Source organism: Bacillus sp. AR2-1 (genome assembly GCF_008368755.1).
GTDB lineage: Bacteria > Bacillota > Bacilli > Bacillales > Bacillaceae_G > Bacillus_A > Bacillus_A wiedmannii.
In genome coordinates, this window is sequence record NZ_QORY01000020.1 from 114,327 (window position 1) to 171,997 (window position 57,671).

Annotated in this window: 60 protein-coding genes and 3 other annotated features (2 of these 63 cut by a window edge); of the genes, 42 read left to right on the forward strand and 18 right to left on the reverse strand. The window is 36.2% G+C overall.

Features of this window, described 5'->3' with window-relative positions; all coding sequences use genetic code 11:
• On the forward strand, nucleotides 1-1,048 hold the 3' portion of the coding sequence (locus DT250_RS23375) for a DHA2 family efflux MFS transporter permease subunit (protein WP_087985376.1). The gene continues 752 nt to the left of window position 1, outside the view; the window shows 1,048 of its 1,800 coding nt (coding positions 753-1,800); its start codon lies off the left edge, out of view; its stop codon occupies nucleotides 1,046-1,048.
• 21 nt (nucleotides 1,049-1,069) lie between these two features.
• Here the strand turns inward: DT250_RS23375 and DT250_RS23380 are convergent, their stop codons facing one another.
• The 5 genes from DT250_RS23380 to sspI all read right to left on the reverse strand — a co-directional run bounded on the left by DT250_RS23380 (nucleotide 1,070) and on the right by sspI (nucleotide 3,776).
• On the reverse strand, nucleotides 1,070-1,426 hold the full coding sequence (locus tag DT250_RS23380; RefSeq protein WP_088064545.1) for an ammonia permease: 357 nt from the start codon (nucleotides 1,424-1,426) through the stop codon (nucleotides 1,070-1,072).
• Between the two features lie 38 nt (nucleotides 1,427-1,464).
• On the reverse strand, nucleotides 1,465-1,836 hold the full coding sequence (locus DT250_RS23385; RefSeq protein WP_088064544.1) for a DNA-binding protein: 372 nt from the start codon (nucleotides 1,834-1,836) through the stop codon (nucleotides 1,465-1,467).
• A 142-nt stretch (nucleotides 1,837-1,978) separates the two neighbouring features.
• Nucleotides 1,979-2,692, reverse strand: coding sequence for a CPBP family intramembrane glutamic endopeptidase (locus DT250_RS23390; RefSeq protein ID WP_088064543.1), 714 nt, complete (start codon nucleotides 2,690-2,692; stop codon nucleotides 1,979-1,981).
• A gap of 139 nt (nucleotides 2,693-2,831) precedes the next feature.
• The gene (locus DT250_RS23395) at nucleotides 2,832-3,389 is read right to left on the reverse strand and encodes an HD domain-containing protein (RefSeq protein ID WP_001189002.1); all 558 of its coding nucleotides are present in this window, start codon (nucleotides 3,387-3,389) and stop codon (nucleotides 2,832-2,834) included.
• Between the two features lie 177 nt (nucleotides 3,390-3,566).
• Nucleotides 3,567-3,776 (reverse strand): small acid-soluble spore protein SspI, encoded by a 210-nt coding sequence (gene sspI / locus DT250_RS23400; RefSeq protein ID WP_000009511.1) that lies wholly within the window; start codon nucleotides 3,774-3,776, stop codon nucleotides 3,567-3,569.
• A gap of 82 nt (nucleotides 3,777-3,858) precedes the next feature.
• Here sspI and DT250_RS23405 point away from each other — a divergent pair, with 82 nt between their 5' ends.
• The 5 genes from DT250_RS23405 to DT250_RS23425 all read left to right on the forward strand — a co-directional run bounded on the left by DT250_RS23405 (nucleotide 3,859) and on the right by DT250_RS23425 (nucleotide 10,515).
• Nucleotides 3,859-4,656 (forward strand): TrmH family RNA methyltransferase, encoded by a 798-nt coding sequence (locus DT250_RS23405; protein WP_137036649.1) that lies wholly within the window; start codon nucleotides 3,859-3,861, stop codon nucleotides 4,654-4,656.
• Between the two features lie 48 nt (nucleotides 4,657-4,704).
• Nucleotides 4,705-4,933 (forward strand) — a binding site (T-box leader).
• 43 nt (nucleotides 4,934-4,976) lie between these two features.
• A complete protein-coding gene (gene pheS / locus DT250_RS23410) occupies nucleotides 4,977-6,011 on the forward strand; it encodes a phenylalanine--tRNA ligase subunit alpha (protein WP_000388220.1) in 1,035 nt (344 codons plus the stop codon).
• A gap of 18 nt (nucleotides 6,012-6,029) precedes the next feature.
• Nucleotides 6,030-8,450, forward strand: coding sequence for a phenylalanine--tRNA ligase subunit beta (pheT, locus tag DT250_RS23415; RefSeq protein WP_149213764.1), 2,421 nt, complete (start codon nucleotides 6,030-6,032; stop codon nucleotides 8,448-8,450).
• 142 nt (nucleotides 8,451-8,592) lie between these two features.
• Nucleotides 8,593-8,844, forward strand: a binding site (T-box leader).
• Between the two features lie 52 nt (nucleotides 8,845-8,896).
• Complete coding sequence (gene asnS / locus DT250_RS23420) at nucleotides 8,897-10,288, forward strand: asparagine--tRNA ligase (protein WP_000432172.1); 1,392 nt, start codon at nucleotides 8,897-8,899, stop codon at nucleotides 10,286-10,288.
• Between the two features lie 92 nt (nucleotides 10,289-10,380).
• On the forward strand, nucleotides 10,381-10,515 hold the full coding sequence (locus DT250_RS23425) for a YuzL family protein (protein WP_000039594.1): 135 nt from the start codon (nucleotides 10,381-10,383) through the stop codon (nucleotides 10,513-10,515).
• Between the two features lie 43 nt (nucleotides 10,516-10,558).
• Here the strand turns inward: DT250_RS23425 and DT250_RS23430 are convergent, their stop codons facing one another.
• The 3 genes from DT250_RS23430 to rnhC all read right to left on the reverse strand — a co-directional run bounded on the left by DT250_RS23430 (nucleotide 10,559) and on the right by rnhC (nucleotide 12,144).
• The gene (locus DT250_RS23430; protein WP_097907781.1) at nucleotides 10,559-10,810 is read right to left on the reverse strand and encodes a hypothetical protein; all 252 of its coding nucleotides are present in this window, start codon (nucleotides 10,808-10,810) and stop codon (nucleotides 10,559-10,561) included.
• 13 nt (nucleotides 10,811-10,823) lie between these two features.
• Nucleotides 10,824-11,093, reverse strand: a complete 270-nt coding sequence (locus DT250_RS23435; protein ID WP_000925542.1) for a hypothetical protein — start codon at nucleotides 11,091-11,093, stop codon at nucleotides 10,824-10,826.
• A 115-nt stretch (nucleotides 11,094-11,208) separates the two neighbouring features.
• Nucleotides 11,209-12,144, reverse strand: a complete 936-nt coding sequence (rnhC, locus tag DT250_RS23440; RefSeq protein ID WP_098048075.1) for a ribonuclease HIII — start codon at nucleotides 12,142-12,144, stop codon at nucleotides 11,209-11,211.
• A gap of 124 nt (nucleotides 12,145-12,268) precedes the next feature.
• On the opposite strand from rnhC, the gene zapA reads away from it, so the two are divergent.
• The 12 genes from zapA to srtB all read left to right on the forward strand — a co-directional run bounded on the left by zapA (nucleotide 12,269) and on the right by srtB (nucleotide 27,244).
• Complete coding sequence (zapA, locus tag DT250_RS23445) at nucleotides 12,269-12,538, forward strand: cell division protein ZapA (protein ID WP_000082701.1); 270 nt, start codon at nucleotides 12,269-12,271, stop codon at nucleotides 12,536-12,538.
• A 1-nt stretch (nucleotide 12,539) separates the two neighbouring features.
• The gene (locus DT250_RS23450; RefSeq protein WP_000565411.1) at nucleotides 12,540-13,079 is read left to right on the forward strand and encodes a CvpA family protein; all 540 of its coding nucleotides are present in this window, start codon (nucleotides 12,540-12,542) and stop codon (nucleotides 13,077-13,079) included.
• Between the two features lie 55 nt (nucleotides 13,080-13,134).
• Nucleotides 13,135-14,853, forward strand: a complete 1,719-nt coding sequence (polX, locus tag DT250_RS23455) for a DNA polymerase/3'-5' exonuclease PolX (RefSeq protein WP_000867528.1) — start codon at nucleotides 13,135-13,137, stop codon at nucleotides 14,851-14,853.
• 19 nt (nucleotides 14,854-14,872) lie between these two features.
• Nucleotides 14,873-17,233: an endonuclease MutS2 gene (locus DT250_RS23460; RefSeq protein ID WP_097889217.1), complete on the forward strand. Its 2,361-nt coding sequence runs from the start codon at nucleotides 14,873-14,875 to the stop codon at nucleotides 17,231-17,233.
• Nucleotides 17,234-17,427: 194 nt separating this feature from the next.
• A complete protein-coding gene (locus tag DT250_RS23465; RefSeq protein WP_149213765.1) occupies nucleotides 17,428-18,117 on the forward strand; it encodes a 23S rRNA pseudouridine(2604) synthase RluF in 690 nt (229 codons plus the stop codon).
• 108 nt (nucleotides 18,118-18,225) lie between these two features.
• Nucleotides 18,226-18,476: a binding site (T-box leader), on the forward strand.
• Between the two features lie 117 nt (nucleotides 18,477-18,593).
• Complete coding sequence (gene brnQ6, locus DT250_RS23470; protein ID WP_097916563.1) at nucleotides 18,594-19,919, forward strand: branched-chain amino acid transport system II carrier protein BrnQ6; 1,326 nt, start codon at nucleotides 18,594-18,596, stop codon at nucleotides 19,917-19,919.
• 497 nt (nucleotides 19,920-20,416) lie between these two features.
• Entirely contained in the window at nucleotides 20,417-21,124 is a 708-nt protein-coding gene (isdC, locus tag DT250_RS23475; protein WP_149213766.1) for a heme uptake protein IsdC, read from the forward strand.
• Between the two features lie 19 nt (nucleotides 21,125-21,143).
• Nucleotides 21,144-23,729 (forward strand): NEAT domain-containing protein, encoded by a 2,586-nt coding sequence (locus tag DT250_RS23480; RefSeq protein ID WP_149213767.1) that lies wholly within the window; start codon nucleotides 21,144-21,146, stop codon nucleotides 23,727-23,729.
• A gap of 69 nt (nucleotides 23,730-23,798) precedes the next feature.
• Nucleotides 23,799-24,680, forward strand: a complete 882-nt coding sequence (gene isdE / locus DT250_RS23485; RefSeq protein ID WP_149213768.1) for a heme ABC transporter substrate-binding protein IsdE — start codon at nucleotides 23,799-23,801, stop codon at nucleotides 24,678-24,680.
• A 27-nt stretch (nucleotides 24,681-24,707) separates the two neighbouring features.
• Nucleotides 24,708-25,691: a FecCD family ABC transporter permease gene (locus DT250_RS23490; protein WP_149213769.1), complete on the forward strand. Its 984-nt coding sequence runs from the start codon at nucleotides 24,708-24,710 to the stop codon at nucleotides 25,689-25,691.
• Complete coding sequence (locus tag DT250_RS23495; RefSeq protein ID WP_000403736.1) at nucleotides 25,681-26,451, forward strand: ABC transporter ATP-binding protein; 771 nt, start codon at nucleotides 25,681-25,683, stop codon at nucleotides 26,449-26,451. The genes DT250_RS23490 and DT250_RS23495 overlap by 11 nt, the downstream gene beginning before the upstream one ends.
• A gap of 31 nt (nucleotides 26,452-26,482) precedes the next feature.
• Nucleotides 26,483-27,244, forward strand: coding sequence for a class B sortase (srtB, locus tag DT250_RS23500; protein ID WP_088064532.1), 762 nt, complete (start codon nucleotides 26,483-26,485; stop codon nucleotides 27,242-27,244).
• A 68-nt stretch (nucleotides 27,245-27,312) separates the two neighbouring features.
• Here the strand turns inward: srtB and isdG are convergent, their stop codons facing one another.
• On the reverse strand, nucleotides 27,313-27,636 hold the full coding sequence (isdG, locus tag DT250_RS23505) for a heme oxygenase (protein ID WP_000587825.1): 324 nt from the start codon (nucleotides 27,634-27,636) through the stop codon (nucleotides 27,313-27,315).
• Between the two features lie 295 nt (nucleotides 27,637-27,931).
• On the opposite strand from isdG, the gene DT250_RS23510 reads away from it, so the two are divergent.
• Complete coding sequence (locus tag DT250_RS23510) at nucleotides 27,932-29,131, forward strand: class I SAM-dependent rRNA methyltransferase (protein ID WP_087985357.1); 1,200 nt, start codon at nucleotides 27,932-27,934, stop codon at nucleotides 29,129-29,131.
• A gap of 39 nt (nucleotides 29,132-29,170) precedes the next feature.
• On the opposite strand, the gene DT250_RS23515 is transcribed toward DT250_RS23510, so the two are convergent.
• Both DT250_RS23515 and DT250_RS31790 read right to left on the reverse strand, forming a co-directional pair.
• On the reverse strand, nucleotides 29,171-29,365 hold the full coding sequence (locus tag DT250_RS23515) for a YwbE family protein (protein WP_001014310.1): 195 nt from the start codon (nucleotides 29,363-29,365) through the stop codon (nucleotides 29,171-29,173).
• On the reverse strand, nucleotides 29,366-29,539 hold the full coding sequence (locus DT250_RS31790) for a hypothetical protein (RefSeq protein WP_001293585.1): 174 nt from the start codon (nucleotides 29,537-29,539) through the stop codon (nucleotides 29,366-29,368).
• 169 nt (nucleotides 29,540-29,708) lie between these two features.
• Here DT250_RS31790 and DT250_RS23520 point away from each other — a divergent pair, with 169 nt between their 5' ends.
• From DT250_RS23520 to DT250_RS23545, 6 genes are all read left to right on the forward strand, one after another.
• Nucleotides 29,709-30,401: a response regulator transcription factor gene (locus tag DT250_RS23520; protein ID WP_087985356.1), complete on the forward strand. Its 693-nt coding sequence runs from the start codon at nucleotides 29,709-29,711 to the stop codon at nucleotides 30,399-30,401.
• Between the two features lies 1 nt (nucleotide 30,402).
• On the forward strand, nucleotides 30,403-31,338 hold the full coding sequence (locus DT250_RS23525) for a sensor histidine kinase (RefSeq protein ID WP_149213770.1): 936 nt from the start codon (nucleotides 30,403-30,405) through the stop codon (nucleotides 31,336-31,338).
• Between the two features lie 125 nt (nucleotides 31,339-31,463).
• The gene (locus DT250_RS23530; protein WP_061677081.1) at nucleotides 31,464-32,387 is read left to right on the forward strand and encodes an ABC transporter ATP-binding protein; all 924 of its coding nucleotides are present in this window, start codon (nucleotides 31,464-31,466) and stop codon (nucleotides 32,385-32,387) included.
• 188 nt (nucleotides 32,388-32,575) lie between these two features.
• A complete protein-coding gene (locus tag DT250_RS23535; protein ID WP_149213771.1) occupies nucleotides 32,576-33,280 on the forward strand; it encodes an ABC transporter permease in 705 nt (234 codons plus the stop codon).
• Nucleotides 33,281-33,314: 34 nt separating this feature from the next.
• Nucleotides 33,315-34,187 carry a DUF4097 family beta strand repeat-containing protein gene (locus DT250_RS23540; protein WP_149213772.1) on the forward strand — a complete coding sequence of 291 codons (873 nt, stop codon included), beginning with the start codon at nucleotides 33,315-33,317 and terminating at the stop codon, nucleotides 34,185-34,187.
• A gap of 24 nt (nucleotides 34,188-34,211) precedes the next feature.
• Complete coding sequence (locus tag DT250_RS23545; protein WP_149213773.1) at nucleotides 34,212-34,904, forward strand: ABC transporter permease; 693 nt, start codon at nucleotides 34,212-34,214, stop codon at nucleotides 34,902-34,904.
• 62 nt (nucleotides 34,905-34,966) lie between these two features.
• Here DT250_RS23545 and DT250_RS23550 read toward each other — a convergent pair whose 3' ends face one another.
• Both DT250_RS23550 and DT250_RS23555 read right to left on the reverse strand, forming a co-directional pair.
• Nucleotides 34,967-35,299 carry a YfjL-like protein gene (locus DT250_RS23550; RefSeq protein ID WP_149213774.1) on the reverse strand — a complete coding sequence of 111 codons (333 nt, stop codon included), beginning with the start codon at nucleotides 35,297-35,299 and terminating at the stop codon, nucleotides 34,967-34,969.
• A gap of 138 nt (nucleotides 35,300-35,437) precedes the next feature.
• Nucleotides 35,438-35,941 (reverse strand): DinB family protein, encoded by a 504-nt coding sequence (locus tag DT250_RS23555; protein ID WP_149213775.1) that lies wholly within the window; start codon nucleotides 35,939-35,941, stop codon nucleotides 35,438-35,440.
• A 552-nt stretch (nucleotides 35,942-36,493) separates the two neighbouring features.
• Between DT250_RS23555 and DT250_RS23560 the strand changes: the two genes are divergently transcribed.
• From DT250_RS23560 to uvrC, 8 genes are all read left to right on the forward strand, one after another.
• Entirely contained in the window at nucleotides 36,494-37,405 is a 912-nt protein-coding gene (locus tag DT250_RS23560) for a collagen-like protein (RefSeq protein WP_149213776.1), read from the forward strand.
• 189 nt (nucleotides 37,406-37,594) lie between these two features.
• Nucleotides 37,595-39,280, forward strand: a complete 1,686-nt coding sequence (locus DT250_RS23565) for a long-chain-fatty-acid--CoA ligase (RefSeq protein ID WP_149213777.1) — start codon at nucleotides 37,595-37,597, stop codon at nucleotides 39,278-39,280.
• Between the two features lie 106 nt (nucleotides 39,281-39,386).
• On the forward strand, nucleotides 39,387-39,974 hold the full coding sequence (locus DT250_RS23570; protein WP_000742213.1) for a TetR/AcrR family transcriptional regulator: 588 nt from the start codon (nucleotides 39,387-39,389) through the stop codon (nucleotides 39,972-39,974).
• An 11-nt stretch (nucleotides 39,975-39,985) separates the two neighbouring features.
• Entirely contained in the window at nucleotides 39,986-40,762 is a 777-nt protein-coding gene (locus DT250_RS23575) for an enoyl-CoA hydratase (RefSeq protein WP_000911294.1), read from the forward strand.
• Between the two features lie 77 nt (nucleotides 40,763-40,839).
• Nucleotides 40,840-41,613: an electron transfer flavoprotein subunit beta gene (gene etfB, locus DT250_RS23580; RefSeq protein ID WP_001029035.1), complete on the forward strand. Its 774-nt coding sequence runs from the start codon at nucleotides 40,840-40,842 to the stop codon at nucleotides 41,611-41,613.
• Nucleotides 41,614-41,649: 36 nt separating this feature from the next.
• The gene (gene etfA, locus DT250_RS23585; RefSeq protein WP_149213778.1) at nucleotides 41,650-42,627 is read left to right on the forward strand and encodes an electron transfer flavoprotein subunit alpha; all 978 of its coding nucleotides are present in this window, start codon (nucleotides 41,650-41,652) and stop codon (nucleotides 42,625-42,627) included.
• A gap of 210 nt (nucleotides 42,628-42,837) precedes the next feature.
• Nucleotides 42,838-43,152, forward strand: a complete 315-nt coding sequence (gene trxA, locus DT250_RS23590) for a thioredoxin (protein ID WP_001018943.1) — start codon at nucleotides 42,838-42,840, stop codon at nucleotides 43,150-43,152.
• 147 nt (nucleotides 43,153-43,299) lie between these two features.
• On the forward strand, nucleotides 43,300-45,084 hold the full coding sequence (gene uvrC, locus DT250_RS23595) for an excinuclease ABC subunit C (RefSeq protein WP_000544269.1): 1,785 nt from the start codon (nucleotides 43,300-43,302) through the stop codon (nucleotides 45,082-45,084).
• Between the two features lie 114 nt (nucleotides 45,085-45,198).
• Here uvrC and DT250_RS23600 read toward each other — a convergent pair whose 3' ends face one another.
• The gene (locus tag DT250_RS23600; protein ID WP_000042225.1) at nucleotides 45,199-45,648 is read right to left on the reverse strand and encodes a YslB family protein; all 450 of its coding nucleotides are present in this window, start codon (nucleotides 45,646-45,648) and stop codon (nucleotides 45,199-45,201) included.
• A 299-nt stretch (nucleotides 45,649-45,947) separates the two neighbouring features.
• On the opposite strand from DT250_RS23600, the gene sdhC reads away from it, so the two are divergent.
• The 4 genes from sdhC (at nucleotide 45,948) to DT250_RS23620 (ending at nucleotide 49,675) form a co-directional block, all read left to right on the forward strand.
• The gene (gene sdhC, locus DT250_RS23605; protein WP_000678354.1) at nucleotides 45,948-46,574 is read left to right on the forward strand and encodes a succinate dehydrogenase cytochrome B558; all 627 of its coding nucleotides are present in this window, start codon (nucleotides 45,948-45,950) and stop codon (nucleotides 46,572-46,574) included.
• 13 nt (nucleotides 46,575-46,587) lie between these two features.
• Nucleotides 46,588-48,381 carry a succinate dehydrogenase flavoprotein subunit gene (sdhA, locus tag DT250_RS23610; protein ID WP_000676749.1) on the forward strand — a complete coding sequence of 598 codons (1,794 nt, stop codon included), beginning with the start codon at nucleotides 46,588-46,590 and terminating at the stop codon, nucleotides 48,379-48,381.
• Complete coding sequence (gene sdhB / locus DT250_RS23615; protein WP_001291827.1) at nucleotides 48,374-49,135, forward strand: succinate dehydrogenase iron-sulfur subunit; 762 nt, start codon at nucleotides 48,374-48,376, stop codon at nucleotides 49,133-49,135. Before sdhA ends, sdhB begins: the two co-directional genes overlap by 8 nt.
• Before the next feature lie 93 nt (nucleotides 49,136-49,228).
• Nucleotides 49,229-49,675, forward strand: a complete 447-nt coding sequence (locus DT250_RS23620) for an acyl-CoA thioesterase (RefSeq protein ID WP_000822749.1) — start codon at nucleotides 49,229-49,231, stop codon at nucleotides 49,673-49,675.
• 31 nt (nucleotides 49,676-49,706) lie between these two features.
• Here the strand turns inward: DT250_RS23620 and DT250_RS23625 are convergent, their stop codons facing one another.
• A complete protein-coding gene (locus tag DT250_RS23625; RefSeq protein WP_000720204.1) occupies nucleotides 49,707-50,486 on the reverse strand; it encodes a M15 family metallopeptidase in 780 nt (259 codons plus the stop codon).
• Between the two features lie 265 nt (nucleotides 50,487-50,751).
• On the opposite strand from DT250_RS23625, the gene motA reads away from it, so the two are divergent.
• Entirely contained in the window at nucleotides 50,752-51,546 is a 795-nt protein-coding gene (motA, locus tag DT250_RS23630; RefSeq protein ID WP_060488187.1) for a flagellar motor stator protein MotA, read from the forward strand.
• Complete coding sequence (gene motB, locus DT250_RS23635; protein ID WP_001256743.1) at nucleotides 51,536-52,324, forward strand: flagellar motor protein MotB; 789 nt, start codon at nucleotides 51,536-51,538, stop codon at nucleotides 52,322-52,324. The genes motA and motB overlap by 11 nt, the downstream gene beginning before the upstream one ends.
• Before the next feature lie 24 nt (nucleotides 52,325-52,348).
• Here motB and DT250_RS23640 read toward each other — a convergent pair whose 3' ends face one another.
• The gene (locus DT250_RS23640; RefSeq protein WP_000782761.1) at nucleotides 52,349-53,176 is read right to left on the reverse strand and encodes a 5'-nucleotidase, lipoprotein e(P4) family; all 828 of its coding nucleotides are present in this window, start codon (nucleotides 53,174-53,176) and stop codon (nucleotides 52,349-52,351) included.
• Nucleotides 53,177-53,519: 343 nt separating this feature from the next.
• On the opposite strand from DT250_RS23640, the gene DT250_RS23645 reads away from it, so the two are divergent.
• From DT250_RS23645 to DT250_RS23655, 3 genes are all read left to right on the forward strand, one after another.
• Nucleotides 53,520-54,404: an ABC transporter ATP-binding protein gene (locus DT250_RS23645; RefSeq protein ID WP_142310504.1), complete on the forward strand. Its 885-nt coding sequence runs from the start codon at nucleotides 53,520-53,522 to the stop codon at nucleotides 54,402-54,404.
• A 2-nt stretch (nucleotides 54,405-54,406) separates the two neighbouring features.
• On the forward strand, nucleotides 54,407-55,630 hold the full coding sequence (locus tag DT250_RS23650) for an ABC transporter permease (RefSeq protein WP_097908284.1): 1,224 nt from the start codon (nucleotides 54,407-54,409) through the stop codon (nucleotides 55,628-55,630).
• Between the two features lie 118 nt (nucleotides 55,631-55,748).
• Complete coding sequence (locus DT250_RS23655) at nucleotides 55,749-56,180, forward strand: Rrf2 family transcriptional regulator (protein ID WP_000512998.1); 432 nt, start codon at nucleotides 55,749-55,751, stop codon at nucleotides 56,178-56,180.
• A gap of 59 nt (nucleotides 56,181-56,239) precedes the next feature.
• On the opposite strand, the gene DT250_RS23660 is transcribed toward DT250_RS23655, so the two are convergent.
• Nucleotides 56,240-56,905, reverse strand: a complete 666-nt coding sequence (locus DT250_RS23660; protein WP_000913204.1) for an MIP/aquaporin family protein — start codon at nucleotides 56,903-56,905, stop codon at nucleotides 56,240-56,242.
• Between the two features lie 143 nt (nucleotides 56,906-57,048).
• On the reverse strand, nucleotides 57,049-57,671 hold the 3' portion of the coding sequence (locus tag DT250_RS23665) for a DMT family transporter (protein WP_087985341.1). It continues 343 nt past the right edge of the window; only the last 623 of its 966 coding nucleotides appear in the window; its start codon lies beyond the right edge, outside the window; its stop codon occupies nucleotides 57,049-57,051.

A 57,671-nucleotide genomic window follows, 5' to 3' on the forward strand; every position in this document is an offset into this window, starting at 1 on the left:
GAACTTAATGTTCTATGCGATGTTTATTATCGGTTTAATTATTACATTCCTATCTTTAAAATTCTTTACACTAGCTCAGCCGGTATCTAAAACGAAGTTAGATGTATTCGGTGTTGTTAGTTCAAGTATTGGACTAGGTAGCTTATTGTACGGATTTAGTGAAGCAGGAAATAATAGTTGGACTAGTGCAGAGGTTGTTATTTCACTTATCATTGGTGTAGTAGGTATTGCGGTATTTATTTGGAGAGAGCTAACAACGGACAACAAAATGCTTGATTTACAAGTGTTTAAATACCCAGTATTTACTTTTACTTTAGTAATTAATGCAATTGTTACGATGGCATTATTCGGAGGTATGTTATTACTTCCGGTATATCTGCAAAACATTCGCGGTTTCACACCGATAGAATCAGGTTTATTACTACTTCCAGGATCATTAATTATGGGGATCATGGGACCTATTGCAGGTAAACTATTTGATAAGTATGGTATTCGTCCGTTAGCAATTGTCGGTTTAGCCATTACAACGTTTGCGACATATGAATTCACAACGTTATCGATGGATACACCGTATAGCGTTATTATGACGGATTATATTATACGTTCGATTGGTATGTCATTCATTATGATGCCAATTATGACAGCAGGTATGAACGCACTGCCGATGAAATTAATTTCTCACGGTACAGCAACGCAAAATACGTCAAGACAAGTAGCTGGTTCAATTGGAACAGCGATTTTAATCACACTTATGACGCAGCAAACGACTGCTCACGTAGCAGATTACGGCAACATGTTAACAACGTCAAACCCAATCTTAGTTGATAAAGTACACGGCATGGGGCAAAGTTTAGCAGCGATCGCTGGATCAGCGCAAGCAGGAGATGCGATGAGCACGCAACTATTATTTGGACAAATTTCGAAGTTATCTGCAATTAACGGTATTAACGATGCCTTCTTAATTGCGACGATACTCGCAGGGATTGCTTGGGTATTATCGTTCTTCTTACCATCAGGCAATAAACCAAATAGAAAAGCAGGGAATTAATTTCCCTGCTTTTTTGTCTGTTTAAAGAGTTAAATATAAAAAATGATAACCAGTTACGGAGCACAGCCCTGTTATAAATAAAACCATTCCCATAGCACGAATACTGGATATTTGTCTTCCGCTTATAATAGCTAATAGTCCAGCCAAAGAGAAGAAACACCAATATAAAGTTCCCGAAATTGGAACAATCCCCTCTAAATCTATTCCATAACCTATACAAATGATAGGAACAACAATAAGCGATATGCTAATGAAACCAGCCATAATAGTAAGTGATTTACGATATTTAATACCAGCAATAATTAAAAAAATGCCAACGATGAAGTCGCATAACATCAAAGTAAGAGCGAAAATCATCCAAGTTAATATTCCGAACACTTTTGTATTACCTCCGATTTATGGGGTTCTAAAAAATATTATATATAGTATGAATCACCTACAGTCATGAGTAACCAGAAGATAACCCCTAATATACCAGCGATGAAAATAATGAATCCCATATTACGTATACTTTTAATTTTGGTTTGGACTCCACTTATCCCTGCTAATAATCCAGTTAAAGAAAACAGTATCCAATATAAAGTTGTTGAAATAGGGAGGATTGCATTGCTATCCACTCCCATGCCCCAAAAAACAAAAGGTAGTGTGACAAAGGAGAAGCTAAGTAGCCCCATTAAACCAACAAATAATTTACGATGTTTCATGCTAGTAACAATTAAAAAAATACCACCGAACAATCCGCATAAAACAAGAAGTGGCATATAAACAACCCAAAGTAAGCTCAACATATATAGTCTCCTTCTATAGTAATCAGTTATATTTTACTACATGAGGTTTATTTTGGATATTATTAATAAATATGTATAAATTGATAGAAATGAGAAGTAATGATACGAATTAATAAAAAAGGTATCGCAATGATACCTCTTTCTAACTCAAGAATGCCAACATATTATTTATAATATGAAATAACATAGCTGGAATAATGGATTTTGTTTTTTTACATAAAATAGCCATTAATAATCCCATGAAGAAAGTAATTACCATTACGCCAAGTGAGTATGTATGAGCGATACCGAAGAAGAAACTTGTTACGATAGCTGCAATCCAAAATGGAAAGCGTTCTGAGAAGAAGCGGAGTATAAAACCACGGAAAATCAGCTCTTCAAAAATTGGTGTAAGTATTGCGAAGCCGAGAAGTAATAATATTTGATACTGCTTGAAAACGTCTAAGTTAAGTGCGGAAGATTGCTGCTTTGTTGCGTCTTGGAACATATAATTTAACAAGATGTAATTGAGTAAAATATTTGTAGCGAAGAAAAGAAGTAAGTATACGTATGTACGCCATTCTTTAAGTGCTTTAAAGTTAAAAGATTTTAGTAGTAATTTTTTTGCGGGTTCGAATTTAAAAATGAAGAATAACAACACGGCTAGTTGTAATACGATACTTGCAGTATTTGCAATAGATTCATACAGGGCAATTTGTTTTTTATCTGTAAGACCGGCTGTATAAATTGTTAAGGGCATTGCGAGGAACACAGTAATAAGTCCGGTTCCGAAAAAAGCGAATAAAACGGAGCTAATAAATTGTCCCCATGACATAGAGTATTTCTGTTCATTAGAAAGTTGTGTAGCGGGTTGCATTTGTAAAATCACCTCTTTATATTTGTATATTTAATTATAAAGTATTTTGTTTTTATATGTAATATTTAAATATTACATATAAAGGTGTATTTTCCATAAAATAATAAAAGAGGTATCACCCTATAGTGATGCCTCTTTCTCATTGATAACTATGTTCTGCCTTGTTATTCGATTTTGATTGCTCTATTTGCAATTCACGTTCTACCAATCGGTCTAACTGTTGAATAGCTTTTAATGCTTTTTCATAAGAAATCGTTCTATAATGGTGCGCTCCGCCCGGTTCTTCATCTGCTTCGTCTGCCCATTTAATAATGTTTTGAAGAGATGTTCTTTCAATTTCTTGCTGTACTAAGAAAGAATCTGTATGAAGAAGAATCGCGATAGAAATTTCTTTTGCTAGTTTCGGATGTTCTCCTAATCTAATAAGCAATTTATGAGCTCTTTCTGCTCCTTTAATCGCATGTATATCATTCTTTTTATACAAGTCATAATCCCATTCTCCCTCGCTGTACCATGTGTGATGTCCGATATCATGAAGGAAACCAGCTTTTGTTGCAGCATCGACTGAGGCATGATGCTTTTTCGCTAAGTGAAACGCATGGTAAGCGACAGCAATCGCGTGGACCATTCCAGAACGGTTTACATATTTTTGTGTAATGTGATGTTTAAAAACTTGTTCAAGCGTAATACGTTGCATAAAACATTCACTCCTTTTATCTAATGGTGTCTATAAAGAAAATCGATCGGTTTAAATGTATTTTGAATATTGTACTCCATCTGTGTAGCGTTAGTAAAGTAGAAATGTTTAGGAGAAGAAAAATTTTATAGACATAAAAGGTCACCTTAGTTTTTTTCTAAGGTGACCTTTTATTGTTTATTTTTTTAATCCTTGCTCTAGTGTTCCTAACATTTCGTGTTTTTCATTTTCATCAGCATTTTTCCAAATGACTTCGAATAAAACGCCAAGACCTGGAAGCATTTTTTCTTCACCGCTTTGAATTGCATCGACAATCGTTTCTTGTAATTGATCTTGTGAATTTCCAGATACATTCGCTAATACAGCACCGCGTAAATTAAAACTCATTATTTTCACCTCTTCTTCAGAATTGAAACTGACGTTAGTTTTTGTTCTTTTTTATGTAAATATGTATGAAAAATAGGCTATAATGATAAGACAAGAAGAGAGGGAAATACATATTATGAAAAACATTGATTCAGTGCAAAATCCGCGTGTGAAGCAGTGGAAAAAGCTGCAGACGAAAAAAGAGCGCGATAAAAAAGGTTTATTTTTTGTAGAAGGATTCCACTTAGTGGAAGAAGCTTTAAAAGCAGGAGTTGTAACAGAACTTATCGTTTCTGATCAGACAGATCTTCCGAAAGATTGGACAGTTAATGATGTGGAAATGTATATCGTACCTGAAGCAATCGTAAAAGTACTCCGTGAAACAGAAACAACGCAAGGGGTATTTGCTGTTTGTGAGAAACACGAGAGTGAAGTAGCTCTTGCAGATGGAAAGTTTCTTTTATTAGATGGTCTTCAAGACCCGGGCAACTTAGGGACAATTATTCGTACAGCTGATGCAGCTGGTATTCATGCTGTTGTGCTTGGAGAAGGATGCGTTGATGCATATAATAGTAAAGTGCTTCGCTCTACACAAGGTTCTATTTTCCATTTACCAGTTGTAAAAGGGAACTTAGAAGAGTGGGTAGACAAGTTAAGAGAAAATAACGTTCCTGTATATGGAACAGCTCTTGAAAATGGAGTTCCGTATGGTGAAGTAACACCAGCTGGTGGTTTTGCATTAATTGTAGGAAATGAAGGAAGCGGCGTAAGCCAAGAAATTCTTGCAAAAACGGATCAAAACTTGTATATTCCGATTTACGGCGGGGCAGAATCATTAAATGTTGCGGTTGCAGCAGGGATTTTAACGTATTATTTACAAAGCCCAGTTGCGAACAAATAAAAAACTTCTTATAATAAGTTGAAGTATATTATATTAAAAGTTAAATAACGAAAAACGTTGATAGAGAAGAGTAACTTACAAAATCGCCATATAGGGAGAGAATGCCTTAGACTGAAAGCATTCTTATGGTAGACGGAAGTGAATTCACCTCTGGAGTTGACGCCAGGACCATATATATGTAAAGGCGTTCCGGTCAGAATTGATCGTTATAACTAATGAGTGGGCAGACCTGGTCTGTCAATTTAGGGTGGTACCGCGAATTTACCTCGTCCCTTTTTGGGAGCGAGGTTTTTTTATTTTTAAAATTAGGAGGGTTCCAAATGGAAGCACGTTTAAAAGAGCTAAAGCAAAAAGCGTTAGAGCTTATTGAAGAAGCGAAAGAGCTAAAGGGCTTAAACGACGTACGCGTAGCGTATTTAGGAAAAAAAGGTCCAATTACAGAAGTATTACGCGGCATGGGAAAATTATCAGCAGAAGAGCGTCCACGTATGGGAGCATTAGTAAATGAAGTACGTGAAGCGATTCAAACGCGTTTAGAAGACAAAATTGGAAACTTAGAAAAAGCAGTAATTGAAGCGAAATTAGCTACGGAAACAATTGATGTTACACTACCAGGCCGTCCTGTTGAAACAGGTTGTCACCATCCGTTAACAGCTGTTGTTGAGCAAATTGAAGATGTATTCATCGGTATGGGGTATGAAGTAGCTGAAGGAACAGAAGTAGAAAAAGACTACTACAACTTCGAAGCATTAAACTTACCGAAAGATCACCCAGCGCGTGATATGCAAGATACATTCTACATTACAGAAGAAACGTTACTACGTACACATACATCTTCTGTGCAAGCACGTACGATGGAAAATAATAAAGAAAAAGGCCCAATTAAAATTATTTGTCCTGGTAAAGTGTATCGCCGCGATGACGATGATGCGACGCATTCACACCAATTCATGCAAATTGAAGGTCTTGTAATTGATAAAAACATTCGCATGAGTGACTTAAAAGGTACACTGCAAGTATTCGTGAAAAAGATGTTCGGTGAAGATCGTGAAATCCGTCTTCGTCCAAGTTTCTTCCCATTCACAGAGCCATCTGTAGAGATGGATATTTCTTGTATGATGTGTCACGGCAAAGGTTGCGGCACTTGTAAAGGAACTGGCTGGATCGAAATTTTAGGCGCAGGTATGGTTCATCCGAACGTACTTGAAATGGCTGGTTATGATTCAAAAGAATATCAAGGTTTCGCATTCGGTATGGGCGCAGAGCGTATCGCAATGTTGAAATACGGCGTAGATGACATTCGTCATTTCTATACAAATGATGTACGTTTCTTACAACAATTCAAACGAGCGTAAGGGAAGGAGAGGATAAGTATGTTCGTATCATATCGTTGGTTACAAGAGTATGTAGATATTAAAGATGTAACAGCACAAGAACTAGCAGACAAAATCACGAAAAGTGGTATTGAAGTAGAAGGTGTTGAATTATTAAATAAAGGTGTAAAAGGTGTTGTAGTTGGTCACGTATTAGAATGTGAAAAACACCCAGAAGCTGATAAATTAAGCAAATGTTTAATCGATATCGGTGAAGAAGAGCCAGTTCAAATTATTTGTGGAGCTGCTAACATTGCAAAAGGTTTAAAAGTACCAGTTGCAAAAGTTGGTGCTGTACTTCCTGGCAACTTCAAAATTAAAAAAGCAAAACTACGTGGTGAGGCTTCTCACGGTATGGTTTGTGCGCTTCAAGAGCTTGGTATTGATGGAAAGTTAGTTTCAAAAGAATATGCAGACGGTATCTTCATCTTCCCAAGTGACGCTGAAGTTGGTGCAGACGCACTTGAAATTTTAAACTTACATGATGGAGTACTTGAGCTTGGTTTAACACCAAACCGTGCAGATTGCTTAAACATGTTAGGTGTTGCATATGAAGTCGCTGCTATTTATGGCCGTGAAGTAAAACTTCCAGCTATCAGCTTACAAGAAACAGCAGAAAAAACTTCTGATTACATTTCTGTAAGTGTAGAAGCGAAAGAAGAAAACCCATTATATATTGCAAAAATGGTGAAGAACGTAAAGATTGGTCCATCACCAATGTGGATGCAAACGCGCCTTATGGCAGCTGGCATTCGTCCAATTAGCAATGTAGTGGATATTACAAACTACATTTTAATGGAATACGGTCAACCGTTACATGCATTCGATTACGATAAATTAGGTTCAAAAGAAATCGTTGTTCGTCTTGCAAAAGAAGGCGAAAAAATTGAAACGTTAGATGATCAAGAGCGTACGTTACAAAGCCACCACCTTGTAATTACAAACGGAACAAAAGCTTTAGCTGTTGCTGGTGTAATGGGCGGAGCGGATTCTGAAGTTACAAATGAGACAGTAAACGTTTTAATTGAATCTGCATACTTTGCAGGTCAAACAGTGCGCCGTACATCAAAAGACTTAGGTCTTCGCAGTGAATCAAGCGCACGTTTTGAAAAAGGAATCGATCCAACACGTACATTTGAAGCAATTCAACACGCAGCTGCTTTAATGGCGAAATACGCTGGCGGAGAAGCACTTGAAGGTGTAGTAGAAGCTGACAACTTACAAGTACAAGAGCGTACAGTATCTGTTACTGCTGAAAAAGTAAACCGTGTATTAGGTACAAATATTTCTGCAAGTGAAATGGGTACAATGTTCACAAACTTGAAATTCCCATTCACAGAAGTAGAAGGAACATTCCATGTGAATGTACCAGCACGTCGTCCTGATATTACAATTTCAGAAGACTTAGTAGAAGAAGTGGGTCGTCTATACGGTTATGACCACATTCCAGTTACATTACCTTCTGGAACAATGACTCGTGGTAAATTAACATCAGCACAAACGAAACGTCGTAAAGTACGTCGCTTCCTAGAGGGTGCTGGTTTATATGAAGCGATCACATATTCATTAACAAGCGCTGATAAAGCGAAGCAATATATGGTCGAGCCAAATGAAAAAGCTCCTGTAAATCTTGCACTTCCAATGAGTGAAGAGCGTAGCCAACTTCGTTTAAGCTTAGTACCGCAATTACTAGAAGCTGTTTCATATAATGTGGCACGTAAAAACGATAGTGTTGCTTTATACGAAGTAGGTTCTGTCTTCTTACCAACAGAAGCAGGAGAACTTCCGAAAGAAGAACAACATCTTGCCGGTGTTATGACAGGACTTGCTCTTCACCATGCATGGCAAGGTGAGAAGAAAGTAGTAGACTTCTTCGTTGTGAAAGGTGTACTAGAAGGATTATTCGACGTACTTGGTGTTGCAAACCAAATCACTTATGCACCAGCAAAACGTGAAGGGATGCACCCAGGTCGTACAGCTGACATCGTATTAGATGGCGAAGTAATTGGTTTCATCGGTCAATTGCACCCAGAAGCAGAAAAACAATTAGATGTGAAAAATACATTCGTATTCGAATTATCTCTTGTAAAAGTATTTGGTGCAGACGCAGAAGAAACTTACTACACAGCAATTCCACGTTTCCCATCTATGACACGTGATATGGCTGTTGTCGTAACGAAAGAAACAAAAGCTGGTGAAATGAAGCAAGTTATTGCTGAAGCTGGCGGAGAACTTCTGAAAGACGTAACGCTATTTGACTTATACGAAGGTGAAAAAATGGAAGAAGGCAAGAAATCACTTGCATTCTCTATGACATACTTCGATGCAGAACGTACGTTAACAGACGAAGAAGTAACAGAAGCACATAACCGTGTATTAACAACGGTAGAAGAGAAGTTTGGTGCGGAGTTACGTAAGTAATGAGAAATTGCCGGATTAAGCCCGGCAATTTTTTTATGGCACGATTGTCGGAAAATCGATATATTACAAAAATCGCTGATATATTTTTTGGTATCTTGCATCTTTCTCTCGAATGTAGTACATTAATTTTAGTTTAACAAAATGAAAGACGATGATAAGGAAAAGTAGTATATACTATAATCCAAAGCGAGTCAGGGACGGTGAGAGCCTGATGAGGCGGTATATGTGAAGAACACCTTGGAGTTGCTAACCGAAATTGAATCTTGTATTCAAGAGTAGACTTAGACGGGAATCCGGCCTGTTACAAACCGGGAAGTATGTATTACATACGAGTTAAAGTTGGTCTTTATGACAAATTGGGTGGTACCGCGAAGTTTAACCTTTCGTCCCTTTATGGATGAAAGGTTTTTTTGTATTTAAATATATGTGCAAAGGAGAATTTCACTATGGAAAACACATTAGTAAAAAGTCTGTATAGAGATACAGATAAATACGCAGGTCAAACAGTACAAGTATCAGGGTGGATTCGTAACTTACGTGATTCAAAAGCATTTGGTTTCATCGAATTAAACGACGGTAGCTTCTTTAAAAGCGTTCAAATCGTTTTCGATACAGAGTTAGAAAACTTCAAAGAAATTGCAAAACTTCCACTTAGCTCTTCAGTTAAAGTAGAAGGTACAGTAATTGCAACGCCTGGAGCGAAGCAACCATTTGAAATTAAAGCAGAAAAAATTGATATCGAGGGCTTATCAGATTCTGATTACCCACTTCAAAAGAAACGTCACACGTTTGAATACTTACGTACAATCGCTCACTTACGTCCAAGAACAAATGCATTCTCTGCAACGTTCCGTGTACGTTCTGTCGCAGCATTTGCGATTCACCAGTTCTTCCAAGAGCGTGGATTCGTACATGTTCATACACCAATCATCACTGGTAGTGATACAGAAGGTGCAGGCGAAATGTTCCGCGTAACAACGCAAGATTTAAACAACGTACCAAAAGGTGAAGACGGACAAGTTGATGAATCAAAAGACTTCTTCGGCAAAGAAACAAACTTAACAGTAAGTGGACAGCTGAACGCTGAAGCTTATGCATTAGCATTCCGTGACGTATACACATTCGGACCTACATTCCGTGCAGAAAACTCTAACACAACTCGTCATGCAGCTGAGTTCTGGATGGTTGAGCCGGAGATTGCATTCGCTGAATTAGGCGACGTAATGGATCTTACAGAAGATATGCTGAAATATGCAATGAAATACGTACTAGAGCATGCACCAGAAGAAATGGAATTCTTCAACAGCTTCGTTGATAAAACAGTTCTTGAGCGCATGAACAACGTAATCAACTCTGACTTCGGTCGTATCACATATACAGAAGCAATTAAAGTGCTTCAAGAGTCAGGTGCTGACTTCAAATATCCAGTAGAATGGGGTATTGACTTACAAACAGAGCACGAAAGATACTTATCAGAAGAAATTTTCAAACGCCCTGTATTCGTAACTGACTATCCAAAAGACATTAAAGCGTTCTACATGCGTATGAATGAAGATGGAAAAACAGTAGCTGCTACTGACCTTCTAGTTCCTGGCATCGGCGAATTAATCGGCGGAAGCCAACGTGAAGAAAGAATGGACGTTTTAGTAGACAGAATTAAAGAATTAGGTATGAACGAAGAGGACTACTGGTGGTACTTAGAACTTAGAAAATACGGCGGTACAAAACACGCTGGATTCGGTCTAGGTTTCGAGCGCTTCCTAATGTACATCACTGGCATGGCTAACATCCGTGACGTAATTCCATTCCCAAGAACTCCAGGTTCTTCTGAATTCTAAAATATGAAAAAAGCGAGAGGATTTCCTCTCGCTTTTTATTTTGCATAGTTTATTACCTCGTAGCAAAAAGTAACGCGAAGGGGTGAATATAAATGAGTAAAAAAGTGAAAAAAGATCATTCAAGATCAAGCCTTGGTTCTCCAGAAGTAGAAGGACAAGGAACGACGACACATGAAACAGGTTCTCATAAAGTATCTTCATCAAATAAGAAGCAGAAAAGAAGTTAACATAAAAAAGGAGAGTCTTGGCGGCTCTCCTTTTTTATATGTATTACACCTTATTATCATTAATTTCCTTTGTAATTTTATCTACATTTTTGTCTAATCGATCTAAATAGAAAAACCACATTAAGCTCATGAGCACGTAATAGATGGCCATCACACAAAGACTATCAGATACATTTTCGAATGTGGATTTAGTAGTGAAAAAAGCTCCCCAAATGATAGAAATAGTGAGGAAAGAAAGTGGGCCTACGAGGTGTACGAAAACATATAATAACTTTTTAATTTTCACAGCGTTTATATGAATTCCCTCCTTATGTAAACAATCCTTTTTTTCTAATCATAGATTCAAGTTCCTCACAGAAGTGTTGTAGTTTTGCTGGATTGTGTATTAACAAGCGGGCATCGTGTTTCCCGATAAATCTTCGAATCCGAAAGTTTAATAAGAAAGATCGGCCGTAACGCTCTATTAAATCGTTGAACTCTCGTTGTTCACTTAGTAGCTGAATGTTTTCTCTAATTTCAAACTGTCTTTCGTGTGGATCGCCTAGTAAAATATTTAGAATCATTTGTAGAAGTAGCAATGGGAATCTCCTCCTATGTTAGAATAATCTGTATATTTTAATTGTAACAAAAATAAAAGGACAATAGTAGAGTGAAACAAAAACAGGAGTTTGTAGGCTCCTGTTTTTGTCGATACTATTTTAATAAGCGAAACGCCTTCTCCTTATTAGCGAAATGCATTTTCACAAACTCAGGTAATCGTTCTTTACCAAGCTTTTGAATTAATTTAGCAGCTGCAATATCAACTTGTTTACCAGCACCTTTTGGAAGTGGCATACCGGCTTTTTTGCTTAGTTCATCAAACTGTTTTACGAATGAGTAACGAGCTAAAATAGAAGCAGCGGCTACTGCTAAATGGACACTTTCACCTTTCGTTGCGAAGTAAACATTTTCACGCTGTACCTGCTTTTGCTTTGCTAAATATTTGTAGTATGTATCAGGTTGTGTGAATTGATCGATTAAGACGCCTTCAGGTTTTGTAGGTGCAATTTTAGCTAATAAGTTTGTAATAGCTTTATTATGCAGTAAAGCTTTTAACTTACCTTGGTTGTTTCCTTTATCAAATAGCTCGTTATATTTTTCATTATGAAGGACAAGAGAGCTGTAAGGAACAACATGTAGAAGTTGTTTTGCAATGGCAGTAATTTGATCGTCATTTAAGTTTTTAGAGTCTTTTACACCAAGTTCTTTTAACAGTGGGATTTGCTTTGCGTCCACATATACAGCAACTACTGTCATCGGTCCGAAGAAATCACCAGTACCAACTTCATCTGACCCTACGATAGACATTGTACCGATGGAAGCAGGGGGTGCATAACGGTGTGAATCGACAGATTTTTTTACAGCTGTTTTCGGTGTTTGAGAGACAGTTTGCCAACGAGAAGCTTCTGCTTCAGCACGGCCACCTTGAAACATTACTTTTCCAGATTTATAAGCTGTAATGGTGCAAGACGGCACCTTTGCCATGAAGATTCCGCCTTGTGGGGTTTTTGGGCTAAGTGCCTGTTTGTATTGTTGTTTCATGTCTTCAATTACTGTAGAATTTGTTTGAATTACGATAGAATTTGACATAGTGGTCGCCCCTTTTTTTATATTGTTATTTTTATCATATCGGATTGTTCTTTCTGTTTCCATAATATGATGGTTCATGGTATGATAAACTTTAGGATTCTGTACGTGATTGGAGGCCGGTGAGTTGTCACAACAAAAGGGAAAGAAAAGTCGAATTAATGTAGAAATCTATGGCCAACAATATTCAGTTGTTGGCGATGAAAGTACAAGTCATATCCGCATGGTAGCAGCGATTGTGGATGATAAAATGCGCGAACTCAATGCCAAGAATCCTTCGCTTGACACGAGTAGACTAGCGGTATTGACGGCGGTAAACGTCATACACGATTACATAAAATTAAAAGAAGAACATGAGAAATTGAAAGAAAGTATGACAAAAAAAGGAATGGAATAACATGATTGATATTATTATCATTTTACTGCTTGTTATGGGATTTTTCCTCGGCTTACGCAGAGGGTTTATTCTGCAACTTGTAAAGTTAACAAGCTTTATTATCGCATACCTTGTTGCATACTGGTACTGTAAAGATTTAGCGCCAGCACTTGCGAAATTTATTCCGTATCCATTTGATAAAAATGTATCTGTTCCAGAATGGATTGATGCAAATAATATTGAGACAGTATTTTATCAAGCGCTTGCGTTTATCATATTGTTTATTATTACAAAAATTGCACTTTCATTACTTGGTAATTTGTTAAATATGTTTGCAGAAATACCGGTTTTAAAGCAAGTCAATGCGTTTGCGGGGGCAATCCTCGGATTTTTAGAAGTATATATTATTTTGTTTGTTTTAATTATCGTTGGAAACATTCTTCCAATTGAACAAATACAAACACCATTACAAAAATCATCAATTAGCAAAATAATTGTAGACGATACACCGATTCTTTCTGAAAAGGTGAAGGAACTATGGCAGACAGGTAGCAGAGTATAACTTCTCTTTTTTCGGAAAGAGGAGTTTTTTTCTATGAAAGAAAGGCGGGGCAATGATGAAGGTAAATAAAAAACAAGTTATTAAATTATTAGAGACAATCGGTCTGTTTATGGAACTAAAGGGCGCGAATCCATTTAAAATATCTGCATTTCGTAAGGCGGCGGCAGCGTTAGAAAGTGACGATCGCAGTCTTTCTGAAATTGAAGATTTCACGAAGATTCCGGGCATTGGAAAAGGAACAGCGGCAGTTATTCAAGAATATATAGAATCGGGAACATCTGAAGTATTACAAGAGCTTGAAAAAGAAGTGCCAAGTAGTTTATTACCGTTATTAAAATTGCCAGGCCTTGGTGGTAAAAAGGTAGCTAAGTTATATAAAGAACTTGGTGTTGTTGATATGGAATCGCTAAAAGCGGTTTGTGAGGAAAATAAAGTACAAGCTTTAGCAGGTTTCGGTAAGAAGACAGAAGAGAAAATATTAGAAGCAATCGATCAAGTAGGATCTCGTCCAGAGCGTTTACCAATCGCAATGGTATTGCCTATTGCCGGGGAAATAGAGGAGAAATTGTCGAATATTGCTGAAGTAATTCGTTTCTCTCGCGCTGGTAGTTTGCGCCGAGTTCGTGAAACAGTGAAAGATTTAGACTTTATCATTGCAACGTCAGAACCAGCTACAGTACGTGAGCATTTACTGCAATTCGATAATATGATTGAAGTAATCGCAAGTGGAGATACGAAAGTTTCTGTTCGTCTTCAATATGAATATGATATTTCAATCGATTTCCGTTTAGTAAAACCTGAAGAATTTATTACAACTCTTCATCATTTCACAGGATCAAAAGACCATAACGTAAAAATGCGCCAAATCGCGAAAGATAGAGGCGAGAAAATTAGTGAGTACGGTGTAGAAAACTTAGAAACAGGTGAAGTGAGAACATTTGAAACAGAAGAGGAGTTCTTCTCTCATTTCGGTCTTCCATTCATTCCACCAGAAGTGCGTGAAGATGGAAAAGAAATTGAATTAATTAAAGAGTATCCGAACTTAATTCAGTTCTCTGATATACAAGGTGATTTACATATGCATACAACGTGGAGTGACGGTGCCTTTTCGATTGAGGAAATGGTACAGGCATGTCGTGCTCGTGGTTATAAATTTATGGCAATTACCGACCATTCACAATACTTAAAAGTAGCGAATGGTTTAACGAAAGAGCGCCTTCGTGAACAAGCGAAAGAAATTGAACGTATGAACGAAAAGTATCCAGACATTACAATTTTACGCGGAATTGAAATGGACATTTTACCAGATGCAACACTTGATTTTGATGATGAAGTATTAGCAGAATTAGATTATGTCATTGGAGCGATTCACTCTAGCTTCTCACAAGACCGTGAAACGATTATGAAACGTCTTCGTGCTGCGCTGGAGAATAAGCATGTCACAATGATTGCCCATCCGACAGGACGCCTTCTTGGGCGTCGTGAGGGTTACGATGTAGATACAGATTTATTAATTGAACTCGCAAAAGAGACAAATACAGTTTTAGAATTAAATGCGAATCCAAATCGTCTAGATTTAAGCGCGAAATTATTAAAACAAGCACAAGATGCTGGTGTAAAAGTAGCGATTAATACAGATGCTCATACGCTTGAAATGTTAGAAGATATGGAAACAGGTGTAGCCGCAGCACGTAAAGGTTGGATTCAAAAAGATAACGTGATTAACACGTGGGATATCGAACGTTTATTAGACTATATTAAACGTAATAAGTAACACAAGGGGGACCTGCAACATGTTAGAAAGAACGTTGCGTGTATTAGAATACAATAAAGTAAAAGAACAATTACTTGAACATACAGCCTCTTCACTTGGCCGTGACAAAGTGAAGCATTTAGTGCCAAGCACTGATTTTGAAGAAATTGTAGAAATGCAAGATACAACGGATGAAGCAGCGAAAGTCATTCGTTTAAAAGGTAGTGCACCATTAGGTGGTATTACGGATATTCGCTCAAATGTGAAGCGTGCAAAGATTGGGAGTATGTTAAGTCCAAATGAACTACTTGATATTGCAAATACGATGTATGGTAGTCGCAATATGAAACGTTTCATTGAAGATATGGTTGATAATGGTGTTGAGCTTCCTATTTTAGAAACTCATGTCGCTCAAATTATATCTTTATATGATTTAGAAAAGAAAATTACAAATTGCATCGGTGATGGCGGTGAAGTAGTCGATAGCGCAAGTGATAAACTGCGTGGTATTCGTACTCAAATTCGTACTGCGGAAAGTCGTATTCGTGAAAAGTTAGAAAACATGACGCGTTCTTCTAACGCGCAAAAGATGCTGTCTGACGCGATTGTAACGATTCGTAACGAACGTTACGTAATCCCAGTAAAACAAGAATACCGCGGTGTATATGGCGGTATTGTTCACGATCAATCAGCTTCTGGGCAAACGTTATTTATTGAACCACAAGTCATTGTAGAGTTAAATAACGCGCTTCAAGAAGCACGAGTGAAAGAAAAACAAGAAATTGAACGCATCTTATTGATGTTAACAGAAGAAGTGGCAGTAGAAGCAGATATCGTTTTATCTAACGTAGAAGTAGTTGCGAATCTTGACTTTATTTTTGCGAAAGCTTTTTATGCGAAGCGTATAAAAGCAACGAAGCCAATTGTAAATAACGAGCGCTATATGGATTTAAGACAAGCACGTCATCCGCTTATTGATCCAGAAATTATCGTGCCAAATAACATTATGTTGGGTAAAGATTTCACGACAATTGTTATTACGGGGCCGAATACAGGTGGTAAAACAGTTACGCTGAAAACAGTTGGTATTTGTGTATTAATGGCGCAATCTGGCCTTCACATTCCAGTAATGGATGAGTCAGAGATTTGTGTATTTAAAAATATCTTTGCCGATATCGGTGATGAGCAATCGATTGAACAAAGTTTAAGTACGTTCTCCTCACATATGGTGAACATTGTTGATATTTTAGAAAAAGCTGATTTTGAAAGCTTAGTTTTATTCGATGAATTAGGTGCTGGAACAGACCCGCAAGAAGGGGCTGCATTAGCAATTTCAATTTTAGATGAAGTATGTAATCGTGGTGCTCGCGTTGTTGCTACGACGCATTACCCAGAATTAAAAGCATACGGATATAACCGTGAGAAAGTTATTAATGCGAGCGTTGAGTTCGACGTGAATACATTAAGCCCAACGTATAAATTATTAATCGGTGTACCAGGACGTAGTAATGCTTTTGAAATTTCGAAGCGCCTTGGACTATCTGATCGCGTGATTGATCAAGCTCGTAACCACATTAGTACAGATACAAACAAAATTGAAAATATGATTGCGAAGTTAGAAGAAAGTCAAAAGAATGCAGAGCGTGACTGGAACGAAGCAGAAGCACTTCGCAAGCAATCTGAAAAACTGCATCGCGAATTACAGCGTCAAATTATTGAATTTAATGATGAGCGCGATGAAAAATTATTAAAAGTGCAAAAAGAAGGGGAAGAAAAAGTCGAAGCTGCAAAGAAAGAAGCAGAAGGCATTATTCAAGAACTTCGTCAATTGCGTAAAGCACAGCTTATAAACGTGAAAGACCATGAGCTTATTGAAGCGAAGAGCCGTCTAGAAGGTACGGCGCCAGAGCTTGTGAAGAAACAAAAAGTAAACGTGAAAAACACAGCGCCAAAACAACAATTACGCGCAGGCGATGAAGTAAAAGTATTAACGTTCGGCCAAAAAGGTCAATTACTTGAAAAGGTAAGTGATACAGAGTGGAGCGTACAAATTGGTATTCTGAAGATGAAAGTGAAAGAATCCAATATGGAATACATTAATACACCGAAGCAAACTGAGAAAAAAGCAGTCGCAAGTGTGAAGGGTAGAGATTATCACGTTTCGTTAGAGCTCGATCTTCGCGGTGAACGTTATGAAGATGCAATGATGCGCGTTGAAAAATATTTAGACGATGCACAGCTTGCAAGCTATCCGCGCGTATCAATTATTCACGGTAAAGGAACAGGAGCGCTTCGCCAAGGTGTACAAGATTACTTGAAGAAACACCGCGGTGTGAAAAACTACCGCTACGGTGACATGGGCGAGGGAGGCCTAGGCGTAACAGTTGTCGAATTAAAATAGCAAACAACGAAACAAAGGGGAACCATTATATGTTTATGGACAAACTTGCAAAAGTATTGTTAGCTTGTTGCGGAATATTTTTGGTAATTGGGGTTATTTATTTAGTTGTTTTTGCGAAGTAAAAGAGCGTCAATCGTGGCAGAGTGATATTGCCATAGATTGACGCTTTTAATATATAGGAAAAGGAATAAGCTATGAAAATCAACCAATACATAAGCGAAGCAAAATCCTGTTCAAGACGCGAAACAGACCGTCTCATTAAAGCAGGACGCGTGGCTATTAACGGTGAAATATGTACGCACGGTGCACTCGTGAGCGATGGTGATGTGGTAACGATTGATGGACAGGTTATTGTAAAAGAAGAGAAAGAAAAGGTGTATATCGCCTTTCATAAACCAGTTGGTATTACTTGTACAGCAGCCGAGCATATTGAAGATAACATTATTGATTATATCAATTACCCAGAGCGTATCTTTCCTGTTGGACGATTAGATAAAGCGTCGGAAGGATTAATTTTATTAACGAATGACGGTGCGATTGCGAATCAAATTTTACACGGAGATCATGAACACGAGAAAGAATATATTGTTACGGTTGATAAGCCGTTTACAGATTGGTTTATTGATGAGATGTCCAGCGGTGTAAAGATTAAGGATGACATGACGAAGCCTTGTAAAGTGACGAGAGTGGATCAGTCTACATTTCGCATCGTTTTAACGCAAGGAATGAACAGACAAATTCGTAGAATGAGCCGTGCTTTCGGATTTACTGTAACAAAGCTAAAGCGGGTTCGTATTCTGAATATAGAGATAGACGATCTTGAAGTGGGAAAATGGCGGAGCGTTACATCTGAGGAATTAGACATTTTAATAAATCAGTTTTAGGGAGGAAAAATTTTCTCCCTATATTTTTTTGTCAGAAAAAATAAAACTATTGATTTTTTAAAAAATAGCCCATATAATAAAAAACAACAAGTTTCGACAAGATATTTTATAAAAGTAATGATGAGGACATGAGTTGTTTTTGACGATTCTCAGAGAGGGAAGCCTAGGCTGTGAGCTTCCTAATACGGAAAGACAAACTTACCACCTCTAAACTTCAAGAGTGAACTGCATGATGCATTGTAATTCTTGGCGGATAAAACCGTTATCAATTTACACGAGCTATAAAATGAGCTTATTTTGTTATAAATTCATTTTATTAGAATAAGGGTGGAACCACGATTTCAACACTCGTCCCTTTGTTAGGGACGGGTGTTTTTTGCGTTCTTTTACGGGGAAGTATGCTTGAAAGAGGATATGTGACGGTCTTTAATTCAGAATATTTTGTCAATGTAAAAATATGTAGGAGGTTAGTAGAAATGAAATCATCTTTAAAGTTTTCTGAGATGTTTGCAATAAGTTTAATGTTGTTTGCACTATTTTTCGGTGCAGGTAATATGATTTTCCCGCCGGCTTTAGGGCAAGGTGCTGGAACAGACGTATGGATCGCGTTATTTGGCTTTATCGTAACAGGTGTTGGATTACCTTTATTAGGGGTAATTGTTATAGCTCTAAAGGGAGATATTAATGAGCTAGCGGGACGTGTACACCCTGTATTCGCACTTGTTTTTATCACTGCAATTTATTTATGTTTAGGCGTATTCGTAAGTGTTCCGCGTACAGGAACAGTTGCTTATGAAATGAGTGTTGCACCATTTTTACCAAGTGAGATAGCTGGTCAATCGTATCCACTTGTTATTTTTACATTCATTTTCTTTGCAGTAACTTTCTATTTAGCTTTAAACCCATCGAAATTAGTGGGCCGCATCGGTAAAGTATTAACTCCAATTTTGTTAGCTGTTATAGCAATTATCGTAGGTAAAGCAATTATTACACCAATTGGAGAATTTGGTGCACCGACAGAAGCGTATAATGCTCCGCTCTTTAAAGGTTTTATTGATGGATATTTAACTTTAGATGGACTTGCAGCACTTGTTTTCGGAAATGTTGTTATTAATGCTTTAAAAGCAAAAGGCGTTACAAATAAGAACAGCATTGCAAAAGTAACAATTTTTGCAGGATTTATTGCAGCGCTCGGTTTACTACTTGTTTATTTAGCACTTGCTTATCTGGGAGCTTCTAGTGTGTCTCTTGGAATGGGAGCAAACGGAGGGATTATTTTAACAAACGTTGTAAATCATTTATTTGGTAGTTACGGAACTTTATTATTAGGGATCGCAATTACAGCGGCATGTTTAACAACTTCTGTAGGTATTGTTGCAGCTTGTGGGGAATATTTTTCTTCCTTATTACCAAAGCTTTCTTATCAAAAGATTGTTTTCATCTTCTGTGTATTAGCATTTATGGTAGCAAACCTTGGGTTAACTCAGTTAAACGCATTAGCATTACCGATTTTAATTGCAATTTACCCAATTGGTATCGTACTGATTGTATTATCACTTGTTGAAAACTATATTCGTCTTCCATTAGCTATGTATGTAGGGGGTATTGTAGGTTCATTTGCAATTAGCTTCTTTGATGGATTGCATAATGCAAATCTTCAAGTAGCGGCCCTTGCTCCTATCTTAGATAAAATTCCACTATATAGTGTAGGGATTGGTTGGCTAGTTCCGGGTATCATTGGAATTGCAATTGGATATGTAGTTTCTTTATTTCAAAAGCAAGAAGTTGCTGTAGAAAAATAGTGAAAAGAGGCTTTCTATGAAAGAAAGTCTCTTTTTTTGTAGAAAAAATTGCATATAGGGAAATTTAGATATTAAAAATTTTATACGTAATATAGTTGACAAAAAAATTAGCATTAGGCTAAGATTGACTTAGTTGTGGAAATATTAGAAGGAAAGTGAGGAGTGAAAGGTATAAGGTTTTCTATAACGATATCATTTTGTAGATAGAGGTGATAGAGTAGGAGAATGGTTAGTTTTATTTTTTTTGACCTTCATTGAGAATGATAATCACCAAAAGAAATAGGGACTTATGTTAAAATGTAAATCGCTCTTTATAAGGAATAGGGAGGGATATTATTTTTAACACGTAGTGAGAATGATAATCAATAATATCTACATTACATAAATAAATTACAATTAAATAATGATAGAGGATTATTATTTTTTTTATACATTGAGAATAATTATCATTTTCAAAAAAGTATGGATGAAAGATAAACAAGGAGGAAGTAAGCCAAATGAGAAAGATTTCTGTATTACCCGCTTTTATTATGACGTTCATATGTATGCTAGCTTTTTTCGTAGTGCCATTTGGACAAGCTTCGGCAAATGTAGCTGACGGTATTTACGATATTAACTATGTCATACAAAAAGCAGAAAATGATTCAGCTTCAATGGCAAATGATTATTTTGAAAAACCAGCTAAGTTAATTGTGAAAAATGGTGAGATGAGAGTACAAATTCCTATGAATCATAGTGCTTGGATTACAGAATTTAAAGCACCAGAGAACGGAAACTTTGTTGATGCAAAAGTTGTTAGTAAAGATGAATCTGCAGATAAAAGAACTGTAGAGTTTAAAATAGACGATTTATCTAAACCAGCAGCTGTAAAAATTCATGTTGTTGTACCTAACGTAAATTATGACCATAACTACACAATTCGCTTTGCATTTGATGCAAATGTAAAAGCGTTAGGTGGAGAAAATAAAGCAACTACTGTAACAAAGAATAATGATCAAACAAAAACAGATACACAAGTAAAAGAAGAAGTGAAGAAAGAAGAGAGTAAAGAAGCAAATAAAGAGGCAAGCAAAGGAACAAATGAAAGTGGAAAAGCTGAAAAAACAGATAACCCAAAAACAGGCGATGAAGCACGCATCGGATTATTTGCAGTGTTAATTCTTATTTCAGGTGTTTTTTTAATTCGTAAAGTACGTCAAAACTAAATAAAGGAGCGTTATTCCATTGAATAGATATCTTAAAATTGTTGTTGCGATGTGTTTAATGATATTTACATTCGTATCAACATTACAACCTCTTGCAGTTCAAGCAGCAAGCCAACTAGCTGACGGTGAATATTCAATCGGTTTCAAAGTTCTTAAGGATACATCAGATGAAGAATCTATGATGAATCAATACTCTGTAAGTCCAGGAACTTTAAAAGTGAAGGATGGGAAGAAGAAGGTATCCTTTACGTTAGAACATAGTTCATGGATTACGAAGTTTGAAACAGAAAAAAATGGCCAGTTTGTTGCGACAAATGTAAGTAGTGAAGATAAAGAAAAAGATACACGAGTAGTAGAATTTGAAGTGGACGATGTAGAGAAAGTATTAAATGCGAAAGTAAAAGTAGACATAGACTTTTTAAATTATCATCATGACTATGATGTGCGTATTGCATTTGATCAAAATAGTATTACACCGATTCATGTAGAAAAACCAAATGAAAAAGAGGATCCAGCAAATAAGCCAGATCCAAATGAAAAACCGGATCCAAGTCAGAAGCCCGACCAAAAGCCTGACCCAGATCAACAACCCAATTCTAACACAATTAACGATGGGAATTATAGTATTCCATTTAAAGTGTTAAAAGATAAGACAGATGAAGAATCTAAGATGAATAATTACATGGTAAATCCAGGAGTATTAAAAGTAGAAAACGGTAAGAAAAAGGCAATTGTAACACTAACAAGTAGCTCATTAATTAAAAATTTCCAAACGGAAAAAGATGGCGCATTTGCTGATGCAAAAGTAGTGAGTGAAGATAAAGAAAAAGATACAAGAGTAGTAGAGTTTGAAGTGGACGATTTATCAAAAAAATTAAATACAAAAGTATTTATCGAAATGGCATCAAGAAACTATAAGCAAACACATGATGTACAACTTTTATTTGAACAAGATAAACTTGAGCCAATTAAGAACGAAGAAAAGCAACCAGACGGTGATAAAAAGCCAGAGGTAGAGAAACCAAAAGTAGAGAAGCCGAATGTTGAAACAATTAAAGACGGTGAATACAGCATCAATTTCAAAGCTTTAAAAGATCAATCAGAAGAAATTTCAATGATGAACACGTATACGAAGAGTCCGGGCGTGTTAAAGGTGAAAGATGGTAAAAAATATGTATCATTCACATTAACGAATAGTGCATGGATTACAAAGTTTGAGTTTGAGAAGAATAGTTCTTTTGTTAATGCAAAAGTATTAAGTGAGAATAAAGAGCAAAATACAAAAGTAGTAGAGTTAGAAGTAGATGATTTATCTAAAAAATTAAACGCAAAAGTAAAAGTAGATATTGATGCGATGAATTATCACCATTTCTACGATGTTCAATTTGTATTTGATCAAGATAGTATTAAAGTTTTAGGTAACCAAGGCGAAAACGACAACCAAGGCGGAAACGATAACCAAGGCGGAAACGATAACCAAGGCGAAAACGATAACCAAGGTGGAAACAACAACCAAGGTAACAACACAACCATTGATCCAAAAGCCCTTAAAGATGGTGAATACAGCATTGGCTTTAAAGTTCTAAAAGATCAAACAGAAGAAATTTCAATGATGAACACATATACAAAGAGTCCAGCTGTACTAAAAGTGAAAGATGGTAAGAAGTATGTATCGTTTACATTAACGAATAGTGCATGGATTACAAAGTTTGAGTTTGAGAAGAATAGTTCTTTTGTTAATGCAAAAGTATTAAGTGAGAATAAAGAGCAAAATACAAAAGTAGTAGAGTTAGAAGTAGATGATTTATCTAAAAAATTAAACGCAAAAGTAAAAGTAGATATTGATGCGATGAATTATCACCATTTCTACGATGTTCAATTTGTATTTGATCAAGATAGTATTAAAGTTTTAGGTAACCAAGGCGGAAACGACAACCAAGGCGGAAATAATCAACCAAAAGTAATAGTTGATCCGAAAAATTTAGTGGATGGTCAATATGATATTCCATTTAAAGTGTTAAAAGATAAAACAAATGAGCTTTCAAAGATGCATGACTATACTGTACACCCAGCAAAATTAATCGTTAAAGATGGTAAAAAGTACATTGAGATGACGTTGAAAAATAGTGCATGGATTACAAAATTCCAAACGGAAAATAACAGTCTTTTTGCTGATACGAAAGTAGTAAGCGAAGATAAAAATGCAAATACGAGAGTAGTGCAATTTGAAGTAAGTGATTTATTTGCAAAATTAAATGCAAAAGTAAAAGTTGATATCAATGAAATGAACTACCATCATTTCTACGATGTCCAAATTCAATTTGATACAAATAATATTGGTGCGTTAGGAACGATTAAAGAGGATCCAAAAAAAGATCCGAACAATCCAGTGATTACACCGAAAGTAGATAATGTAAAAAAAGTAGATAATCCTGATTTTAACCGAAATGCAGATGATAAGAAGAAAAAAGAAGATCAAAAAAATGATCCGAAAAAAGAGAAAAACTCAAAAACGGCAGATACAGCACAACTAGGTTTATACATGGTGCTATTGCTTGGGTCACTTGCTTTACTAGTTCGTAAATATAGAGCAGGAAGATTGTAATTTTTGGAGTCTTGATGCATGTTCGCATGCATCAAGACTTGTTTCATATTGTTTGGAAAGGAGTGGTGATTGAGAGTGAAGAAAATTGCTAGTGTACTAATGGCTATCATTCTATTAGTGAGTATAGCTGGATGCTCGGCGCCCCAAAAAGAAGCAGCAAAACAGGTGAAAAGTGAGAGTAAAGAGAGAATTGTTGCAACGACAGTTGCTGTTACTGAAATTATGGATGCGTTAGAAGTAGATTTAGTTGGTGTTCCAACAAGTACGAAAGATTTACCAAAGAGATATAAAGGTTTACCTGAAGTCGGGAATCCGATGAGTCCTGATATGGAAAAGGTAAAATCGTTAAAGCCGTCAGAAGTATTATCCGTGACAACACTTGAATATGAATTAAAGCCAGTTTTTGATGGTGTTGGCACGAAAGCAAACTTTTTAGATTTAACAAGCTTGAAAAATATGCAAAATTCCATTAGCGATTTAGGTAAGCAATATGGACGTGAAAAGCAGGCTGAAGCAGTTGTAACGAAGTTAGATAACAAGGTTGCAGAGATTAAAAAAGCAGTAAAGGGAAAGAAAGAACCGACAGTGCTTATTTTATTAGGTGTACCGGGGAGTTATTTAGTAGCAACAGAGCATTCTTATATTGGAGATTTAGTGAAACAACTAGGTGGTAAAAATATTGTGCAAGGTGAACAAGTAGAGTATTTAGCTTCTAATACAGAGTATTTAAAAAAAGCTGATCCAGATATTATTTTACGAGCAGCTCATGGTATGCCTGATGAAGTTGTGAAAATGTTTGATAAAGAATTTAAAACAAATGATATTTGGAAACATTTCGCTGCAGTTAAAAATAACCGTGTTTACGATTTAGAAGAGCGCTTATTTGGGACGACAGGTAATTTAGCAGCAATGGAAGCGTTAGATGAATTGAAAAAAATGATGTATCCGTGATGCATTTTAATATAAAGGAAGAGTGGAATGAATAAAAAAACTTGGAGTTTCCTCATTGTTACTGCATTGCTTATTGTTATGACATCATTGTCAGCAACGAAAGGAAGTTTAGAAATAGGGATAGTGGACCTTGTACAAGGGGTATTTACAGGGAGGAATGAAGATGTTGAAGTGATTAAAGATTTACGTTTCCCACGTATTATTATTGCACTATTTACTGGAGCAGCTCTGGCCGTTTCAGGTGTGCTTTTTCAAGCTGTTATGAAAAATCCACTTGCTGATGCTGGGGTAATCGGGATATCTTCTGGAGCAAGTTTTATGACACTTGTTATTATTACGCTATTCCCGCAATTCTTTTTCTGGACACCAGTATTCGCCTTTTTAGGTGGTGCATTTGCATGTTATCTCGTTTATGCATTTTCATGGAAGTCAGGGTTAAGTCCGCTTCGCATTATTTTAGTTGGTATAGCTATTAATGCAATGTTCACTGGATTAAATGAATCGTTCATTACGATTTGCGGATACTTCATTAAGAGTATTAAGCAAACGACGACTTCTAACATAACGATGAAGACGTGGGGCGATGTAGAAATAATGGTTACATATGGAACAATTGGTCTTATTCTTGCTCTGTTTGTAGGAGCTTGGTGTAACTTATTATCGCTACAAGATAAGACTGCGAAAAACTTAGGTTTGCACGTGACGAGAGTTCGTCTTATTATTTCTGCTATTGCAGTACTTTTAGCAGCAGTATCAACAGCAATTGCAGGTGTTATTGCTTTCGTAGGATTACTCGTTCCGCACATTTCAAGACAACTAGTCGGTTCGGATCATAAAGTATTAATTCCATTTTCTGCAATTGCAGGAGCGTTATTAATTTTGACTGCGGATACGATTGGAAGGTTAATTGTGCCACCTAACGAAATTCCAGCAGCGACGATTATGGCAGTGATTGGTGGCCCATTCTTAATATTCTTGCTTAGAAAGAGTGATAAAGTTCATGGAAATTAAAAATGTAACCTTTTCGTATGATAATGTAACGGATCGATTAAAGTCGGTTAGTAGTGAAATAGAAATTGGTAAAATTACAACAATTATTGGTCCAAACGGTTGCGGGAAATCGACATTACTTGGTGTGATGTCAAGAAATCACGACCCTCGTAGCGGAGAGATAATACTCGATGGGAAGGCGATTAGTCAATATAAACCGAAAGAGTTTGCTAGAAAGTTAGCCGTTGTCCATCAACAAAATGAAGCACCGGCAGACATGACGGTAGAGAAATTAACAAGTTATGGTCGTATGCCTCATAAAAATATTTTTTCCTCGCAAACTGATGAAGATAGAGAAGCAATCGAAAGGGCTTTAGCATGTACGAATTTGCTAAGTAAACGTGATAAAGAGATTCACGCCTTATCTGGTGGAGAAAGACAACGTGTTTGGATTGCCATGACGTTAGCTCAGAAAACACCAATGCTCTTTTTAGATGAACCGACAACATATTTAGATATTTATTATCAACTTGAAATATTAGAGCTAGTAAAAGAGTTAAATGAAGTACATGGATTGACGATCGTTATGGTATTACATGATATCAATCAGGCGATTCGCTATAGTGATCATATTATTGTTATGAAAGACGGCGAAATTGTTACGAAAGGTAAGCCGAATGATGTTGTGACAGAAAGTATGATAAAGACGATATACGGTGTAGATGTCGTTGTAAAGCAAGATGAAGATACAGGGTTGTATATGGTCCCAATGGGTATTTAAATATGCGAACAATCCGTTTTGAGGTGATGATTTGAGTAGTAAAAAAGAACGGAAGAAGAATTCTTTTTTTCAACGAATACTTACAGTTGTTTTTTTAGGTACCTTTTTCTATTCAGTATATGAATTAGGTGATATTTTCATGGATTACTATGAAAATCGTAAAGTAATGGCCGAAGCACAAAACATTTATGAAAAGAGTCCGATGGAAGAGCAATCACAAGACGGGGAAGTACGTAAACAGTTCAAAGCTCTGCAGCAAATTAACCAAGAAATAGTTGGATGGATTACGATGGATGATACACAAATTAATTATCCAATCGTTCAGGCGAAAGACAATGATTACTATTTATTTCGTAATTATAAAGGTGAAGATATGAGAGCAGGCAGCATTTTTATGGACTATCGTAATGATGTGAAATCTCAAAATCGAAATACTATTTTATATGGTCACCGTATGAAAGATGGTTCTATGTTTGGAAGTTTAAAGAAAATGTTAGATGAAGAGTTCTTCATGTCGCATCGTAAATTATATTACGATACATTATTTGAAGGATATGATCTTGAAGTGTTCTCGGTGTATACAACAACAACTGATTTTTATTACATTGAAACGGATTTTAGCAATGATACGGAATACACATCGTTTTTGGAGAAAATTCAAGAAAAATCGCTGTACAAAACGGATACAAAATTGACAGCGAGTGATCAAATCGTAACACTTTCGACGTGTGACTATGCACTTGATCCGGAAGCAGGAAGGTTAGTCGTGCATGCGAAACTAGTAAAGAGATAGTAAAAAAAGTATAGAATATGAGAAGTGGTAACGCTTCTCATATTCTATACTTTAAAAAAGAAATATGTTTACTGTGCTGCAGCCATTGGCATACGTACAACTTCAACATTGTAGTAAGTGATTTTATTATCAAGAATATATTCTGGCATCCCACCTTGATGTGAATGAGCATCTTTAAATGCTGAGCTCTTCGTCCAACCTTGGAAATCTTCTTTTGCATTCCAGCGTGTGCTAATTGTTACTTCATCATAATCAACTGTATTTTGCGTTAAAAGAACTTCTAATCCTAAAAAGCCTGGCATCGTTTCGACTTGACCTACTTTATTAAAACGCTCAATTAATTTATGTCCATTTCCCTTTGTAATTTTAGCTGTATTTGTAACAATAATCATGTTTTATTCCTCCTATAAATGTAGCCTTTATTTTCGAGAACTCATATACATTAAATGATAATGAAAATCATTATCAATGTCAATGGTAAATGTGAAATAAATAAGTTTTTTGATTATTTTGGACAGTAAGATTTCCATTTCAAAATGTAGTAAATATGTGGCGGTTAAGTGAGAGAATGAGCGAGTTGTACTAGCAAAGCAATAATATGGTATAGTGAAACGAGGCTGTTTTTTCAGGCTCGTTTTTTAAATGCTTCCTATAGAGAAAGCATGCAAATGGAAAGGAAGTTATTATATGCGATCAGAAGTAACTGTAAAAATAAAACCGAAATTTATAAAAGAAATTAAAAGTGGATATCCGCTTATTTTAAAAGATGCGATTCAAAATTTAAATGATGTTCAGGAAGAAGGAACAATCATTAAAGTAGTAGATGAGAAGAACCATTTTGTCGGAAAAGGTTATTATGGAAAACAAAATAAAGGATACGGCTGGATTTTAACGAGAAAAGAGAGTGAACAAATTAATCAATCTTTCTTTGAAAGTAAAATAAAATCTGCCTTACATAAACGAAAGCAATTTTACAAATCAAGTGATACGACAGCATTCCGTGCCCTAAATGGTGAAGGTGATGGTCTTGGAGGCTTAATTATTGATTATTATGACGGCTATTATGTAGTAAGTTGGTATAGTGAAGGGATTTATACTTTCAGAGATGAGATTATAGCAGCTCTTCAAAAAGTAGCAAACTTTAAAGGTATTTATGAGAAAAAGCGTTTTGATACGAAAGGGAAATACATTGAAGGCGATGATTTCGTAGCAGGAGTACGCGGTGAGTTCCCGCTTATCGTAAAAGAGAACGGTGTGAACTTTGCTGTTTATTTAAATGACGGAGCGATGGTTGGTGTATTTTTAGATCAGCGTAACGTTCGAAAACAAATTCGTGATAAATATGCAAAGGGGAGAACAGTATTAAATATGTTCTCTTATACAGGTGCTTTCTCTGTATTTGCAGCGCTTGGCGGAGCGAGTAAAACGACGAGTGTCGACCTTGCAAATCGTAGTTTAAGTAAAACGATTGAGCAATTTAGTGTAAATGAAGTTGATTATGAAGCGCAAGATATTATTGTAGAAGATGTATTTCTTTACTTCAAATATGCAGCTAAGAAAAAGATGAAATTTGATATGGTCGTACTTGATCCTCCAAGTTTTGCACGCTCAAAAAAATATACATTTAGTGCAGCGAAAGATTATAAAAACTTACTAAAAGAAACAATTGCGATTACAGAAAATAACGGGATTATCGTTGCTTCTACAAACTGTAGCGCATTTGATATGAAAAAGTTTAAAGGATTTATCGATACGGCATTTAAAGAAATGAATGGCAAATATAAAATATTAGAAGAACATTCTTTACCAGAAGATTTTCGTACCATTGATCAATTCAAAGAAGGAGACTATTTAAAAGTAGTTTTCATTGAGAAAATTAAAGGGTAATAAAGAAAAAGGAGCTCGAGTTTACTTGAGCTCCTTTTCTTATTGAACGATATTTTGTACTCTACCGACTTGCCCGTCCTGCAATCGTACTTTAATGCCATGTGGATGAGAAGGGGAGTTTGTTAAAATATCTTTTACAATTCCACGTGTTAATTTACCGGTGCGTTGATCTTGTTTTAATACAATATCAACTTCAAGACCGGGTGCGATATTAGAACGTTTTTGTCCGTTCATTTATACACCTGTACGTCTACGTTGGTTGTTTGTTTTCTTCGTTTGTTGGTTTTGTAATTTTTTTGTTTCTTGGCTTTGATTTGTATTATTTGAACCATTTCCATTTCCTTGCTTTTTCTTTGCAAGTTGTTCACGCATTAAATCAGCTAAGCTTACTTTTTTGTTTTCTGACATGATAAGTCTCCTTTATATAAAGTTAATTATGAACAATAGTAGTGAATTTTATCATATCATTGTTAAGGAAGGAAGGGAAGTTGGTTTGAAAATTCATATAATTCTTTCCAGTATTCATTCGTTACGATACAATTGAAATGTTAATGTTTGTAAAAAAGGGGATAGACATATGTCACATCATATTTTATTAGTTGAAGATGATATTTCAATTCAAGAGATGGTGGAAAAGTATTTAATAAAGGAAGGTTTTCAAGTTACAATCGCGTCTGACGGAGAAGAAGGGGTGCAAGCATTTTTTAAATCATCCTTTGATTTAGTTATCCTCGACATTATGATGCCAAAGCTAGATGGCTTAGAGGTTGTGCGAATCATTCGGGAAAAAAGTGCCGTTCCGATTTTAATGATGTCGGCAAAAGATACAGATGTTGATAAAGCTGTTGGATTAGGACTTGGAGCAGATGATTACATTTGTAAGCCGTTTTCTATGATTGAATTGGCTGCACGTGTAAAAGCGGGTATTCGGAGGTCTACGAAATATTCGGCTACAGAAACAACAGAAAAGATGATTCAAATTGGTGATTTGACAATTGACCCAATTAATTTTACGGTTGAAAAAAACGGAAAGTCGCTCAAACTTACTTTAAAAGAATTTGAGATTTTAAAGCTATTCGTAAAGAATCAAAATCGTGTATTTACGAAAGCGCAAATATATACGTTAGTTTGGAACGAAGAGTATTACGGTGATGATAATGTTATAAATGTTCATATGAGAAGATTGCGCGAGAAAATTGAAAGTGATCCATCTAATCCAGAGTATATTAAAACGTTATGGGGCATCGGCTATAAGTTGGAAGTGATGTAATATGGTCAATTTGTTAATAGGTATTATTTTTACATTGTTATGTGTCATTTACATACAGTATAAAATGAGAAAAAACAGTAGCAAAAATTTACGATACACATATGAAAAGCTAGAAAGCATTGTAAATGAACAAACAGGCGAGAAGTTACTCGTTATGACAGATGATCTACAATTACAAAAATTATTAGTGGCAATTAATCAATTATTAGCTGCAAAACAGAAAACGAATGCAGATCATGCAAAAGTAGAAATTTCGATGAGAAAAATGCTTTCAAATATTTCACATGATTTAAAGACGCCACTAACAGTTATTCTTGGATATACAGAAATGTTAAATAAGGATAAAGCGATGAGTAAAGAAGAACAGCAAATATTACTTGAAAAGGTGCATGTAAAAACACTAGAAGTAATGGAATTGATTCATAAGTTTTTTGATTTAGCAAAATTAGAATCTGGTGACAAGGCAATCGAGATGACAAAAGTAAATATGAATGAAGTTTGTCGTGAGAAGATTTTATCTTTTTATGATTTAGTGACGGCGAAAGGGTTTCAAGTTCATATTGATATACCAGAAAGAAATATATATGCACTTGGAAATGTAGAAGTATTAGGTAGAGTATTGAATAATTTAATATCAAATGCGATTACATATGGAGACGATGGAAAGACACTTGGTGTGAGGTTAAGAGATGATGAAACGAGTGTGTATATAGATGTATGGGATACAGGGAAAGGAATTGATGAATCTCATATTGATAAAGTGTTTGAGCGTATGTACACACTTGAAGATTCAAGAAATAGATTGTACCAAGGGAGCGGTTTAGGGTTAACGATTACGAAACGGCTTGTGGAAGCGATGGATGGAAAAATTAACCTTTCTAGTAAGCCATATAAAAAAACGATTTTTACAGTTGTATTAAAAAAGATGCTGTTTTAGCTTGTAGAGAATTAGATTCTACAAGCTTTTTTTCAGCGTAAGGAATTTGTAAGGAACGGGTAAGAAAAAAGAGATTTCCATTGTCTATTATAGAAATATAAAGTAGTGCGAAAGGAGAAAATGACATGACATATATATTAAAAACGAATCAGTTAACGAAAGTGTTTAAAGGGAAAGAAGTTATTTCTAGCGTTAACATGCATGTGAAAAAAGGAGAGATTTATGGTTTCTTAGGACCGAATGGTGCAGGTAAAACAACGATTATGAAGATGATCACAAATCTAATAAAGCCGACGAGCGGTGATATTGAAATTTTTGGTGAGAAGTTAACGGATACATCTTATGAATTGTTAAAGCGCATGGGGACAATTATCGAATATCCAATCTTTTATGATAAATTAACGGCGAAGGAAAACTTAGAATTACATTGTGAATATATGGGGTATTACGACAAGAACGCAATTGATCATGCTTTACATTTAGTAAAACTGCACGGTATAGATGATAAAAAAGTAAAAGATTTTTCATTAGGTATGAAGCAACGACTTGGTATTGCAAGGGCGATTATGACGAAGCCAGAATTACTCATTTTAGATGAGCCAATTAACGGTTTAGATCCAATTGGTATTAAAGAATTAAGAGACTTATTTAAAATGCTTTGCAAAGAATATGGAATTACGTTATTAGTCTCTAGTCATATTTTAGGCGAGATGGAACTAATGGCAGATACAATCGGTATGATTCAAAATGGAAAACTAATAAAAGAAGTTTCAATGAAGAGTATTAACGGAAAACAAACAGAGTACATTGAAATTACTGTTCCTGATGTGAAGCGTGCAGCTTATATTTTAGAAGATAAACTTGGTATAAAAAATTACAAAATAATGAGTGGAAATATGATTCGCGTGTATGAATTGAAGGCGACGCAGCAAGCCATTTCAAAAGCACTTATTATGAACGATGTAGAAATTGAAAGTATTAATAAGAAACATAGTTCCTTAGAAGAATATTTCTTAAATGTAATGGATGGAGAGGGTATTCATGCTTAACGGATTGTTAGTGAATCTAGTAAGCGGATTGATCGTACTGTTCATAAGTGGGATTTTATATTATAGGAAACCAGAGAGGAAATGGTTGTTGATTCTACTAATGATAGGAATGTTAAGCGTAGTTACGGCTGGAATTAGAATGTTACCAGTGTAGAGACAGTTATATAAAGAATGGAGGCGTGGTTTATATGTTTAAATTAATGAAGCTCGAATGGAAGAAACATCAATTATCTAGTTACTTTAAAAGTGTAGCAATTTGTATTATAGCAATTTTCGTTGCAGTAAGCCTTATGGCATGGGGAATGAAAGCTGAGGAAGACATGCTCTTCTCTGACTTTACACAGAACATGGCTTTAGTAAATATTTTTATTAGAATAACATTCATTATTTTTAGTTCGGTCATTTTATCACGTTTAGTAATTGATGAGTATAAGAACAAAACGATCCAACTATCATTTATGTACCCACTGCAAAGGAAAATGTTAATGAGAGCGAAATTAACAATTGTTTTTTGTTTTTGTTTTGTGAGCACGATTATCGCTACTTTTATTATTAGTTTGCTCGTATATTTTGTGAGTCCAATGATGGGACTGATTGAAACGCCAGCCACGATAGGTGAAATAATAGCTATCGTTCCAGCTACTATTATAAGTGCATTTATGATATCTGGTATAAGTTTAATTCCCTTATTTTTTGGGATGAGAAAGAAATCAACACCGACAACGATTACTTCGGCAGTAATAATTGGTATGTTGATTAGTGGTAACGTTGGGGCTGAAAGCAATCAAGTAAGTATGTTTGATTTTATAGCTATCCCAATAGTGCTCTGTTTATTAGGGATTTTTATTAGTTATCTATCGTTTCGTAAAATCGACAAGATCGATGTGGCGTGAAGCAAGCCTAAAACAAAAACGAACTGGGGTATGAATGGTGAAAAAAATAATAGTAATTGCAATATTATTTTTGACAATTGCTAGTGCGGTTTTTGGCTTTAAGGTATTTCAGGGGAAAGATTTTAAGAAAGAAAAGTCTTTTGAGATAAATCATATAAAAGAAATAGAAGTGAACAATGAAGACTGGGATATTGAATTTAAAGGTACAGAAGCTAACAAAATAGTAATTTCGGCTCAAGTTAAACAAGTGGATAAAGAGATAGACCCTGTCGAAATAGAACATGAAGGGAATAAAGTTATAGTTAAGCAAAAACAAAAGGCGACCAGATTCTTTAATGGTTTTACGTTTAGGAAGAAAAATAGTATATCGATAGCTGTTCCGAAGAAAGGAATAGATAAAATTGTATTAAATAATAAATCGGGTGATGTGAAAATAAGGGATATAGTAGTAAAAAGTATCGTGACAAAAGGCAAGTCTGGAGATGGAATGATTACAGGACTATCGGCAGAGAAGGGTGAATTTACATCCGAAAGCGGAGATTTAATGTTAAAAGATAGTTCATTACAAGAAGTAAATATAACTTCTACTACTGGCGATAATTATGTGAAAAATATAAAAAACGAAAATATGAACATTACTTCAACATCCGGTGAAGTATTACTGAAAGATATGAAAGAAGGAAAATCGTTATTGGTAGAAACAAAATCAGGGGATATTGGCGTACGGTATAAAGGTGTCCCGGCATCATTGAAGCTTATGGCTAAAAGTAATTCGGCTGACGTAATAGTGGATTTAAAAGGACTTAAGAAAGATAAAAATACAGAAAAAATAAAAGTAGGAACGATTGGTGATGCAAAAAACAAAGTGGAGATTTTAAGTAAAACAGGGGTAATTTATATCGATTAAAATGTAAATGAAAGGAGGACTATTATGCTACGTCTTATGAAGCTAGAACTGAAGAAATTTAAGATTGGATGGTATGTGAGGGGAGCAATTATTGCAAATATCGCTATACTGGCATTACTGATCTTTACGAGCATCGTTTCTCAAATAGAAGGAGATCCAGAAATAAGAGATCCACAGATGGTTTTGTTAATGGCTAGTACATTAGTAAGAGCAACATTTATTATTTTTGGTAGTGTGTTAATCGCAAGGTTAATAATTAGTGAATATAAAAACAAAACAATACTACTTATGTTTTCTTATCCAATTAACCGAAAGAAAATGATGGTTAGTAAGTTGGTTATTACAGCAACATTAACATTTATAACAGTTATTTTATCTAATATTTTAGTAGTAGGAGTGTTCTTTGGGCTAGATAGCTATTTTTCAATTCTTCCTAATTCATTCACAGTAGATCAATTGATGCGAGAAGGGATAAATCTTGTTCCTTTAGCCGTTGCAACTGCAGGAATAAGTTTAATCCCACTATATTTCGGAATGCGTAAACGTTCAGTGCCAACTACAATTGTTTCATCTCTTATCGTTGTAGCAATTGCAATGAATAGCACTACGTTTTCTGTAGCAACTTTTCTTCCTCTTCAACTAGCATTGGCAGCAATTGGAGTTGTGATTGCATGTTACGGAATTAAAAATATAGAGAAGGAAGATGTAACTGTATGACAAGAATAAGAAAAAAGAGTTGGCGTTACACCAACTCTTTTTTGTATATGCATGCTTCGTTACTACTCTGTAAACTTGGAGTGTTTGCTTAAATACGCTTGTACTCCTGGAGAAATATTAAAGTTATTAGGACTTTTATATTTAATAGTAAACTCTCCGTCTTTACTTGTTTCAAAGGAGATTGCATAGCTATTCATTTTAGCATCGTAAGAAGTATTTTTGACTTCCGCATCTAGATTAAAGTATTTTGTAATATATTCTTTTGATTCCGTAACTGCTGTTTGTTTTCCCCAAGGGGTACCATAACTTGTGCAATAAAGAGACACACTGATAACTCCGATAATAGAAGTTAGTAAAATAGTTCCCATAGCTATTTTTTTATTTTTTGTATTCAATTTGGTTGCCCCTCCTCATAATATGTATTCATTTTAACGTATTTTTTCCATAAAACAACCATTTAGCAAAAAATAGTTTCACATGAAACAAGTTACAGAAAAAGACAAGATGTGTAAACACCTTGTCTTTTTTTGTGGTTACATTTTAGGAGCTTCCATTCCAGCCGCGGCCCATTCTTCTTTTGCAGGACCATATACGCCAGGGACGGTTAAACCAGCTTGGCGCATTAAAACAGTCATTTGTCCGCGATGGTGATTTTGATGATTAATGAGTGTCATTAAAAATATAGAATTCGGCATAGGACGACCAAAGAAGTCATTAATAGTAGCTAAATCTTTATCAGTCCATTCGCCTTGAAGAGCTTCAACAAAAGCTACATTCACTTTACGGTATTGATCAGCAATTGTTGTTGCAGAAGTTGGTACAGGATAATCCTTCGATTCTCCTTCAAACTTAAGCCCTGTGCCAGATAGCATAACTGGAATTGCAGTCACGATATGCCAAGCAACTCTGCCTAATGTCCAGTGCCCAGGTGCAATTTCTTGTGATAAAGACTCATCTGTTAATGTATCGAGCATCTTTTGAGTAGACTCAGCCTCGTATGTCCATGATTGCAAGAAGCCTTCAATAGTTTGGTACATATTTATCCCTCCTAGTTAGTTCATAGGTTACATTCGTGAAAAAAAGATAGTTTCCTTTTGACCTTATAAGAATGAATAAAAAAGGAGACTTCCAAGAAGCTCCTTTTTAACTTTCTTCCAACTTTTTCTCACCAACCATAAGAAATAAGGTGCTCCAAGTACAGCAACATTCAAATTTGCGTAACGATAAAGAGTTGAATAATTGTTGAGCCGAGAGCTGAAATACCGATTTCTATTAAAGCAAGGGCTGTTGAGCTAAATCCTAATTTCCATGAAAAAAAGGGAAATTTCAACTGCAAGTAGTCCACTGATGAATACACTAATTGGATTGAAGTTTATATGTATATGCAGAATGAAGAAAAAGAATTTCGTTTGAGCAAGAAGGCGAAAGTACAAGCAAAAAGAGAGCGAATCGCATGTAATAATTACTAGAATGTATGGAATAAATCTGTGTTTATCCCGACTAGGTAAAGTATTTCTTTGTTATTTAAATAGATGTTTTTTAACTCGGCGATTGTACTTAAAAGATTGAATGTGAAGGAAGTGGTCAACATGTCTTCATGGCGCAATAATATCAATGGGTATTGTGAGTGTAATAATCAAAATGGTGTACATGTTGATTCTTGCTGTTTTAGTTGTGATGGGACAGTTCCTAAGCTGGGCCCAACAGGTCCGACGGGAGTAACAGGAGTAACAGGTCCAACAGGAGCGACGGGAGTAACAGGAGCGACAGGAATAACAGGAGCAACAGGTCCAACGGGAGTAACAGGTTCAACAGGAGCGACAGGAATAACAGGAGCAACAGGTCCAACAGGAGCAACGGGAATAACAGGCCCAACAGGAGCGACGGGAGTAACAGGCCCAACAGGAGCAACAGGTCCAACAGGAGTAACAGGAGCGACGGGAGTAACAGGTTCAACAGGAGCAACGGGAGCAACAGGAGCGACGGGAATAACAGGTTCAACGGGTCCGACGGGAGCAACAGGAATAACAGGTTCAACAGGTCCAACAGGAGCAACAGGTCCAACAGGAGACACGGGGGCAACTGGTACAAGTATAACGGCAACATACGCTTTTGCAAATAATACGTCGGGAACAGCGATATCGGTACTTCTTGGTGGAACGAATGTCCCGCTTCCGAATAATCAAAATATTGGTCCAGGTATTACTGTTTCTGGGGGGAATACAGTATTTACGGCTGCAAATGCGGGGAATTATTATATTTCATATACGATTAATATAACGGCTTCATTATTAGTCAGTTCGCGGATTACAATTAATGGTGCACCTCTTGCTGGAACGATCAATTCTCCTGCGTTAGCAACTACATCATTTAGTGCAACAATTATTACGACTCTTGCGGCTGGAAGTGCCATTAGTTTGCAACTATTTGGTTTGTTAGCTGTTGCAACATTATCAACAACTACACCAGGAGCTGTGTTAACGATAATAAGATTAAGCTAAACAATAACTCTCTTATTTTTTTATAGATTAGGAGAGTTTGTACATATAATAAGAAGTTAATGGAGTGAAGCATAGTTATATAAAAGTCAGAATATTATGATTGTAACGTTATGGCGACTATAATATAATGAAACTAACCATCATGAATGAACATTCATTTATTTTTATGTATTTGAAGGGGGAATGAAGATGGAAAAACCATGGTTGAAAAGTTATCCAGAAGAAATTCCAAGTATGATTTCTTATGATATTCAGCCGCTTCATAGATATGTGGAACAGGTGGCTTCTCGTTATCCAGAAAAGAAAGCGCTTCACTTTTTGGGGAAGGATATTACATTTTCAGACTTCCACGATAAGGTGAAGAGGTTTGCAAATTATCTTCAAAAGCTCGGTGTGGAAAAGGGGGATCGAATTGCTATTATGTTGCCGAACTGTCCGCAATCTGTAATTGGTTATTATGGTACATTACTTGCGGGAGGTATCGTAGTACAAACAAATCCACTATATACAGAAAGAGAATTAGAATACCAGCTTCATGACTCGGGAGCAAAAGTAATTCTTTGTCTCGATTTAGTGTTTCCAAGAGTAACGAATATTCAATCTGCTACAAAAATTGAACATATTATCGTAACTCGGATTGCGGACTTTTTACCCTTCCCTAAAAATTTACTTTATCCATTTGTACAAAAAAAGCAGGCAAATCTTGTTGTGAATGTGTCGGAAAGCGAAACGATTCATCTATGGAAATCAGTAGAAAGAGAAAGTAATGTTAATGTTGAAGTTCCTTGTGATCCTGAAAATGATCTAGCCCTTTTACAGTACACAGGAGGAACAACTGGATTTCCGAAAGGCGTTATGTTGACGCATAAAAACCTTGTTTCGAACACTTTAATGGGAGCTCATTGGCTATATAATTGTAAAGAAGGGGAAGAAGTAATTCTTGGTGTCCTTCCGTTCTTTCATGTGTATGGGATGACAGCTGTAATGAATTTAAGTATTATGCAAGGATATAAAATGGTGCTGATTCCGAAGTTTGATATGAAAATGGTTTTTGAAGCGATAAAAAAACATAAAGTCACACTATTTCCAGGGGCACCGACCATTTATATTGCTCTATTAAATAGTCCCCTCTTAAAAGAATATGATATTTCTTCTATTCAAGCTTGTATTAGTGGATCTGCCCCGCTTCCTGTAGAAGTACAGGAAGAGTTTGAGAGAGTTACAGGTGGGAAATTGGTAGAAGGTTATGGATTAACGGAGTCGTCGCCAGTTACACATGGAAATTTTTTGTGGGAAAAACGCGTGCCAGGAAGTATTGGTGTGCCGTGGCCAGATACAGAGGCAAACATTATGTCACTTGAAACTGGAGAGGCTTTACCTCCGGGTGAAATTGGTGAAATTGTTGTAAAGGGTCCTCAAATTATGAAAGGGTATTGGAATAAGCCAGAAGAAACAGCAGCTGTATTACAAGACGGGTGGCTTCATACAGGGGATGTTGGTTACATGGATGAAGATGGATTTTTCTATGTGAAAGACCGTAAGAAAGATATGATTGTTGCGAGTGGATTTAATGTGTATCCTCGCGAAGTAGAAGAAGTATTATATGAGCATGAAAAAGTGCAAGAAGTAGTGACGATTGGAGTTCCCGATCCGTACCGGGGAGAGACAGTTAAAGCATTTGTTGTGTTAAAAGAAGGTGCGGAGTGTTCTGAGGAAGAATTAAACCAGTTTGCGCGTAAATATTTAGCGGCTTATAAAGTGCCGAAAGTATATGAGTTTAGAGATGAACTGCCGAAAACGACAGTCGGAAAAATTTTACGCCGTGTCCTAATAGATGAAGAGAAAAGAAAAAATGAGGATGAGCAAACGGGCTAAGGCCCTTTCTTTTTGAAAAAATAGGATTGACACTTTTCTAAATAGTCAGTATTATAAGAATATGAATGACTATTCATTCAGTCATCTTCTTGAAGGGGACAGTAAAGTGAAGAAAAATAGACCGAAATACAATCAAATTATTGATGCGGCAGTCATTGTGATTGCGGAGAATGGGTACCACCAAGCGCAAGTTTCTAAAATAGCAAAGCAAGCTGGGGTAGCTGATGGCACGATTTATTTATATTTTAAAAATAAAGAAGATATATTAATATCCTTATTCCAAGAGAAGATGGGAGATTTTGTCGAAACAATTCGTCAAAAAACAGCAGGAATTGAAAGCGCTGTATCGAAGTTATTCATGTTGGTAGAAACGCACTTCTTGCTGTTATCACAAAATGATCCTCTTGCTATCGTTACGCAATTAGAGCTAAGACAGTCCAATCAAGACTTACGCCTAAAAATAAATGAAGTATTAAAAGGCTACTTACAAGTTATGGATGAGATTTTAGAGACAGGTATAAAGCAAGGTGAATTCCAAGCGGATTTAAATGTTCGCGTGGCAAGACAAATGATCTTTGGAACAGTAGATGAAGTTGTGACCAATTGGGTAATGAGCGATCATAAGTATGATCTGGTCGCACTTTCAAAAACGGTACATGGGCTACTTATTGCAGCTTGTGGTTATCGTCAATAATGGGAGGGATCATGTTGAAATTCCTATCTGTAAGAGTTGAAGATCATATCGCGGTGGCGACGTTAAATCATGCGCCGGCAAACGCGATGTCTTCACAAGTTATGCATGACGTTACTGAATTAATTGATCAAGTGGAGAAGGATGATAACATTCGTGTTGTTGTTATTCACGGTGAAGGGCGCTTCTTCTCGGCGGGAGCAGATATTAAAGAATTTACATCTGTTACTGAAGCGAAGCAAGCGACAGAATTAGCGCAGCTTGGACAAGTTACGTTTGAGCGTGTTGAAAAATGTTCAAAACCAGTTATCGCGGCAATTCATGGAGCGGCACTTGGCGGCGGCCTTGAGTTTGCTATGTCTTGCCACATGCGCTTTGCAACTGAAAGTGCAAAACTTGGTTTACCTGAATTAACACTTGGATTAATTCCTGGATTTGCAGGTACACAGCGATTACCACGTTATGTTGGGAAAGCGAAAGCTTGTGAAATGATGTTAACAAGTACACCGATTACTGGTGCAGAAGCATTAAAATGGGGACTTGTTAACGGAGTTTTTGCTGAAGAAACATTTTTAGATGATACGCTTAAAGTTGCAAAACAGATTGCTGGAAAAAGCCCAGCGACGACTCGTGCTGTACTAGAGTTATTGCAAACGACGAAATCGTCTCATTATTATGAAGGTGTACAACGCGAAGCTCAAATCTTTGGTGAAGTATTTACGGGTGAAGATGGAAGAGAAGGTGTAGCAGCGTTTTTAGAAAAACGTAAGCCTTCATTTAGTGGCAGGTAGTTCAATTATTTTTTAATATAAATTGACAGAAAATTAAAATTGATAGAATCTTTCTGAAAAACAAGGGGGTAAATGGAATGAACATCTACGTACTCATGAAACGAACATTTGATACAGAAGAAAAAATCGTAATTAAAAACGGTGCAATTTACGATGGCGAAGCGGAATTCATCATCAACCCTTACGACGAATATGCGATTGAAGAAGCAATTCAAGTAAGAGACGCACAAGGTGGCGAAGTTACTGTTGTAACAGTCGGTGGCGAAGATAGTGAGAAAGAACTTCGTACGGCATTAGCGATGGGCTGCGATAAAGCTGTATTAATTAATATTGAAGATGATGTGGAAAATGGTGACCAGTTCACGACAGCAAAAGTACTTGCTGAATATTTAAAAGATAAAGATGTAGATTTAATTTTAGGCGGGAACGTTGCAATTGATGGTGCATCTGGACAAGTTGGTCCACGCGTAGCAGAAGCGTTAAATATTCCGTACGTAACGACAATTACAAAACTTGAAATTGACGGTACAAACGTGAAGATTGAGCGTGATGTTGAAGGTGATACGGAAGTGATTGAAACTTCATTACCAGTTTTAGTAACAGCACAACAAGGTTTAAATGAACCTCGTTATCCATCGCTTCCAGGTATTATGAAAGCGAAGAAAAAGCCACTAGAAGAAGTAGAATTAGATGATTTAGATTTAGAAGAAGATGATGTGGAAGCAAAGACAAAAACAATTGAAATCTATTTGCCTCCTAAGAAAGATGCAGGAAAAGTGTTACAAGGCGAGCTGCAAGATCAAGTAAAAGAACTTGTATCGTTGCTCCATACAGAAGCGAAAGTAATCTAATAAAATACGAAATTATATATGCAGGAGGGAAAATCTATGGCTCGTAAAGTATTAGTAATGGGTGAGGTTCGTGATGGATCGCTACGTAACGTTTCGTTTGAAGCAGTAGCAGCAGCAAAAACAATTGCAGAAGGCGGTGAAGTAGTAGGGCTGCTAGTTGGAGACAGCGTTGCCTCTTTTGCAAATGAATTGATTCATTACGGTGCAGATCGCGTTGTGACAGTTGAAAATGATAAATTAAAATCATATACATCTGATGGTTATGCACAAGCATTTTCAGCTGTATATGCTGAAGAAAAGCCAGAAGGTATTGTATTTGGACATACAGCACTGGGTAAAGATTTATCACCAAAATTAGCAGCGAAGCTTGAAGCTGGTCTAGTTTCTGACGTAACTGCTTTAGATGTTGAAGGTGGAAATGTTATCTTTACTCGTCCAATTTACTCTGGTAAAGCGTTTGAGAAGAAGATTGTAACAGACGGTATCTTATTTGCGACAGTGCGTCCAAATAACATTACGACGCTTGAAAAAGATGAGTCTCGCAGTGGTGACGTGTCTTCTATTACAGTAGATGTGAAAGATTTACGTACAATTATTCAAGATGTCGTCCGTAAGACGGCAGAAGGTGTTGACCTTTCTGAAGCGAAAGTTATTATCGCTGGTGGACGCGGTGTGAAGAGTGAAGAAGGATTCAAGCCATTAAAAGAGTTAGCTGACGTATTAGGCGGCGCTGTTGGAGCATCTCGTGGTGCTTGTGACGCTGAGTATTGCGATTACTCATTACAAATTGGTCAAACTGGTAAAGTTGTTACGCCAGACCTATACATTGCATGCGGTATTTCTGGTGCGATTCAGCATTTAGCTGGTATGTCTAACTCAAAAATAATCGTTGCGATTAATAAAGACCCAGAAGCAAGTATCTTCAAAGTAGCTGACTATGGTATTGTTGGCGATCTATTTGAAGTCTTACCTCTTTTAACAGAAGAGTTTAAAAAGTTAAAAGTACATTCATGATTTGAGTACCCTTGAGTTCCAAGTGAAGTACCCCTATATATAGAAAAGGTGAGAGATCCCCTGTCTCTCATCTTTTTAGTATTTAATCCGTATTTTTATATAGTATAAAGGAACACTTTTTTGTTACAATACATAACGATACATATTATTCGCCACGTATATAAGTTAATGATATACTCTTGGTAGAATATACTTGAAGGAGGAAATAAAATGGCAATTGTAAATGCAAATGACCAAAGCTTCGCAGCTGAAACTAGCGAAGGTGTTGTATTATTAGATTTCTGGGCACCTTGGTGTGGACCTTGTAAAATGATCGCTCCTGTATTAGAGGAAATTGATGCAGAATTAGGCGAAAAAGTAAAAGTAGTAAAAGTAGACGTGGATGAAAACCAAGAAACTGCTCGTCAATTCGAAGTAATGAGCATTCCAGCTCTTTTCGTATTAAAAGACGGTAAAGTAGTTGATCAAGCGTTAGGTTACAAACCGAAAGAAGCGTTAGTAGAATTAGTTTCTAAACACTTCTAAAATAAAGGGCTACCATTTGGTAGCCTTTTTTATTTTCCTTTTTTACACCTTTCCGTTACAATAAAAGAACGTATGTTGGGTGTTTTGGCATAGTATGTTTTCATGTGAAAATAAAGATGCTAAGCATGTAGAAATGGAGGGTAACGAGTGCACGAACATTTAAAAGAAAAATTGGCTATTTTACCAGATCAACCTGGTTGTTATTTAATGAAAGATAAGCAAGGAACGGTTATATATGTCGGAAAGGCAAAAGTGCTTAAAAATCGTGTGCGCTCGTACTTTACTGGTTCGCATGATGGAAAAACACTGCGGCTTGTAGGAGAAATTGTAGATTTTGAATATATTGTAACCTCCTCAAATCTAGAGGCTCTCATTTTAGAGTTAAACTTAATAAAAAAACATGATCCAAAATATAATATTCAATTAAAAGATGATAAAACATATCCTTTTATTAAAATTACAGCTGAGAAACAGCCGCGATTACTTATTACGCGAAATGTAAAAAAGGATAAGGGAAAGTATTTTGGTCCTTATCCGAATGCACAATCAGCTCATGAAACGAAAAAGCTGCTAGATCGTATGTATCCGCTTCGTAAGTGCTCAAATATGCCAGATAAAGTTTGTTTATATTATCATATGGGTCAATGTTTAGCGCCTTGTGTGAAAGAAGTGACGGAAGAACAAAACAAAGAAATTGTAGATGAAATTATTAAGTTTCTAAATGGTGGGCATAAAGAAGTTCGTTCAGAATTAGAAACAAAGATGTATGAAGCTTCAGAGAAACTAGAATTTGAACGTGCAAAAGAGTTGCGGGATCAAATTGCTCATATCGATGCGATTATGGAAAAACAAAAGATGATTATGAGTGACTTAGTGGATCGTGATGTGTTTGGGTATGCAGTTGATAAAGGATGGATGTGTGTTCAAGTTTTCTTCGTTCGAAAAGGAAAGCTAATTGAACGTGATGTTTCTATGTTTCCAATCTACGATGAACCAGAAGAGGGATTTTTAACGTTTATCGGTCAATTTTATGAGAACAGCAGTCATTTTAAGCCGAAGGAAATTGTCGTTCCAGGAAGTATAGACTCAGAGTTAGTAGAGCGCTTTTTAGAAGTTGAAGCGACACAGCCGAAACGTGGTAAGAAAAAAGATCTTGTAGAATTAGCAAATAAAAATGCGAAGATTGCTCTTGAAGAGAAATTCTACTTAATTGAACGTGATGAAGAGCGAACGATTAAGGCGGTAGATCATTTAGGGAAGCAGCTCGGGATTGAAACACCTTATCGTATTGAGGCGTTTGATAACTCAAATATTCAAGGGACAAATCCTGTTTCTGCAATGATTGCTTTTATCGATGGGAAACCAGCTAAAAAAGAATATAGGAAATATAAAATTAAAACGGTTCAAGGACCAGATGATTATGAGTCTATGAGAGAAGTTGTGAGACGCCGTTATACAAGGGCGCTGAAAGAGAGTTTGCCTTTACCAGATTTAATCATTATTGATGGTGGAAAAGGGCATCTGGCAGCTGTAAGTGATGTTCTAGAAAACGAACTCGGTTTATATATCCCGATGGCAGGGCTTGTAAAAGATGACAAACATAAAACTTCCCATTTAATTATTGGAGATCCACCTGAACCTGTGATGCTTGAGCGAAATAGCCAAGAATTTTATTTATTGCAGCGCATTCAAGATGAAGTGCATCGATTTGCGATTACATTCCATCGTCAATTACACGGGAAATCTGTCATTCAATCAGCACTGGATGATATTCCTGGAATTGGAGATAAACGAAAAAAGATATTGTTGAAACATTTTGGGTCGCTAAAAAAGATGAAAGAAGCTTCTGTAACGGAATTTGTCGAAGCGGGTATGCCGAAAAATGTCGCAGAGACGATTTATACTTATTTAGCGGATAAGAAGACGTTGTAGTTTACAACGTCTTCTATTTTTTGGTATAATTTCTGAAGATTTAAAATAAACCTAACTGAATGAAAATACAAAAAAGTCAACTAAACTTATATGTCTAGTTGACTGTAGGTAATGCTACACTTCAATGAGATCTTTTATATCCCATTTCACAAGAAATGTAATAGAGTCTGAACGTTTTTTCTTTTCTTCATAGGACTCTGCAACTACGTTTCGTTGCTTTTGAATTTGTTCAGCGATGAATCCAGCTTCTAATTGATAAGAAGAATGTCTGTTTTGTTTTTGACGTTCAGCGATGAGTGTGCCTTTAAGTTGGAACTGCATTTCACGACGCTTATGTTCAATAATGCTTAAAGTGCCCCAGCCAGCTTTTTCAAAGAACTGAATGACTTCTTCAATTGTTTCTAGTGGATATTTTCTTGCAAGGTTTCTACCAGACCAGTATAAAATACCATCTAAATCGTTACCGATTAAATCAGGTAGTAATTCTTCACGTAGCAATTCATAAGCGAAGGCGTTCAATGAAACATCTTCTAAAGATGTTGTATCGATTGTATTTTTACTCACAATATTCCCCTCTTTCTATAGGGATTATTATATAACATTTCTCATTTATAAAAACAGATTTTTCTTTGGGAAAATCTGAATATATAAGAAGGGAAAAAGAATTGGCAAATTATATGCAAATTATGTATACGTTTTCTTGACGCTTCGACAAAAATAGGGGTAAAATGAACTTGTTATCAAATTATGCTGAAATATTTCGAATAATTTTTTCAGTTTTTCTTATGCCAATAGTGAAAAAACATTATTGTTGTAAATTAATCTGAAAACAGCAGTCAAACATTCAAGGGGGTAATGGGGACATGAAAGGCCGCGAGTATACGTTTCGTAAGTGGCACTCATTAATGGGGGTCATCCCGGTTGGTGTCTTTTTGACGCAACATCTAATTGTAAACAACTTTGCAACAAGAGGAGCAGAGGCTTTTAACAAAGCTGCAGGCTTTATGGAGCTCCTTCCATTCCGGTATGCGCTAGAGATTTTCATCATCTTTTTACCGATACTGTACCATGCTATATATGGCTTATATATTGCATTTACAGCTAAGAACAATGCGGTTTCTTACGGTTATTTCCGTAACTGGATGTTCGTCTTCCAAAGAATTTCAGGTATCGTTACACTGATTTTCATTTCTTGGCACGTCTGGGAAACTCGTATTCAAGCAATGCTAGGTAAAGAGGTAAACTATGATATGATGGCAGATATTTTAAACAATCCAGCTATGTTTGCATTCTACTTAGTTGGTGTTGTTTCAACAATTTTCCACTTTGCAAATGGACTATGGACATTCTGCATAAGCTGGGGAATTACAGTATCTCCACGTTCACAAAGAATCTCTACTTATGTAACATTAGCTATTTTCTTAGGTCTATCTTATGTAGGTGTGAGTGCATTATTAGCGTTCATCGATCCACAGCTAGCAAACCAGTAAGGAGTGGGAGAGCATGAAAGGGAAACTTATAGTAGTCGGCGGTGGCTTGGCCGGCTTAATGGCAACGATTAAAGCGGCGGAAGCAGGAGTAAATGTTGAACTATTTTCTTTAGTACCAGTAAAACGTTCACATTCTGTATGTGCCCAAGGTGGAATTAACGGTGCCGTAAATACGAAAGGTGAAGGGGATTCTCCATGGATCCACTTTGACGATACAATTTATGGTGGGGACTTCTTAGCGAACCAACCGCCAGTTAAAGCAATGTGTGAAGCAGCACCTGGTATCATTCATTTAATGGACCGTATGGGTGTTATGTTCAACCGTACGGAAGAAGGACTTCTTGATTTCCGTCGTTTTGGTGGAACACAACATCACCGTACAGCATTTGCTGGTGCAACAACTGGACAGCAATTACTATACGCATTAGATGAGCAAGTACGTCGTCACGAAGTAGCAGGACTTGTAACGAAATATGAAGGTTGGGATTTCTTACGAGCTGTTGTTGATGACGAAGGTGTGTGCCGAGGAATCGTTGCACAAGACTTACAAACAATGGAGATTAAAAGTTTCCAAGCTGATGCTGTGATTATGGCAACAGGGGGCCCTGGTATCATCTTTGGGAAATCAACTAACTCTATTATTAATACAGGTACAGCAGCTTCTGCTGTATATCAACAAGGCGCATATTATGCAAACGGCGAGTTCATTCAAATTCATCCAACGGCAATTCCTGGAGACGATAAATTACGTCTTATGAGTGAATCGGCACGTGGTGAAGGTGGCCGTGTTTGGACATATAAAGATGGTAAACCATGGTACTTCCTAGAAGAAAAATATCCGGCTTACGGAAACCTTGTACCTCGTGATATTGCAACGCGTGAAATCTTTGACGTTTGCGTAGAGCAAAAACTAGGTATTAACGGTGAAAACATGGTGTACTTAGATCTTTCTCATAAAGATCCGAAAGAACTAGATATTAAACTTGGTGGAATTATTGAAATCTATGAGAAGTTTACAGGTGATGATCCTCGTAAACTACCAATGAAAATCTTCCCAGCAGTTCACTATTCAATGGGCGGACTATGGGTTGATTATAAGCAGATGACAAGTATTCCAGGTTTATTTGCAGCAGGTGAGTGTGATTATTCTATGCACGGTGGTAACCGTCTAGGTGCGAACTCACTATTATCAGCAATTTACGGTGGTATGGTAGCAGGACCGAACGCGATTGAGTATATGAAAGGTCTTTCTAAATCGTCTGATGCTGTTTCATCTACTGTATATGAGCAAAATGAATTAATCGAAACAGAGAAATTTAACAATATTTTAACGCTTGATGGTAACGAAAATGCATATGTTCTTCATAAAGAGCTTGGAGAATGGATGACAGATAACGTTACAGTAGTTCGTGAAAATAAAAAGCTACTAGAAACTGATGCGAAAATTGAAGAGTTAATGGCGCGTTACAAACGCATTAACATTAACGATACAGCGAGATGGAGTAACCAAGGTGCTTCATTTACACGCCAACTTGCAAATATGTTTGAGTTAGCACGTGTTATTACAATTGGCGCATATAACCGTAATGAGAGCCGCGGGGCGCATTACAAACCTGAATTCCCAAATCGTGATGATGCAAACTTCTTAAAAACTACGATGGCGAAATTTGAAGGAGAAGGAAATGCACCAGCATTCCATTACGAAGAAGTGGATGTTTCATTAATTAAACCACGTAAACGTGACTATTCCTCAAAACATGATGTAGCTGCTAAGGGTGAAGAGAAGGGGGATAAGCAACATGTCTGAGAAAACAATCCGCCTCATCATTACGAGACAAGATGGACCAGACGCTCAAGCGTTTGACCAAGAGTTTGAAATTCCATATCGTCCAAATATGAACATTATTTCGGCACTGATGGAAATTCGTCGTAATCCTGTTGATTCAAAAGGAAACCAAACGACTCCGATTGCATGGGATATGAACTGTTTAGAGGAAGTATGTGGCGCATGTTCGATGGTGATTAACGGAAAACCACGTCAATCATGTACAGCTCTTATTGATCAGTTAGAACAACCAATTCGCTTAAAACCGATGAAGACATTCCCAGTTGTACGTGACTTACAAGTTGACCGTAGTCGCATGTTTAACGCTCTAAAACGCGTTAAAGCTTGGATTCCAATTGATGGTACGTATGACTTAGGACCAGGACCAAGAATGCCTGAGAAGAAACGTCAATGGGCTTATGAGCTTTCAAAATGTATGACATGTGGTGTTTGCTTAGAATCATGTCCAAACGTAAATAGTAAATCTGACTTTATTGGACCAGCACCGTTATCACAAGCTCGTTTATTCAACTCACATCCGACGGGTGAAATGCATAAAGCAGATCGCTTACGTGCAATTATGGGAGATGGAGGACTTGCAAACTGTGGTAACTCTCAAAACTGTGTGCAATCATGTCCAAAGGGTATTCCATTAACAACTTCAATTGCGGCATTAAACCGTGATACAACAATTCAATCGTTTAAAGATTTCTTTGGTAGCGACAATAACTATTAATAAATATTGCCTCTTCATGTTGAAGAGGCAATATTTATAACTTTATTTTTCTGTTTATTCTGTTTATTTTGAGGGCGAAAAGGAGAGGAAACAATGAAGAGGATTTCTTATATTGAAGACTTTGAGCGATGGGAAAGTGGTTTTTCATTTTACAATCCTGTAAAAGTTCGTTTTGGTGAAGTAGATATGTTTGGGCATGTAAATAATGTCGTTGCCTTTACCTATTTTGAAGAAGCACGTATCGCATTGTTTAAAGAACTTGGATTTATGCAAGAATGGACGCATGAATCTTCAGAAACGATGATCGTTGTTGCAGATTTACAATGTAATTTTATTAAGCAAATATATTTTGATGAACAGTTGAAGGTGTATGTAAAAGCGGGATCGGTTGGGAATTCTTCTTTAGATTTGCATTACATGGTGAAGAATGCAGAAGGAGAAGCTTGTTTAGTCGGCCGTGGAATGATGGTTCAAGCATCGAAAAAAACGGGAAAAGGCGAACCGTGGCCTGAAGAATGGAAGAAAAAATTACTACAATGAAAGACAAAAAATAAGAGAGCAATTTGCTCTCTTATTTTTTGTCTTTCATTGCTTCTTCTAATGTTAAATGATGTTTATATATGTATGTAGCGTATGGATTACCAACGTAGCGCAAATGCCACGGTTCATATGAATATTCTGTTGTTTCTGTTTTATCTTCTAAATAACGAATTACAAAGCCAAATTCATGGGCATGTTTTGCAACCCATTTTCCTTCGGCTGTCTCTCCAAAAATAGGCTCTAATTGGAATTTAGCAGATTTTGAACTAATATCCATTGCTAAACCAGTTTGATGTTCACTCGTACCAGGAATGGCACTTACTGAATCAGCTTCAGCTTTTCCTTGACGTCTAACGTATGTATCATGTAATGATTTTTGGCGTTTGTATGAACGATAACCAGATACAGCTGTAAGTTCAAGTCCTTCTTTCTTTGCCGCTTCAAACATATTTTCAAGCGCATCTGCAGCATCTTTACGCAGTAGCGTTTTTTCTTTATCTTTTGGACTAGTAAATGGTACGTTTGGTCTTGTTAAGTCTTCAGGTGTGTATCCGTCTGGTAGTTTTCGATGTTTATTAACTAAGACAAGATTAGACTCTGGATTTGTTACAACGGAAAAATCATTTTCTAGCTTCTTTGCAGTATGATCAGCTTTTGGAAAAGCAGGAATCTCTTCTTTTTGGTGATTACTATGCTGTTGACTTTCGACAGCTTTCGCCTCATTTTGTAGTGGTGGTTTAGAACTAAAGTAAGCGAAAGAAGTGATACCGATTACAATAGTAGTGGCAGAAATAATGATTATCTTTTTCATGATACCTTGTAATCACAGTCCTTTCTTAATAAAATATGTATCGTTTTTTATTATAAGTCTAGTTTACTGAAAAAGAAATATAAGAGTCGTAACGTAATAGAAATGCAAAGAAAATGTCAGAAAATGTGTGAAATTGTAGTATTTTTTCATTTAATTCATTTCTTATCTTTCATGAAATGAATTTTTTATGTAATATATATACATAAGAAGATGTAGCGATTATCGAGAATAAAGAACTTCTTGTATAGACTAGGAGTGAATGGGAATGGATTTTGCAACAATTATTGGACTTATTTTAGGATTTGTAGCGGTAGTAGTAGGGATGGTCGTCAAGGGCGCTGACATAAATGCCTTATTGAATCCTGCCGCAGCATTAATTATTTTTATCGGTACATTTGCTGCAGTATGTATAGCATTTCCGATGAATCAACTAAAAAGGGTTCCAAAATTATTTAAAGTTCTTTTTGGTTCAAATAAAAAGGATTTAAGTTATGAACAGTTGCTAGAATTATTTGTTCATTGGACATCAGAAAGTAGAAAATATGGTATTTTGTCTTTAGAGCAACAATTAGACAAAATTCAAGATGAATTTCTTTTGCGTGGTATGAAATTTGTGATTGATGGCGTATCCGCAGAAGATCTAGAACAGATTTTAGAAGCTGAATTAGAAGCAATTGAAGAAAGGCATGCAAAAGGAGCGGCAATTTTTTCTCAAGCTGGTACATATGCACCGACATTAGGGGTTTTAGGTGCTGTTATTGGTCTTGTAGCTGCACTTGGCAATTTAACTGATATTGAAAAGTTAGGTCACGCTATTTCGGGTGCTTTTATTGCAACGATTTTTGGTATTTTTTCAGGCTATGTATTATGGCATCCATTTGCAAATAAACTAAAGCAAAAATCTGCAGCTGAATTAGAGAAAAAACGTTTAATTATTGATTGTTTATTAATGTTACAAGAGGGTACATATCCGTTTATTATGAAGAACCGCATTTTAGGTGCACTTTCTGCAACTGAGCGTAAAAAGCTAGAAAAAGGAGCAGAAAAAAATGCGGAGTAAAAAAAATAGAAGAGGCAAAAAGAAAAAACACGAAGAACATATCGATGAAACTTGGTTAATCCCTTATTCTGATATGTTAACGTTGTTATTTGCATTGTTCATCGTTTTATTTGCGATGAGTAGTATAGATGCTGCGAAGTTCAAACAGATGGCAGTAGCATTTCGAAGCGAATTAGCAGGTGGAACAGGAAATAAAGAGTTTTTAAGTGATCAGAAGCCAAATGATGAAAAGGAATTATCAGCAAGTAGCCTTGAGGCAGAACAAGCAAAAAAACAAGAAGAAGCTAGAGAAAAAGAAAAAAAAGAAATGGATGAATTGAAAGCATTACAAAAAAAGATTGATCAATATATTAATGAGAAACAATTATCCTCTTCTTTTCAAACTAAATTAACTGAAAAGGGATTAATGGTGACAATATTAGAGAATGTGCTGTTTGATTCGGGGAAAGCAGATGTGAAGTTAGAATCACTAGGGATTGCAAAAGAGATGTCTAGCTTACTTGTTTCAGCGTCACCTCGTGAGATTACAGTATCTGGTCATACGGATAATGTCCCTATTGCCAATGCGCAGTTTGCATCGAACTGGGAATTAAGTACGCAGCGTGCAGTTAATTTTATGCAAGTATTACTCCAAAATAAAGAATTACAACCAGAAAAATTTAGTGCGATTGGTTACGGAGAATACCGTTCAATTGCTCCAAACGATACACAAGAAGGAAAGGCAAAGAATAGGCGTGTGGAAGTGTTTATCTTGCCTTTAACAGAGAAGGGAAAATAAAGAGGATGGCGAATGCCATCCTCTTTATTTTGCATCAAATGATTTTAAGTTGTCGCGACGGATTTTATCTTTTTCAGCATCTGATTTTTTGAAATCATAATCATATAAAGCGCCTTCCCAATCACCATACATCGGATTCGGGAAAATAATAAATTTCTCACCAAATTGTTCTTTTGAATCTGCAACTGTTTGATTGCGATCTTTTACAGATTTCCCATCAAAACCAGTGAAATCAGATAAGTTATCACCGAAGAATAAGACGATATCATGTGTTTGCGAAACGAGTTCACGGCGTTTTTCTTTTCCTTTTTCTTTCGGATCTTGTAGTAATATATGTTCTTTCGTTGCTTGAGGAGCACCTACACGCTCAAGATTTTTAATTGTTGCATCTAGTTGGTTCGTTTTACGATTTGAGATGTAATAAATATCTACACCTTTAGATTCTGTATATTTTAAGAAATCAATTGCGCCTGGAAGGGCTTCAGCTTCAGCCTTATTAATCCAGTCATCCCATTTATACGGATAGCCTTTTCCTGTTTTTACGCTCATTGCTTGATGAGGACTGTTGTCTAAAACCGTTTCATCTAAATCAAGTACGATAGCAGGTTTTTTCTCTGTCCCTTTTGCAAGAGCTGCATCAAGCTTCAATTGACCGATATTGTATCCTTGGTAGTAAAGTGCTTTCGTTTCACCGGCTGTTTGATACCATAAATCAGCCATTAATTGCTGTTCTGTTAATTTTACTTTTTCTTCTTTTGCCACTGTTTTCTCTGGTGTTCCTGAACATGCTACAAGCGATGTAGATAGAACCGCTACAGATAATAAAGTGGTAATACCCCTCTTCATCTTCATATGTATCCTCCTTGATGTTAGAAAATCATCTTATATTATATATTAAAATATAAAAATTTTTTTATGAACATTTGCATATTGTCTTTTGTATATATAGTAGTATGTCCTATATTAGAAAGATGAGAAAAATAATGGAAATCATTTTGACAACTTTTATTGTCTAAATGACAATTATAATTGACAAATGACATGATATTATTTACAATTTTAACTAAATAGAACAAATGATGGATTAAGGAGATGTTACATACTAAGAGGATGAAGTGTAGTGCTATATTTTATCCTGAATAAACATAGTCTTTGAGAGAGAGTATGAATGATATTAAAGGGGAGGCTTTATACTTTGAGTTTACAAATTCAGAACTTAACGAAACTATTTGGGGAATCAAAAGCAGTGAACGGTTTGCAAATTTCGTTACCAAAAGGTGAAGTGCTAGGATTACTTGGACGAAATGGTGCAGGAAAAACAACGACAATCAAAATGCTTCTCGGATTATTAACGCCTAATGAAGGATCTATTACATGGGATGGAAAATCATTTGGGACTAGTGGGGTAATGATTGGGTATTTACCAGAAGAAAGAGGTTTATATACAAAAAGTAGAGTAATAGACCAGTTGCGATATTTTGGTAGATTAGAAGGAATGTCGAAAAAAGAAGTAGATCTTGCTATTGATCACTGGTTAGAGCGATTAGCAATACCGGAATATAAATTTAAAACGGCAGGAGAGCTTTCAAAAGGAAATCAGCAAAAAATCCAATTAATTGCTGCTCTTCTTCATAATCCTGAACTTCTCATTTTAGATGAACCATTTAGTGGACTGGATCCAGTTAATGCTGGAATGTTAGCTAGCATTATTGAAGAACAAGTACAGAGCGGAAAGACAATTATTTTATCTAGTCATCGTATGGAACAAGTAGAGGCTTTTTGCCAACATGTATGTATTTTGAAAAAAGGCGAAGCAGTCGTAAAAGGCCAGTTAAGTGATATTAAAAAAGAGTACGGTTTCCGTAATTTAACGATTGAAGATACAGAAGAGAATGCGAAGGGATTAGAAGCTATTCATGTATCGTATGAAAAACAACAAGGCCTTCTTTATGTGCAAGTACAAGATGATGCAGAAGCTCTAAAGATTTTACAACAGTTGCAAGAACAAGGTGTTACCTTACGACAATTTAAAATGTTAGAGCCGACGTTAAACGAAATCTTTGTAGAGAGGGCGAAATAACGATGCGTAAATTTTCTCACGTATTTTCATTTTATTTCAGGGAAGCATTTTTATCTAAAAAATCATTAATCATGAGCGCGATTTTATTTTTAATTGTTTTTGGGATTTTTGCGTTCAATCATTTTACTTCAAGTAATGATAAAAATAAGGATAAAGATAAAATTGCAGTTGTGACAGAGAGTTCTACATATAAAATACAAAAAGAAGAGTTAACTAAGTTATTACCATCAGCTAAATTAACAATTGGTTCAAAAGAAGATTTCAATAAACTGCATAAACAAGTAGAAGAAGGCGAGTTAGACGGTTTGTTTCGTGTAACTGAAAAGAATGGAGTTCCAGAAGTCACGTATATGTTTAATGGGTTCGCTAGTGAAACAAATTCTACAATTATAGCTAGTTATTTAAAGGGAAAATATATGGCGGTAACAGTTGCTAAACATAATGTTTCACCAGAAATTGCACAACAATTGCAAACCGAAATTTCTGTGAAACAAGAAGCAATAAAAGATCGTTCTGCCTCTGCCGGAATTGCATATTTCTTCATATTCGCTTTATATATGTTTATTGTTGCGTTCGGAAGCACAATTGCGATGAATATTGCTTCTGAAAAAGCTTCTCGCGTTATGGAAGTTATGATTCCGAAAGTAAAACCTCTTACGATGATGTATGCAAAAATTTTAGCGGTTGTTTCAACGGCGTTATTACAACTTGTCATATTGGCATGTGGTTATTTAGTTCCTTATTTACTAGGGTGGGTAGATTTAGAAAATGGTTCATTATTTGGCATAATTGATGTTACAAAGTTAGATGCAAAAATAATCGGTATGTTCCTAATTTATTTTGTTACAGGATATTTCCTGTATGCGATGATGTATGCAGCTGCTGGTGCGGTTGTTTCTAAGACGGAGGATTTGCAAGGTGTAATGCTACCGATTTCAATTTTAATAATTGCAGCATTCTTTATAAGTCTTAAATCGTTAGGTGACCCAAATAGTACTATCGTTGTTATAAGCTCTTATGTTCCGTTCTTTACCCCGATGGTTACATTCTCACGCTTTGTAGCTGGTGAAACTGGTATGTTAGAAATTATGATAACATTGGCGGGGCTTTTAGCGACAATCGGTATTTTAAGTGCTGTTACAAGTCGCATTTACGTAAATGGCGTAATGAATTACTCAGATAAAGTGAAATTTAAAGATTTAGCGAAGTTTATAAAGCGTCAATAATGAGAGAAAAGTATGATTTCCTATTGGAATCATGCTTTTTCTTTATGTATAAATTAAAAATAGTATATAATAATAAGAGTCGTCTTTTAATAGAATGAATACAAAGGAGGGTGTGCAGATGGGGATTAGTAGTCGTTTTACAGTAGGTGTTCATATGTTAACGTTACTTGCGATAGATCGAAACTCTCGCTGTACCTCTGAATGGATTGCTGGTAGTGTGAATACAAATCCAGTTGTGATTCGTCGCATTACAGGAATGTTGAAGAGAGCAGGACTTGTTGATGTACAAGCTGGTAAAGGTGGTACGACACTTGCTCGTGATTTAGAAGAAATTACATTACTTGATGTATATAAAGCAGTGGAAGTTGTAGAAGAAGGACAACTATTTTCCTTCCATGAAAATCCCAACATTGAATGTCCAGTAGGAGCTAATATTCAATCAGTATTAGAAATTATTTTAATGCAAGCGCAAGAAGCGATGGAAAACGTACTTGCAAATGTAACGGTAGATCAATTAGTTACAAACTTAAAGTCTAAAATGAAAGAGTAAAAAAGCGAGCAACCTCATAATGAGGGCTCGCCTTTTTTTATTCAGAAATATTGAAAATTCTATTTTTCAGTATTTAAAATGAATTTACCAACAATAGCTGCTACGATACCACCAAGAATTGGTGCTACGATGAATACCCATAGTTGAGAAAGTGCTTCTCCGCCAGCGAATAGAGCTGGTGCGATACTACGAGCTGGGTTAACAGAAGTTCCAGTTAACGGAATTCCTAATAAGTGAACTAAAACTAATGTGAAACCAATTACTAATCCTGCTAGAGAAGAACTTCCTTTTTTACCTGTTACAGCAACGATAACTAAAATGAATACGAAAGTTAAAATAAATTCAACTAGAAATGCTCCAGATAAACCAAGAGTTCCAAAACCATTTTGTCCTAAATTATCTAAAGGTGTTTTAGCAGAGCGTAAAATCGTTACTAACGTTGCAGTTCCTAATAAACCACCTAAAATTTGAGCTAATACATAATAACAAAGTTCCATAGCGTTCATTCTTTTGTTGATGAACATAGCTACTGATACTGCTGGGTTAATGTGACATCCAGAAATTGTTCCGATGCTATATGCCATAGCCACAATAGATAGACCGAAAGCCATAGCGATTCCTAATGTTCCAATTCCTTCAATTCCGCCGCCAATGACAGCTACTCCAGTTCCGAATAATACAAGTACAAATGTACCAATAAATTCAGCGATTGCTTTTTTTAACATAATTTACCTCCTAATATTGCGCATGAAACGTATTATAACATAGGTTTTAGTATAAATAGCTAATGAAATACTATTCTGATAAGACGAAATAGGGGGACAATAAAAAAAGAGTATAGTTCTTTGTTAGAGAACTATACTCTTTTTTATGCAGTTTTTTTCTGCCTAACGACTGGAGCAGAACGGTTTAAAACGCTATTTGCAACCATTCCTAACATAATAATAATCATTCCTAGTAGGGAAAGACCACCAGGAAATGAACCATTCAAGAAAACAATTTCGCCAAGCACGGTAAAGACCATCGTTCCAGCTTGCGTTGCTTCAACAGCTCCAAGTAGAGAGAGGTTATCTTTGGCTAAGTCAGTAGCAAAGAAAAATGTCATCGTCGCAATCACGCCAGAACATAAGGCTAACAAAAATCCTTGCAACATTTGGCTGGATGTTGGAATACCGGTAGTAGAAAATCCATATATACCAAGTAAAATTGTTATAGGTAGACTTCCTATTGCCATTCCTAATACACGTTGGAACGTATCAAGACGTCCGCCAACAAGTTCCATCATTTTTCGGTTGCCGAATGGATATAAGAAGGCTGCTACTACGACAGGTAAAAAACCTGAAATGAACTGAGTCATTGTAATATGACCTGCTGCAGTCGCTTGCATACAAATTACACCAAGTAAAATAAATAATGCGACATATAAACTACGAAGTGGAATTTTTCCGCGTACAAGTTTTGTGCCTGATTTCGTTTCTAATTTAACGAAGA

Bases quoted from the DNA above. Each gene is read 5' to 3' on its own strand.
- brnQ6 (WP_097916563.1), top strand. From the start codon at position 18,594: ATGAAATCATCTTTAAAGTTTTCTGAGATGTTTGCAATAAGTTTAATG.
- DT250_RS23495 (WP_000403736.1), top strand. From the start codon at position 25,681: ATGGAAATTAAAAATGTAACCTTTTCGTATGATAATGTAACGGATCGA.
- etfA (WP_149213778.1), top strand. From the start codon at position 41,650: ATGGCTCGTAAAGTATTAGTAATGGGTGAGGTTCGTGATGGATCGCTA.
- DT250_RS23520 (WP_087985356.1), top strand. From the start codon at position 29,709: ATGTCACATCATATTTTATTAGTTGAAGATGATATTTCAATTCAAGAG.
- sdhB (WP_001291827.1), top strand. From the start codon at position 48,374: ATGTCTGAGAAAACAATCCGCCTCATCATTACGAGACAAGATGGACCA.
- isdC (WP_149213766.1), top strand. From the start codon at position 20,417: ATGAGAAAGATTTCTGTATTACCCGCTTTTATTATGACGTTCATATGT.
- DT250_RS23525 (WP_149213770.1), top strand. From the start codon at position 30,403: ATGGTCAATTTGTTAATAGGTATTATTTTTACATTGTTATGTGTCATT.
- etfB (WP_001029035.1), top strand. From the start codon at position 40,840: ATGAACATCTACGTACTCATGAAACGAACATTTGATACAGAAGAAAAA.
- motA (WP_060488187.1), top strand. From the start codon at position 50,752: ATGGATTTTGCAACAATTATTGGACTTATTTTAGGATTTGTAGCGGTA.
- DT250_RS23655 (WP_000512998.1), top strand. From the start codon at position 55,749: ATGGGGATTAGTAGTCGTTTTACAGTAGGTGTTCATATGTTAACGTTA.
- DT250_RS23405 (WP_137036649.1), top strand. From the start codon at position 3,859: ATGATAAGACAAGAAGAGAGGGAAATACATATTATGAAAAACATTGAT.
- DT250_RS23530 (WP_061677081.1), top strand. From the start codon at position 31,464: ATGACATATATATTAAAAACGAATCAGTTAACGAAAGTGTTTAAAGGG.
- DT250_RS23390 (WP_088064543.1), bottom strand. From the start codon at position 2,692: ATGCAACCCGCTACACAACTTTCTAATGAACAGAAATACTCTATGTCA.
- DT250_RS23490 (WP_149213769.1), top strand. From the start codon at position 24,708: ATGAATAAAAAAACTTGGAGTTTCCTCATTGTTACTGCATTGCTTATT.
- DT250_RS23385 (WP_088064544.1), bottom strand. From the start codon at position 1,836: ATGTTGAGCTTACTTTGGGTTGTTTATATGCCACTTCTTGTTTTATGC.
- DT250_RS23510 (WP_087985357.1), top strand. From the start codon at position 27,932: ATGCGATCAGAAGTAACTGTAAAAATAAAACCGAAATTTATAAAAGAA.
- DT250_RS23450 (WP_000565411.1), top strand. From the start codon at position 12,540: ATGATTGATATTATTATCATTTTACTGCTTGTTATGGGATTTTTCCTC.
- rnhC (WP_098048075.1), bottom strand. From the start codon at position 12,144: ATGTCAAATTCTATCGTAATTCAAACAAATTCTACAGTAATTGAAGAC.
- DT250_RS23575 (WP_000911294.1), top strand. From the start codon at position 39,986: ATGTTGAAATTCCTATCTGTAAGAGTTGAAGATCATATCGCGGTGGCG.
- pheT (WP_149213764.1), top strand. From the start codon at position 6,030: ATGTTCGTATCATATCGTTGGTTACAAGAGTATGTAGATATTAAAGAT.
- DT250_RS23465 (WP_149213765.1), top strand. From the start codon at position 17,428: ATGAAAATCAACCAATACATAAGCGAAGCAAAATCCTGTTCAAGACGC.
- DT250_RS23395 (WP_001189002.1), bottom strand. From the start codon at position 3,389: ATGCAACGTATTACGCTTGAACAAGTTTTTAAACATCACATTACACAA.
- DT250_RS23640 (WP_000782761.1), bottom strand. From the start codon at position 53,176: ATGAAGATGAAGAGGGGTATTACCACTTTATTATCTGTAGCGGTTCTA.
- DT250_RS23565 (WP_149213777.1), top strand. From the start codon at position 37,595: ATGGAAAAACCATGGTTGAAAAGTTATCCAGAAGAAATTCCAAGTATG.
- polX (WP_000867528.1), top strand. From the start codon at position 13,135: ATGAAGGTAAATAAAAAACAAGTTATTAAATTATTAGAGACAATCGGT.
- sdhC (WP_000678354.1), top strand. From the start codon at position 45,948: ATGAAAGGCCGCGAGTATACGTTTCGTAAGTGGCACTCATTAATGGGG.
- DT250_RS23540 (WP_149213772.1), top strand. From the start codon at position 33,315: ATGGTGAAAAAAATAATAGTAATTGCAATATTATTTTTGACAATTGCT.
- DT250_RS23545 (WP_149213773.1), top strand. From the start codon at position 34,212: ATGCTACGTCTTATGAAGCTAGAACTGAAGAAATTTAAGATTGGATGG.
- DT250_RS23660 (WP_000913204.1), bottom strand. From the start codon at position 56,905: ATGTTAAAAAAAGCAATCGCTGAATTTATTGGTACATTTGTACTTGTA.
- asnS (WP_000432172.1), top strand. From the start codon at position 8,897: ATGGAAAACACATTAGTAAAAAGTCTGTATAGAGATACAGATAAATAC.
- trxA (WP_001018943.1), top strand. From the start codon at position 42,838: ATGGCAATTGTAAATGCAAATGACCAAAGCTTCGCAGCTGAAACTAGC.
- DT250_RS23515 (WP_001014310.1), bottom strand. From the start codon at position 29,365: ATGAACGGACAAAAACGTTCTAATATCGCACCCGGTCTTGAAGTTGAT.
- DT250_RS23425 (WP_000039594.1), top strand. From the start codon at position 10,381: ATGAGTAAAAAAGTGAAAAAAGATCATTCAAGATCAAGCCTTGGTTCT.
- sspI (WP_000009511.1), bottom strand. From the start codon at position 3,776: ATGAGTTTTAATTTACGCGGTGCTGTATTAGCGAATGTATCTGGAAAT.
- DT250_RS23560 (WP_149213776.1), top strand. From the start codon at position 36,494: ATGTCTTCATGGCGCAATAATATCAATGGGTATTGTGAGTGTAATAAT.
- isdG (WP_000587825.1), bottom strand. From the start codon at position 27,636: ATGATTATTGTTACAAATACAGCTAAAATTACAAAGGGAAATGGACAT.
- DT250_RS23460 (WP_097889217.1), top strand. From the start codon at position 14,873: ATGTTAGAAAGAACGTTGCGTGTATTAGAATACAATAAAGTAAAAGAA.
- motB (WP_001256743.1), top strand. From the start codon at position 51,536: ATGCGGAGTAAAAAAAATAGAAGAGGCAAAAAGAAAAAACACGAAGAA.
- pheS (WP_000388220.1), top strand. From the start codon at position 4,977: ATGGAAGCACGTTTAAAAGAGCTAAAGCAAAAAGCGTTAGAGCTTATT.
- sdhA (WP_000676749.1), top strand. From the start codon at position 46,588: ATGAAAGGGAAACTTATAGTAGTCGGCGGTGGCTTGGCCGGCTTAATG.
- DT250_RS23650 (WP_097908284.1), top strand. From the start codon at position 54,407: ATGCGTAAATTTTCTCACGTATTTTCATTTTATTTCAGGGAAGCATTT.
- DT250_RS23625 (WP_000720204.1), bottom strand. From the start codon at position 50,486: ATGAAAAAGATAATCATTATTTCTGCCACTACTATTGTAATCGGTATC.
- DT250_RS23535 (WP_149213771.1), top strand. From the start codon at position 32,576: ATGTTTAAATTAATGAAGCTCGAATGGAAGAAACATCAATTATCTAGT.
- DT250_RS31790 (WP_001293585.1), bottom strand. From the start codon at position 29,539: ATGTCAGAAAACAAAAAAGTAAGCTTAGCTGATTTAATGCGTGAACAA.
- DT250_RS23555 (WP_149213775.1), bottom strand. From the start codon at position 35,941: ATGTACCAAACTATTGAAGGCTTCTTGCAATCATGGACATACGAGGCT.
- DT250_RS23620 (WP_000822749.1), top strand. From the start codon at position 49,229: ATGAAGAGGATTTCTTATATTGAAGACTTTGAGCGATGGGAAAGTGGT.